Genomic DNA, 54915 nt, shown 5'->3' with positions numbered 1-54915 from the left:
AGGCTGCCGGCGAGCATGCCCGCCTCGTCGGCGATCCTGCGGACGGTGGTGGCGTTGTACCCCTGGGCGGCGAACACCTCGGCGGCGGTGTCGAGGAGTTCCCTGCGCCGCTCGGGCGAGGCGGTCACCTGCGTCTTCTTCTTCGTCGTTGGCACGCGTCCATTGTGGTCCCACGTTCCGCGCGCTAGGCGTGCTGGCTGCTGACGGAGACCGTCTCGCCGGTCATGTACGAGGAGTAGTCGCTGGCCAGGAAGACGATGACGTTGGCGACCTCCCAGGGCTCGGCGTACCGGCCGAAGGCCTCGCGCTCGGTGAGCTCGGCGAGGAGTTCGGCGGTGGTGACCTTGGCGAGGTGGGGGTGCAGGGCGAGGGAGGGGGCGACGGCGTTGACGCGGACGCCGTAGGCGGCGGCCTCGATCGCGGCGCAGCGGGTCAGGGCCATCACTCCGGCCTTGGCGGCGGCGTAGTGGGCCTGGCCGGCCTGGGCGCGCCAGCCGACGACGGAGGCGTTGTTGACGATGACGCCGGTGTCGCCGCTGTCGCGGAAGTGGCGCAGGGCGGCGCGGACGCAGCGGAAGGTGCCGTTCAGGGTGACGTCGAGGACCCGGTTCCACTGCTCGTCGGTCATGTCGGCGAGGGCGGCGGTGCCGCCGAGTCCGGCGTTGTGGACGAGGACGTCGAGGCGGCCGTGGAGGCGTACGGCGGTGTCGTGGAGGGCCTGGACCTGGGTCTCGTCGGTGACGTCGCAGGGTTGTGCGGCGACGTTCGCGGCGCCGAACTCGGCGGCGAGGGCGGTCTCGGTCTCCCCCAGGCGGCGGGCGTGGGCGTCGCTGATCAGGACGCGGGCGCCTTCCTCCAGGAGGCGGCGGGCGGTGGCGCCGCCGATGCCGGTCCCGGCGGCGGCGGTGACGACGGCGGTGCGGCCGGCGAGCAGGCCGTGGCCGGGCACGTACTCCGGTGCGGTGCTCATGCGCGCGGCTCCTTCGGCAGGCCGAGCACCCGCTCGGCGATGACGGTGCGCTGGATCTCGCTGGTGCCGGCGTAGATGGTGTCGGCGCGGGAGAAGAGGAACAGCCGCTGCCAGTCGTCGAGTGCGTACGGAGGGCCGGCGGCGAGGGTGGCGGCGGCGCCGCGCACGTCCATGGCGAGTTCGCCGAGCTCGCGGTGCCAGTGGGACCAGGAGAGCTTGGCGGTGGACGGGTCGGTGCCGCACAGGGCGTGGGCGCGCAGGGTGCGCAGCCCGGTCCAGGCGCGGGCGAGCCGGTCGCGGATCAGGGGGTCGGTGGCGGCGCCGTTCGCGCGGGCGAGGGCGAGGAGGGCGGCGAGTTCGCGGCGGAAGCCGACCTGCTGGCCGAGGGTGGAGACGCCCCGCTCGTAGCCGAGGGTGGTCATGGCGACGCGCCAGCCGTCGCCGGGGGCGCCGACGACGTGCGAGGCGGGGGTGCGGGCGCCGTCGAAGAAGACCTCGTTGAACTCGCTGGTGCCGGTGAGCTGGGTGATGGGCCGGATCTCGACGCCGGGCTGGTCGAGCGGGACGAGGAGGCAGGACAGTCCGGCGTGGCGCCTGGAGCGCGGCTCGGTGCGGGCCAGGACGAAGCACCACTGGGACGCGTGGGCGAGTGAGGTCCAGGTCTTCTGCCCGTGCAGGACCCAGTCGTCGCCCTCGCGGTGGGCGCGGGTGGTGACGGCGGCGAGGTCGGATCCGGCGCCGGGTTCGCTGTAGCCCTGGCACCACAGTTCGCGGACGGCACGGACGGCGGGCAGGAAGCGGGCCTTCTGTTCGTCGGTGCCGTGGTCGATCAGGGTGGGGCCGAGGAGCTGTTCGCCGATGTGGTTGACGCGGGCGGGGGCCTCGGCGAGCGCGTACTCCTCGTGGAAGGCGATCTGCTCCTCGATGCTCGCGCCGCGTCCGCCGTGCTCCTTGGGCCAGCCGACGCAGGTCCAGCCGTGGTCGGCCATGTGCCGTTCCCAGGCGAGGCGTTCGGCGAATGCCTCGTGTTCGCGGCCGGGGCCGCCCCGGCCGCGCAGGGCGGCGAACGCGCCGGTGAGCCGGGTCTCCAGCCAGTCGCGTACCGCGGCGCGGAACTCCTCGACGCTGCTCGTGGCGCTGCTCATGGCCGTACGTTAACCTACCAAACACTTGTTAGGGAAGGATGGAGGAGGCGGCGCCCCATGGACCTGACCCCCACCGCGGACGAGGAGCGACTGCGCGCCGAGGCACGCGCCTGGCTGCGCGCCCACGTGCCCGTCGAGCCGCTGCCGTCCCTGGAGACGGCGGAGGGCTTCGCCGCCCACCGGGCCTGGGAGGCCGAACTCGCCGCCGCCCGCTGGTCGGTGGTCTCCTGGCCCGAGCGCTACGGCGGCCGGGACGCGGACGTCTTCGGCCGGCTGGCCTTCGAGGAGGAGTACTACGCGGCGGGCGCGCCCGGCAGGGTCTCGCAGAACGGCATCCATCTGCTGGGCCCCACCCTCCTCGCCTACGGCACCGAGGAGCAGCGGGCCCGGGTGCTGCCGCCGATGGCGACCGGCGAGACGGTGTGGGCGCAGGCCTGGTCGGAGCCGGAGGCGGGCTCCGACCTCGCCTCGCTCACCTCCCGTGCGGTCCGCACGGAGGGCGGCTGGCTGCTGTCGGGGCAGAAGACCTGGTCCTCGCGGGCGGCCTTCGCCGACCGGGCCTTCGGCATCTTCCGCACCGACCCGGCCCCGGCGGCCGAGGGCCGGCCGCACCGTGGCCTGACGTATCTGATGTTCGACCTGCGGGCGCCCGGGGTGACCGTGCGGCCCGTCGGGCGGCTCGACGGGAAACCGGCCTTCGCGGAGCTGTTCCTCGACGAGGTGTTCGTACCCGACGAGGACGTCATCGGCGAGCCCGGCCAGGGCTGGCGGATCGCCATGTCCGCCACCGGCGACGAGCGCGGGCTCACGCTCCGCTCCCCCGGCCGCTTCCTGGCCGCCGCCGACCGGCTCGTCCGGCTGTGGCGCACGCACGGCGACCCGGCCGACTCGGCGCTGCGCGACCGGGTCGCGGACGCGGTGATCGGCGCCCGCGCCTACCGGCTGTTCACCGCGGCGGCGGCCTCGCGGGCGGCGGCGGGGGCGGAACTCGGCGCCGGGTCCAGCCTCACCAAGGTGTTCTGGTCGGAGCTGGACATCGCCCTGCACGAGACGGCGCTCGACCTGCTCGGGCCCGAGGGCGAGCCGGCGGACACCGCGTGGGCCGAGGGGCATGTCTTCGCGCTCGCCGGGCCGGTCTACGCGGGCACGAACGAGATCCAGCGCGACATCATCGCCGAGCGCCTGCTCGGCCTTCCGAAGGGCCGCCGCTGATGCGTTTCCTGCCGACCGACGAGCAGCGCGCCTTCGCGCGTTCCCTCGACGCGATGCTGACCGCCGCCGACACTCCCACGGCGGTACGGGCCTGGGCGGCGGGTGACCCGGGCCCCGGGCGCGCCCTGTGGCGCGGGCTCGGCGAGGCCGGCGTGTTCGCGCTCGCGGTCCCCGAGGCGTACGAGGGTCTGGGCCCCCGGCCCGTCGAACTCGCCCACGCCTTCGTGGAGTCGGGCCGCCACGCGGTCCCGGGTCCGCTCGTGGAGACGGTGGCGGCGGCCGCCCTCCTGGCCGAGCTGGCCGGACGCGGCGAGACCGGCCCGGCGAAACGGTTCCTGCCCGGCCTGGTCTCGGGCGGCACCACGGCGTCCCTGGTCCTGGCCCCGGACGCGCTCGCCCTGGACCCGGACGTCGCCGACGCGCTGTTCGTCGTCACCGGGGACGAGTTGCGGATCGCGCCCGGCCACACGGGGATACGGGTCTCCGCCGACCCCGTACGGCGCCTGGCCGCGCCCGCGCCCGGCGGGGAACTGCTCGCCGCCGGGCCCGCCGTGGCGGCCGCGGCCGTACGGGCCCGGCGCTGGGCCCTGCTGGCGACGGCCGCGCAGGCGCTCGGGGTGGGGCTCACGCTGCTCGACCGGACGGTGGCGTACGCGAAGCAGCGCACCCAGTTCGGGGCGCCGATCGGCTCGTTCCAGGCGGTGAAGCACCGGCTCGCGGACACCCTGCTCGGGCTCGAGTTCGCCCGCCCGCTGCTGTTCGGCGCGGCGCTCACCTTCCAGGAGGGCGACCTCGCGGCGGCCAAGGCGGCCTGCGGGGAGGCCGCCTACGCCGCGGCCCGCGGCGCCCTGCAGATCCACGGCGCCGTCGGCTACACCGAGGAGCTCGACCTCTCCCTCTGGCTGCGCAAGGCCCGGCCGCTGCGGGACGCCTGGGGCACGCCCTCCTGGTGCCGGGCGCGGGTGCTGGCGGAGCTGACGACGACGGCGGGATCCCGCGGTACGGGGTGACGCGCGAGACACGAGCGACACGGTGCCGTGTGATGTCACGTTTCGCCGCCCTGGCCGGTCATAGGGCTGTGAGACGACAGCTCCCGGCTGCGCCGCGGCAGCCGGCCGAGAGAGACGAGAACGTCATGCAGCCCTTCCTGGTGACCGGTGGAACCGGAAAGCTGGGACGAGCCGTGGTGCGGCGCCTTCACGACGGACACCGCGAGATCCGGGTACTCAGCCGCCGGGCCCAGCCTCCTGGGACACCGGCCTCGCACCGGCACGTGGTCGGTGACCTGAGGACAGGACAAGGACTGGACGCCGCCCTGCGCGGAGTCGGGACCGTCGTGCACTGTGCCACGACGTACGGCAAGGAGGACATCACGACGACACGGAATCTGATCGACGCGGCTCTGAGGAGTGGGAGCAACCCGCACCTGGTCTACGTCTCCATCGTCGGCGTCGACGTCATCCCGGTTCCCTACTACCGCCACAAGCTCGCGGCTGAGCGGATGATCGCGCGCTCCGGGCTGCCGTGGACGGTGCAACGGGCCACGCAGTTCCACGACCTGGTGGCGAGCTTCTTCGCGTGGCAACGGTGGTTTCCCCTGACGCTGACCCTTCAGCGGTTCCGGTTCCAGCCGATCGACGTCCGCGATGTCGCCGACCGGCTGGCCCGTCTCGCCGTGAGCGATCCGGCCGGGAGGGCACCCGACATCGGCGGGCCGCGGGTGTGCGCCATGCGTGACCTCGCCACCGCCCACAACGAGGCGCACGGGCTCCGCCGGCGTGTCGTCTCCCTGCGCGTACCGGGCAGGATCGCCCGCGGTTTCACCGAGGGCGCGAACCTCGTCCCGCACCACGCGATCGGCACCGTCACCTTCGACGACTTCCTCGTCGAGCAGCGCGAGGACAACGGCACATGAGCGACGCGAGAACCGCCTGCGTACGCACCGGACTGATCTTCTTCGCCCTGGTCTCCGCCGCGCTGGGCCTGTACGTCCTCATCTCACCGGAGGGATTCTTCAGCTGGTCCTGGGTCAACCTGGGCATGGACTACAACCCGCACCTGATGCTCGACTACGGCGCGATGAACCTGGCCGCCGCGATTCCTCTCGGCGCCGCCGCCGTGGTGATGAGCCCGGCCTTCACCCGTACCGCCCTGGCCTCGTACGCCACGTGGTCCACCGCGCACTTCCTCATCCACGTGCACTTCCGCTCGCACACCGTCGCGCACGCCTCCGCCGCCGAGGCCAACCTCCTCCTCGGCGTGCTGGGTATCGGCGTCGTGGTCCCGATCGCCCTGCTCCTGCTCACCTTCGGCCGTCCCGCTCTTCCCGGCCGGCGGCGGGAGAGCGGGCGTCGGGACCCGCGCGTCAGGTGAGGGGATCACGCTTGCTCAACCGGCCTTCACCTCCTCGCGGGGCGGGCTGTCGTCGGTGCCGCGCCGGATCGTCCGCACCCGCCCGCCCGGTGCCCAGCTGCGGACGACGAGGTCCTCGCCCTCCACACTGGTGCGGACGACCTCCGTGAGCTCGGCCCGGAAGAGGTGGAAGGGCTGCGGCGCGCCGGCCTCCCCGGCGTACCACGCAAGGGTCTCCGGGGCGGTGATCTCGATCGCCCGCCCGGAGAGCCGGACGTCCCCGCCGCCCATGCCGGTGCCCTCGCCGGGGTTGGCGAGCAGCGCGAACCGGGGGTCGCGGCGGATGTCCAGGGCCTTGCGCGAGTGCGGCATCATGCCCAGCCACAGCTGGCCGTCGCGGAAATCCGCCTCGATGCCGCTCAGGCGCGGCGAGCCGTCCTTGCGGAGGGTCGCGAGCGCGTGGTGGGTGTACCGGCCGAAGCGCTCGCGCACGGTGGCGGCGAGCTCGGGTTCGGCGGTCTCGAAGTCGCCCCAGGCGACGGCGGCCGGGGCGGTGCGCGGGTCGGCGTGCGGGTCGGCCTGCCGGGCGGTGAGCGGATCCGTCTGCTGGGCGGTGAGCGGTGTGGTTCCGGTGTCTCCCATGCCTTAAGGGAACACCGGAAACCCGACATCCTCTGTCCGGATTACTCCGGACCGCCGCTCGGGACCGCTCCGAACCTCCTGACGACTCCGGACCGCTCCGGACCGCTCCCGGCTACGCGTCCTCGCGCTCCGCCTTGCTGCGCTCGACGCAGAACTCGTTGCCCTCCGGGTCGGCGAGGACCACCCAGCCGGTGCCGTCGGGGCGGCGCTGGTCGTCGACGAGGGTGGCGCCGAGGGCGAGGATCCGCTCGACCTCCTCGTCACGGGTGCGGTCCTGCGGCTGGAGGTCGAGGTGGACCCGGTTCTTCACGGACTTCTTCTCGGGCACCTGGATGAACAGCAGCCCGGCCCCGGGCGAGTCGACCAGGGCCTCCGGGTCGCCGGGGTTGTCGTCGTCGGAGACCTTGGAGTCGAGCACCTGGGCCCAGAAGCCGGCCAGGGCGTAGGCGTCGGAACAGTCGATGGTCACGTGTCGCACGAGAGAGCTCATGAGGTCACTATCGCCCGCCCCCAACGCTCCTGACCAACCGTTTACTCCGGTCGTCACCCGGCCGGCGCGATCCCGCGTCCCTCGGTGGCGGCGACCAGCGCGGCCAGCGAGGACCGGGCGCCCTGGAGGTCGGAGATCTGCTCGTCGATGGCGTCGAGGCGGGCCACCAGGAGCGGGCTGAGGCAGGGCTCGATCTCCGCCTCGCTGCCGCAGACGCAGTCCAGCACCTCCGCGATGATCCGGGTCGGCAGCCCGGCGCCGAGCAGCGCCCGGATGCGCCGGACCACGGCGGGGGCGTCGGCCCCGTAGACCCGCTGGCCGCCGGGGGTGCGCTCCGAGGCGAGCAGGCCCTGCTCCTCGTAGTAGCGCAGGAGCCGGACGCTCACCCCGGTCGCGCGCGAGAGCTCACCGATCCGCATTCCGACCCCACCCGCCTGCCATGTGATCCCCCTCACACTCCCTTGAAGCTCACACGGGTGTGAGCTCCTAGTGTTCCCGCCATGACGAACGACACCGCACGCCACGGCGACTCCCTCGACACCAACGTATTCCACATCGGCGGCGACCTGCCGGTCCGCCGCATCGGCTTCGGCACGATGCGGCTCGCCGACGGGCCGGGCGACCCCCGCGGGCCCGAGGCCCGGATCTGGACCGGCCCCGCCGACCGGCCGGCGGCGCTGCGTCTGCTGCGCACCGCCGTCGAGTCCGGCGTGACCCTCTTCGACACGGCCGACGCCTACGCCCTCGGCGCGGGCGAGGAGCTGCTCGCCGAGGCGCTGCGGCCGTACGGGGACGAGGTCGCCGTCGCCACCAAGGTGGGCAACCTCAGGCCCTCGCCCACCGAGTGGGTGCCGCTCGGGCACCCGGCGTATCTGCGCCAGCAGACCGAGCTGAGCCTGCGGCGGCTGCGGACGGAGCGCATCGACCTGCTGTATCTGCACCGGCTGGACGAGAACTATCCGGTGGCCGAGCAGATCGGCGCCCTGAGGCGTCTTCAGGAGGAGGGGAAGGTGCGGCACATCGGGCTGTCCGAGGTGACCGTCGAGCAGCTGACGGAGGCCGAGCGGACGGCACCGGTCGCGGCCGTGCAGAACCTGTACAACCTGGCGGCCCGCGACCACGACCCGGTCGTCGACCACACCGCGGCGCGCGGCATCGCGTTCGTGCCCTTCTTCCCGATCGCCATGGGCGCCCACGCGGGCCCCGACGGACCGGTCGCCCGGGTGGCCCGCGAGGCCGGCGCGACGCCCTCGCAGACGGCGCTGGCCTGGCTGCTGCACCGGGGCCCGCACGTGGTGCCGATCCCCGGCACGACCTCGGAGCACCATCTGAAGGAGAACATGGGGGCGCTCGACGTGAAGCTGAGCGACGAGCAGTTCGCGCTGCTCGCGGAGGCCGGGTTCGAGGCCGGAACCGAGGCCGAGACCGAGACCAAGGCCCAGGCCGATGCCGAGACCGAGGTCCAGACCGATACCGAGACCGGGTCCTGAACGGGGCCGGCGTCGCTCAGTCGCGGACGATGCCCTGGGCCCGGGCGGCGGCGAGCCAGGCGGGGAAGCCGGCGACCAGCCGGTCGTAGAGCTCGGCGTCCGGGACCCGGCGCGGGTCGCGGCCCGCGTGGAAGAAGCCGGAGTTGTCCACGGGCCGCTTCGCCGGCACGGCCAGCTCGTCGAGGCGGCGCAGGAACTCGAACTGCCGGCTGCCCGGGTCGCCGAAGCCGACGAACTGCCAGAAGAGCGGGAGCCGGGCGGCCTTGCAGACGTACCGTTCGGCGGCGAGCTTGTTGATCGGGCCCCCGTCGGTCTGGAAGACGACGAGCGCGGGCGCGGTGGTGCCGCTGTCCAGGTAGTGGTCGATGACCGCGTCCATGGCGAGGTGGTAGCTGGTCTTGCCCATGTGGCCGAGGCCGGCGACGATCCGGTCGATCCGGCCCTTGTGGTCGGCGAGTTCGATGTCGGTCTCGCAGTCGATGTCGGTGGAGAAGAACACCACCGGCACCCGGCCGTCGTCGTCGAGGTGGGCCGACAGGCCGAGGACCCGGTCGGCCAGGGCCTGGACGGTGCCGTCCGCGTAGTAGGGCTTCATCGAGCCCGAGTAGTCGAGGACGAGGTAGACGGCGACCCGCCGGCCGTCGACGCCGTGGCGCCGCAGCGAGTCCCCGGCCGTCTTGTACAGGTCGACGAGGGCGGGCGCGGTCTCCTCGACCTTGCGCAGACTCAGGGCCACGGGTGGTTCCTCTCCGGTTCCTCGATGTCCGCGAGCATGGCGTACGCCAGGTCGCGTTCGGGGGCGTGGTACGGCTCGGCCCGGGTCAGGGTGAGCCGGGGGTACGCCCAGGCCGCGTCCGCCCCGGCGTCCGCCGCGTCCGCTCCGGCGCGCTGCCGCGTCCGCTCCGGCGCGCTGCCGCGTGGTCTCCGCGCACTCCCGGTGCGACGGCAAGGATCTCGCGGGTCCGTCCGCTCGGGTTCGAGGAGGTGGCCGAGCCAGAGCCGCCCGCCCTCCGCGTCCTCCGCGCCTTCCGCGTCCTCCGCGTCCGTCACGGACGGCAGTCTACGGCCCTTTCCTCCCCCGCCCATGCCCGCGCGACATCCACGACGGCGTCGAACAGGCCGTCCTCGCCGGAGAGATGGGCTTCGACCGGATCCGGTCGGGCCGCCGTGCGGCGGCCTCGGCCTGCTCCCGGAGGCGGTTAAAGCGCTGGACGGGCCGGCGGCCCGCCTGTCTACCCTTCCCGGGTGACAGCCCCCACCCCGTACCGGCCCCTGGACATCACCATCCCGTTCCCCGAGCTGGCCGCCTGGGCCCGCACGACGACCCGCCTGCACCCGCGCCCGGGGAACCCGACCGCCGCCGACAGCTCGGTGGGCGGGCCGCTGCTGTGGCCGGCGGACGAGCCGTGGCCGGTGTGCGAGGAGCACGGGCGGGTCGCCGGCATCACGCCCGAACGCGCCCGGCGCTACCGCCGCGTCCTGCGGGAGGTGTACGCCCGGCCGCGCACGGCCGACGGGAGTCTGGCGTACACCGAGGCCGAGCAGGCCGAGATGGACGAGCTCCAGGACACCTGCCACCGGCCCGACCGCCACGACGGCGGCCCGCTCCCGCTGCTGGCGCTCGCCCAGTTCCACACCCGGGACGTCCCGGACCTCGCCGCCTTCGCCCCGCCGGGCAAGGACCTGCTCCAGGTGCTGTGGTGCCCCTTCTACGAGCACGCGGACGACGACCCGTTCAGCGAGTACGGCCCGTCCACCCGGCTGGTCTGGCGGCGGGCGGCCGACGTGACGGACCCCCTCGCCGTCCTGCCCGAACCGGCCGTCGCCGACCGGCACTCCTACGTCCCGGAGCCCTGCGTGCTCCAGCCGGAGCAGGTGGTGGAGTACCCGTACGCGGACTACCTGCCGGACGAGCTGGTCGCGCGCATCGACGCCTGGGAGGACGACCTGCGGGCCAGGATCGGGAAGAAGGCCCCCTGGTACCAGTACGACCTCTCCATCGCCCCCGGCTGGAAGATCGGCGGCTGGGACTCCTGGCACAAGACGGACCTGATCCGCGTGTACTGCGACGCCTGCGGCACGGAGATGCGGGTGCTGCTGACCATCGCCTCGTACGAGTCGCACGCGGCCGAGGGCAGCTGGGGCCCGTTCCCGGCCCCTGACACACCCACCGGGATCAGGGTCGGCCGCGACGGCGAGTACCGCGCCTTCGTCTGCCCCGCCGACCCGGCCCATCCGCACCGGATGAGCATGCAGTAGTTCCGGGACGCACCGCGGCGCTCGCCCAGTCGTCCAGGTCGGGGACAGTGGGGCGAGCGCCGCGCTCAGTTCCGTACGTCGTTGTACGGGACGTTCAGGGGCCCGGTGGAAGGGGCCGGCCGGTCAGACCGTCAGGGCACGGTCGGTCGGGCGGATCGGGGCCGGCAGGGAGCTGGCGCCCGTCAGGTAGCGGTCCACGCCACGGGCGGCCGAGCGGCCCTCGGCGATGGCCCAGACGATCAGCGACTGACCACGGCCGGCGTCGCCGGCGACGAAGACGCCATCGACATTGGTGGCGAAGTCCGCGTCACGCGCGATGTTACCCCGCTCGTCGAGGTCCAGACCAAACTGCGCGACCAGGCCGTTCTCCACGTCCGTGCCGGTGAAGCCCATGGCGAGGGTGACCAGCTGGGCGGGGATCTTCCGCTCCGTGCCCGGCTTCTGGGTCAGCTTGCCGTCGACGAACTCGACCTCGACCAGGTGCAGGAACTGGACGTTGCCGTCCTCGTCGCCCTCGAAGTGGGTGGTGGAGACGGAGTAGACCCGCTCGCCGCCCTCCTCGTGGGCCGAGGTGACCTTGTACAGCATGGGGAAGGTCGGCCAGGGCTGGTTCGGGCTGCGCTCCTCGCCGGGCCTCGGCATGATCTCCAGCTGCGTGACCGAGGCCGCGCCCTGGCGGTGCGCGGTGCCCACGCAGTCGGCGCCGGTGTCGCCGCCGCCGATGACGACGACGTGCTTGCCCTCGGCCGAGATCGGCGAGGAGACGAAGTCGCCCTCGACGACCTTGTTGGCGAGCGGCAGGTACTCCATCGCCTGGTGGATGCCCTTGAGGTCCCGGCCCGGCACGGGCAGGTCGCGGGCGGTGGTGGCGCCGGCGGCGACCACGACCGCGTCGAACCGCTTCCGCAGGTCGGTGGCGGTGATGTCCCGGCCGACCTCGATGCCGGTGCGGAACTTGGTGCCCTCCGCGCGCATCTGCTCGATGCGGCGGTTGATGTGCCGCTTCTCCATCTTGAACTCGGGGATGCCGTAGCGCAGCAGACCGCCGATGCGGTCGGCCCGCTCGTACACGACCACGGTGTGGCCGGCCCGGGTCAGCTGCTGGGCGGCGGCGAGACCGGCCGGGCCGGAGCCGATGACGGCGACGGTCTTGCCGGAGAGGCGCTCCGGGGCCTGCGGGGCGACGGTGCCGCTGTCCCAGGCCTTGTCGATGATGGACACCTCGACGTTCTTGATGGTGACGGCCGGCTGGTTGATGCCGAGCACGCACGCCGCCTCGCACGGAGCCGGGCACAGGCGGCCGGTGAACTCCGGGAAGTTGTTGGTGGCGTGCAGCCGCTCCGACGCCGCCGACCAGTCCTCGCGGTAGGCGTAGTCGTTCCACTCGGGGATCAGGTTCCCGAGCGGGCAGCCGTTGTGGCAGAACGGGATGCCGCAGTCCATGCAGCGGCCGGCCTGCTTGCTGATGATCGGCAGCAGGGAGCCGGGGACGTAGACCTCGTTCCAGTCCTTGACGCGCTCGGCCACGGGACGGGTCTTGGCGACCTCGCGGCCGGTGGTGAGAAAGCCCTTCGGATCAGCCATGGGTCGCCGCCTCCATCATCTTCTCGGTGGTCTCGGCCTCGGAGAGACCGGCGAGCTCAGCGGCGTCCTTGGCGGCGAGCACTGCCTTGTACGTGGTGGGGATGATCTTGCTGAAGCGGCTCACCGCCGCGTCCCAGTCGGCGAGGAGCCTCTCGGCCACGGTGGAGCCGGTCTCCTCGTGGTGGCGGCGCACGACGTCGTGCAGCCACGCCCCGTCGGCCTCCGTCAGGGCCTCGATCGCCCCGAGGTTGCCGGAGTTGACGTTGTCCCGGTCGAGGTCGATGACGTAGGCGACGCCGCCGGACATGCCGGCCGCGAAGTTGCGGCCGGTCTCGCCGAGGACGACCGCCGTGCCGCCGGTCATGTACTCGCAGCCGTGGTCGCCCACGCCCTCGGAGACGACCAGCGCGCCGGAGTTGCGGACGCAGAAGCGCTCGCCGGTGCGGCCGCGCAGGAACAGCTCGCCGCCGGTGGCTCCGTACGCGATGGTGTTGCCCGCGATGGTGGAGTACTCGGCCAGGTGGTCGGCGCCCCGGTCCGGGCGGACGATCACGCGGCCGCCGGAGAGGCCCTTGCCGACGTAGTCGTTGGCGTCGCCCTCCAGGCGGAGGGTGACACCGGCCGGCAGGAAGGCGCCGAAGGACTGGCCGGCGGAGCCGGTGAAGGTGATGTCGATGGTGTCGGCCGGCAGACCGGCGCCGCCGAACCTCTTCGTCACCTGGTGGCCGAGCATGGTGCCGACGGTCCGGTTGATGTTGCGGATCGGGACCTGGGCGCGGACCGGCTGGGCGGTCTCGGCGGACTCGGCGTTCAGGGCCTCGGCGGCGAGCTCGATGAGCTCGTTGTCGAGGGCCTTCTCCAGGCCGTGGTCCTGCTCGACCTGGGCGTGGCGGACCGCGCCCTCGGGCAGCTCGGGCACGTGGAAGAGCGGCTCCAGGTCCAGGCCCTGCGCCTTCCAGTGGGAGACGGCGCGGCTGGTGTCGAGGAGCTCGGCGTGGCCGACGGCCTCCTCCAGGGTGCGGAAGCCCAGCTCGGCGAGGAGCTCGCGGACCTCTTCGGCGATGAACTCGAAGAAGTTGACGACGAACTCGGCCTTGCCGGAGAAGCGCTCCCGCAGCACCGGGTTCTGGGTGGCGATGCCGACCGGGCAGGTGTCCAGGTGGCAGACCCGCATCATGACGCAGCCGGAGACGACGAGCGGCGCGGTCGCGAAACCGAACTCCTCGGCGCCGAGCAGCGCGGCGATGACGACGTCGCGGCCGGTCTTGAGCTGGCCGTCGGTCTGGACGACGATCCGGTCGCGCAGGCCGTTGAGCAGCAGGGTCTGCTGGGTCTCGGCGAGGCCGAGCTCCCAGGGGCCGCCCGCGTGCTTCAGCGACGTGAGCGGCGAGGCGCCCGTACCGCCGTCGTGGCCGGAGATGAGCACGACGTCCGCGTGGGCCTTCGACACACCGGCCGCGACCGTGCCGACGCCGACCTCGGAGACCAGCTTCACGTGGATGCGGGCCTCGGGGTTGGCGTTCTTGAGGTCGTGGATCAGCTGCGCCAGGTCCTCGATGGAGTAGATGTCGTGGTGCGGCGGCGGGGAGATCAGGCCGACACCCGGGGTGGAGTGCCGGGTCTTGGCGACCCACGGGTAGACCTTGTGGCCGGGCAGCTGGCCGCCCTCGCCGGGCTTGGCGCCCTGGGCCATCTTGATCTGGATGTCGTCCGCGTTGACCAGGTACTCGCTGGTGACGCCGAAGCGGCCGGAGGCGACCTGCTTGATCGCGGAGCGGCGCGCCGGGTCGTACAGGCGCTCGGGGTCCTCGCCGCCCTCACCGGTGTTGGACTTGCCGCCCAGCTGGTTCATGGCGATGGCGAGGGTCTCGTGCGCCTCCTGGGAGATGGAGCCGTACGACATGGCGCCGGTGGAGAAGCGCTTGACGATCTCGCTGACCGGCTCGACCTCGTCGATCGGGATCGAGGGGCGGTCGGAGCTGAAGCCGAACAGGCCGCGCAGCGTCATCAGCCGCTCGGACTGCTCGTTGACCCGCTCGGTGTACTTCTTGAAGATGTCGTACCGCTTCGAGCGCGTGGCGTGCTGGAGGCGGAAGACGGTCTCCGGGTCAAAGAGGTGCGGCTCGCCCTCGCGGCGCCACTGGTACTCGCCGCCGATGTCGAGGGCGCGGTGCGCCGAGGCGACGCCGGAGACGGGGTACGCCTTGGCGTGGCGGGCGGCGACCTCCTTGGCGATGACGTCGAGCCCGGCGCCGCCGATCTTGGTGGCGGTGCCGTTGAAGTACTTCTCCACGAAGGCGGTGTCGAGGCCGACGGCCTCGAAGACCTGGGCGCCGCGGTAGGAGGCGACGGTGGAGATGCCCATCTTGGACATGACCTTGAGGACGCCCTTGCCGAGGGCGTAGATCAGGTTGCGGATGGCCTGCTCGGGCTCGATGTCCGTGATGAAGGTGCCGGCGCGGACCAGGTCCTCGACGGTCTCCATGGCCAGGTACGGGTTGACGGCGGCGGCGCCGTAGCCGATGAGGAGGGCCACGTGGTGGACCTCGCGGACGTCGCCGGCCTCGACCAGCAGGCCCACCTGGGTGCGCTGCTTGGTGCGGATGAGGTGGTGGTGGACGGCCGAGGTGAGCAGCAGCGACGGGATCGGCGCGTGCTCGGCGTCGGAGTGCCGGTCGGACAGGACGATCAGACGGGCGCCGCCCTCGATCGCCGCGTCGGCCTCGGCGCAGATCTCCTCGATGCGGGCGGCGAGCGCGTCGCCGCCGCCGGAGACCCGGTAGAGGCCGGAGAGCGTCACGGCCTTCATGCCGGGCATGTCGCCGTCGGCGTTGATGTGGATGAGCTTGGCCAGCTCGTCGTTGTCGATCACCGGGAAGGGCAGGGTGACGCTGCGACAGGACGCGGCGGTCGGGTCGAGCAGGTTGCCCTGGGGGCCGAGGGAGGAGCGCAGCGAGGTGACGAGCTCCTCGCGGATGGCGTCCAGCGGCGGGTTGGTGACCTGCGCGAAGAGCTGGGTGAAGTAGTCGAAGAGCAGCCGGGGGCGCTCGGACAGGGCCGCGATCGGCGAGTCCGTGCCCATGGAGCCGATCGGCTCGGCGCCGGTGCGGGCCATCGGGGCGAGGATGACGCGGAGCTCTTCCTCGGTGTAGCCGAAGGTCTGCTGGCGGCGGGTGACCGAGGCGTGGGTGTGCACGATGTGCTCGCGCTCGGGGAGGTCGGAGAGCTCGATCTCGCCGGTCTCCAGCCACTGCGCGTAGGGCTTCTCGGCGGCGAGGGCGGCCTTGATCTCGTCGTCCTCGATGATGCGGTGCTCGGCGGTGTCGACGAGGAACATCTTGCCGGGCTGCAGGCGGCCCTTGCGGACGACCTTGGCGGGGTCGATGTCGAGGACGCCGACCTCGGAGGAGAGGACGACGAGGCCCTCGTCGGTGACCCAGTAGCGGCCGGGGCGCAGACCGTTGCGGTCGAGGACCGCGCCGACCTGGGTACCGTCGGTGAAGGTGACGCAGGCCGGGCCGTCCCAGGGCTCCATCATCGTGGAGTGGTACTGGTAGAAGGCGCGCCGGGCCGGGTCCATGGAGTCGTGGTTCTCCCACGCCTCGGGGACCATCATCAGGACGGCGTGCGGCAGCGAGCGGCCGCCGAGGTGGAGCAGCTCCAGGACCTCGTCGAAGGAGGCGGAGTCGGAGGCGTCGGGGGTGCAGATCGGGAAGATCCGCTCCAGGGAGCCCTCGCCGAAGACGTCCGAGACGAGCTGGGCCTCGCGGGCGGTCATCCAGTTCCGGTTGCCCTTGACGGTGTTGATCTCACCGTTGTGGGCGACGAAGCGGTACGGGTGGGCCAGCGGCCAGCTCGGGAAGGTGTTGGTGGAGAACCGGGAGTGGACCAGGGCCACGGCGGAGGCGCAGCGGCGGTCCGACAGGTCCGGGAAGAAGGGCTCCAGCTGGCCGGTGGTCAGCATGCCCTTGTAGACGATGGTGCGGGCGGACAGCGACGGGAAGTAGGTCCCGGCCTGGCGCTCGGCGCGCTTGCGCAGGACGAAGGCCTTGCGGTCGAGCGCGATGCCGGCGGCCTGCCCGGCGCCGTCGGCGACGAAGAGCTGGCGGAAGACCGGCATGGTGGCGCGGGCGGAGGCGCCGAGCAGCTCGGGGGCGACGGGGACCTCGCGCCAGCCGAGGACGTCCAGGCCTTCTTCGCGGGCGATCGTCTCGATCTGCGAGACGGCCTGTGCGGAGCCGTCGGCAGGGAGGAAGGCGATGCCCACGGCGTAGGAGCCGGCGGCGGGGAGCGGGAAGTCGGTGACCTCGCGGAGGAAGGCGTCCGGGACCTGCAGCAGGATGCCGGCGCCGTCTCCGGAGTCGGGCTCGGAGCCGGTGGCGCCGCGGTGCTCGAGGTTGCGCAGTACGGTCAGCGCCTGCTCGACCAGGGTGTGGCTGGCAACACCGGTGAGGGTGGCCACGAACCCGACACCACAGGCGTCGTGTTCGTTACGGGGGTCGTACATCCCCTGCGGAGCGGGGCGACCGTCCATGGGCGACCAGGCGTCGGAACGCATCGGCTCTCCCGTCGTCGTCGTGGCATATACAGCAGCCGAGGGACGACGTTGGCCCTCCGCGAAATTTCGTGCAGGTTACATGATGGCTGGCTTCTCGGGAAGCGGATAGCTCATTCCAGCATGCGGACACCACCGATACGTTGTGGTGGTGTTGTTTCAGCTGTGGGGTACGGGGACGGTGGCGTTCCCGTAAGGGGGTGGATCGAGGATTCCGGGGTGATTCCGGGTTCTCCGGCGACCCGGCGCGGAGCGAGCCTCATTGCCCGCGAGCGCTTATGCCTCATCCCCGGTGGTCAGGGATTCGAAACCGCCGGGTAACCGGCTAGTTATGTGGCACTGCGCATAGTGTCTCACCGGAAGGCGGGATCCGCCCAGGGAGATACGTCACAGCGACGGCGGAGGCGCGGCGACATAGGGAAAGGCCCCCTGGGGTGCAGGGGGCCTTTCGGGTGACGCGGGGGCGGGGCCGGGGCGCCGGGCGGGGCCAGACGCCGGACGGGCGGGGGGCCGGGCGCGGGCCGCGCATCGGGCGCCGACGCCCGACAGGGCCAGGCAGGGCACAGGCGCCGGGCGCCGTCGCCTGACGGGGCCGGGCTAGAGGGCCGCGCCGAAGAGCATGCCGAGCCCGTACGTGACGGCCGCCGCGGCACCGCCGAGGACGAGCTGGCGCAGTCCGCTGAACCACCAGCTGCGGGCGGTCACCCGGGCCACCAGCGCACCGCAGGCGAAGAGCCCGAACAGCGCGAGCAGCACGGCCGGCCACAGGGCGGTCGCCCCGAGCAGATACGGCAGTACGGGAAGCAGGGCACCCAGCGCGAACGACCCGAAGGACGACACGGCGGCGACCATCGGCGACGGCAGGTCGTCGGGGTCGATGCCCAGCTCCTCGCGGGCGTGGATCTCCAGGGCCTGCTCCGGGTCGCGGGACAGCTGCATGGCGACCTCGCGGGCGAGCGCGGGCTCGACGCCCCGGGAGACGTAGAGCGCGGCGAGCTCCTCCATCTCGTCGATCGGATGCTTGCGCAACTGGCGGCGCTCGACGTCGAGTTCGGCCTGGACGAGTTCGCGCTGGGAGGCGACGGAGGTGTACTCGCCGGCCGCCATGGAGAAGGCACCGGCCGCGAGGCCGGCGAGGCCGGTGATCACGATGGTCTGCGAGGAGACGGCACCGCCGGCGACGCCGGTCATCAGCGCGAGGTTGGAGACGAGTCCGTCCATCGCGCCGAAGACGGCGGGACGCAGCCAGCCGCCGTTGACGTCGCGGTGGGTGTGGTTGTCGCGGTGGGCCTCGTGCAGTGGTGCGACGGCTTCGATGATGGACATGCTTCTCCCCTGTCTCGCCTGCGGGTTCGGCGTGCCCGCCCCCTTCCGACGTACTCGAAAATACGCGCGATGTAAGGGGCGCGCCAGCAAGGCAGGCCGTACTTAGTAAGGCCCGCCTTCGTATGGTTCGCCTCACCGAACTGCTCGCCGGCTGCTCCCTGACGTGGTGTCACGCGGGTGACAGAAACGTTTCGGTGAGCGGTCGGGCGCCCCGCGTGGCACAGATGGGGAGGAGCGCGAAAGGGGAGAGAGATGGTGGGTGGCACGACGGTCACGGGCGTGCGCGAACGCGCCCGGGGCGCCCTGCTCGGACTCGCGGTCGGCGACGCGCTCGGCGCACCCGCCGAGAACCTGCGGCCCTCGGAGATCCGCCGCCGGTGGGGCCGCATCGAGGGCTTCGTGACGGACCGTCCGGCGGGCACGGACGACACCGAGTACGCCATCTTCTCCGGCCTGCTCCTGGCCCGGCACGGCTCCGCCCTCACCGTGGCCCACGTCGAACGGGCCTGGCACCACTGGATCGCCGACCTCGACGAGGGCCCGTTCCGGGGCGCCGGCTTCTCCGAGCGCGGCACCCTGGAGAACCTCCGCCGTGGCCTGGCCGCGCCGATCTCCGCCCAGCACCGGCACGCCTGGAGCGACGGCCTGGCGATGCGGGCCGCGCCCTTCGGCGTCTTCGCCGCCGGCCGCCCCGCCGAGGCGGCCCGGCTGGTCGCCATCGACGGCACGGTCAGCCACGAGGGCGAGGGCATCTACGGCGGCCAGGCCGTCGCGGCGGGCGTGGCGGCGGCGATGACCGGCGCCTCGGTGACCTCGGTGATCGCGGCCGCCCTGTCCGTCGTGCCGATGGACTCCTGGACGGCCCGCTCCATGCGGCGCGCGGTGGTGGCGGCCCAGCGGATCCAGCCCGACCCGCTGACCCGCGAGCGCACGGTCCGCTCGGCCGTCGTCATCGGCGGCTACCCGTGGACCGACCTGGCCCCCGAGGCGGTCGCCCTCGCCTTCGGCGCCTTCGCCGCGGCCCGCGGCGACTTCCGCACCTCGGTCCTCACCGCCGTCAACATGGGGCGCGACGCCGACACGACCGCCGCCGTGGCGGGCGCCCTGGCGGGCGCACTGGGCGGCGCCGCCGCGATCCCGGAGGAATGGTCCGCGGCCATCCCCCCGGTCGCCGGCAGCTGCCTCCCCTCCATGCGCGGCTACCACGTCCTGGACATCGCGGACCTGCTGACCCCGGAGGAGGACCCGGCATGAGCGCCGACATGACGACGGTGGAGGACGCCCCGCGCCCCGCCGCCCCCGGCAGGGAGAGGCACGCCTCGACGGCCACCGACACGGCTGCCTCGGGCCGTCCCCCGGCGGGCCGGGACGAGTGGGCGAAGACCGCGACGACGACCTCCGACGGCACGGCCCCGGGCCCGGGTGCCCGACACAGGGCGGGCGCTCACGAGGGGCCCGTGCCCGGCGCCGCCCCACGTGCCGGGAGGCGGGACCGGATCGAAGGAGTCCTCCTGGGGCTGGCGGCGGGGGATGCCGCCGGGTGGCCCGCGGCACGGCACCGGGCCGCGCGGATGCCCGAGTGGACCCGGCGGCTCACCCGGGAGCTGGACACCTTCGCCGAGCAGAACGCGACGACGACCCTGCCCGTCCCCATCGCCCTCAACCAGCCGCCCGAGCCGCTGCGGCTCGGGCCCTCCGACGACGCCGAGTGGGCGGTGTTCACCGCCGAGGCGCTGCTCGCCGCGCAGGGTCCGCTGTTCCGTGGCCTCGCCCCGGAGCGCCGGCTGCGCGCGGCCGTCGACCTCGCGTGGAACTCGCTCGCCGGACAGGTCGCCGCCGCGGCCGAGCGCGCGCCCGAGGTGGAGTCGGCCGTGCTGCCGCTGCGGGCGCGGATCTCGGTGCGGGCCGGGCTCGGCAACCTCGCCACCGGGCTGCGCCCGCCGGCGACCGGGCACGACAACCCGCACTACTTCGACGACGCCGCCTGCGTGCGCTCCGCCGTACTGGCCCTCGCCCACCCGGGCGATCCCGTCGCGGCCGCCGAACTGGCCGACTTCGACGCCCGGTACACGCAGGACGGCGACGGCGTGCACGGCGCCCGTGCGATGGCGGCGGCGGTCGCCGCCGCCCTCGGCGGTGCCTCGCCGGAGGAGGCGGTGGAGGCGGCGCTCGACCAGTTGCCCTCCGCCACCGAGATCGGCCGCAACGGCCGGTACGCGGTGAAGCTGGCCCACACCGCCGGCTCGGCCTTCGAACTCGTACCGCTCCTGGAGCACCAGATCGTGGACCACGTCTACAGCTACGGCATCGCCGCCGCCGAGACGGTCCCGGTCGCCCTCGCGCTGGCACTCGCCGCGCGCGGGCAGGTGGCCGCGGCGGTACCGGCCGCGGCCTGCCTGTCCCGGGTCGCCGACTCGGCGCCCGCGCTCGCGGGCGCGCTCACCGGCGCGCTGACGGGCGGCAGCGCGATCCCGGCGACCTGGCGGGAGGCGTGCCGCACGCTCGCGGGCTGTGCGCTGCCCCGGCTCGCGGGCTCGGACCTCGTGGAACTCGCCGGTCTGCTCGCAGCCACGGAACCGACCACTCCGGGTGGACAATTCCGGCATGACCCACCAAAGCATCCCCTCTCTGGATGACCGGATCACCGGCAGTCTCCTCGGGGCCGCCGTGGGCGACGCCCTCGGCGGCCCCGTCGAGGGCTACACCCCGGAGCAGATCGTCGAACGCCACGGCGGCCGCGTCACCGGCATCGTCGGCCCCTGGAACGGCACGGACTGGCGCACCGCCCGCCCCATCGCCCCGTACCACAAGGGCGACGGGCACGTCACCGACGACACCCTGATGACCCACGCCCTCATCAGGGTGTACGAGAAGGTCCGCGACCACCTCGACGCCTACGCGGTCGCCGAGCACCTCGTCCCCGAACTCATGGACCGCACCGTCTGGATCCCCGAACTGGAGGCCGAGGCCCTTCCCCTCCAGCGGATCTTCCTCGCCGAGAAGTGGATCGTGACCCGGCTCCACTACGGCCACGCCGACCCGCGCGAGGCCGGCACCGGGAACATCGTGAACTGCGGCGCGGCCATGTACATGGCCCCGGTCGGCCTGGTCAACGCGGCCAACCCGCCCGCCGCCTACGCCGAGGCCCTCGACATCGCGGGCGCCCACCAGTCCTCCTACGGGCGCGAGGCCGCGGGCGTCTTCGCGGCGGCGGTGGCGGCGGCCTGCGTGCCGGGCGCGACGCCCGGATCGGTCGTCGAGGCGGCCCTGTCGCTGGCGAAGGACGGCACCCGGGCGGCGATCGAGGCGGTCGCCGAAACGGCCGCCGCGCACCGCGACTTCGAGACGGCGCTCGCCCCGCTGCGCCGGGCCGTCGCCCCCTTCGACTCGGTCGGCCCCGACTACCGCAGGCCCTCCCTCGACGCCCGCCGCCCCTCCCGCCTCCACGCGATCGAGGAACTGCCGATCGCCCTCGGCATGCTCCTGGTCGGCGAGGGCGACTACCGCCGTACGGTCCTGGGCGCGGTCAACTACGGCCGCGACTGCGACTCCATCGCCACCATGGCGGGCGCGATCAGCGGCGCCCTCCACGGCGAGTCCGCCGTGCCCGCGGAGTGGGCGAAACAGGTCGCCGAGGCCAGCCGCCTCGACCTGCACGCCCCGGCGGCCGCCCTCGCCCGGGTGACCCACGAGGTCTTCCTGCGCGACGTCCGCCGCCGCGAGGCCCACGCGTCCGCCTACGCGGCCCTGACCGGCGGCACCTCCCGATGACCCCCGCCGCCCCCGCACCGAGCACCCCGACGCCCGCGCCGCACGCCGCCCCCCATGCCGGCGGCCGAACCGACCCCGCCGTCGCCCGGCCCCTCCGCCTCACCTGGGTCCAGCCCGAGGACCTGGTGGGGCACGAACTGCGGCAGGCCGACGAGGACGGCCGGGACGCCCGGGCCCTCGCCGCCCGCTGGTACGCGGCCGGCGGCCACCCCGCGCCCCCGGCCGCCGGAGCCTCCCCGGTCGCGCGCCCCGAACTGCGGCCGCTCGCCGAGGAGATCCTGGACGCCCTCGCCGAACTGCCCTCTCCCCTGGCCGCCCGGGAGCCCACCGACCTCGCCGCCATCATCGCGGCCTGCCCCGACTGGCCGGACGAACCGCCCGCCCCGACGAGAGCGACGGCGGACGACGAGGCCCTGCGGGACCGGCTGCACGCCGCCTGGCTGGGCCGCGCCGCAGGCTGCCTCCTCGGCAAGCCCGTGGAGAAACTTCCCCTGCCCGCCATCCGCGCGCTCGCCCGCGCCACCGGCAACTGGCCCCTCGCCGACTGGTTCACGGCCCGCGGCGTGCCCGGCGACCTCCTCGCCACCCACCCCTGGAACCGCCGTTCCGCCGCCACCTCCCTCGCCGAGAACATCGACGGCATGCCCGAGGACGACGACCTCAACCACCCCCTCCTCGGCCTCCTGCTCCTCCAGCGCCACGGCCGCGACTTCACCACCGCCGACCTCGCCCGGCTCTGGCTCGACGAACTGCCCGCCGGCCGCACCTTCACCGCCGAACGGATCGCCTACCGCAACCTCCTCGACGGCGTCGAACCACCCCACACCGCCACCCGCCGCAACCCCTTCCGCGAGTGGATCGGCGCCCAGATCCGCGCCGACGTCCACGGCTGGACCCATCCCGGCAATCCGGCCGCCGCCGCCCGGCAGGCCCACCGGGACGCGGTGCTCACCCACACCGGCAACGGCGTGTACGGCGCCATGTTCGCCGCCGCCACCCTCGCCACCGCCGCCGGCGGCACCGCCGACGTCCACCGGGCCCTGGCGGCCGGACTGTCCGTCGTCCCGCCGGAGTCACGGCTCGCCCGCGCCGTACGGGAAGGCATCACGGCCGCCCGCACCGGCTCGGACTTCGACACCGTGGTGGACCGGCTCCACGCCCGGTTCGGCGGGTATCACTGGGTCCATGCCGTGCCCAACGCCGCCCTCCTCGCCGCCGCCCTCACCCACGCCGACGGCGACTTCACCCGCTCCGTCTGCGCGGCCGTCTCCGGCGGCTGGGACACCGACTCCAACGGCGCCACAGCCGGTTCGGTCGCGGGCCTGCTCGCCGGCCGGCCCGACCGGCTGCCCGCGCGCTGGACCTCCCCCCTCAAGAACCGCCTCTCGACCTCGGTGCCGTCCTTCGACGGCATCGGCTTCGACACCCTGGCCGCACTGACGCACTCGGAGGCAGTACGCCCATGACCAGCATCGTCGTGCTCGGCAGCACGAACATGGATCTCGTGGCCTACGTGGCCAAGGCCCCCAGCCGCGGAGAGACCGTCACCGGCCGCGAGTTCCGCACCGTGCCCGGCGGCAAGGGCGCCAACCAGGCCGTCGCCGCCGCCCGCGCGGGCGCGGAGGTCTCGATGATCGGCGCGGTCGGCGCCGACGACTTCGGCCTGCGGCTCCGCGCGGCACTCGAACACAGCGGCGTCGACACCGATCTGCTGCGCACCGTCGAAGGCCCCTCCGGAACCGCCCACATCGTCGTCGACGACGAGGGCGGCAACGCGATCGTCGTCATCCCCGGCGCCAACGGCACCGTCACCTCCCTCACCCACGGCGACGAGGCGCTGATCGCCACCGCCGACGCCCTGCTCCTCCAGCTCGAACTCCCCCTCTCCGTGGTCGCCGAAGGCGCCCGCGCCGCCCGCGAACGGGGCGTCCGCACCGTCCTCACTCCCGCCCCGGCCCGCGCCCTGCCGACCGAACTCCTCTCCGTCACCGACCTGTTGGTGCCCAACGAGCACGAGGCCGCCGCCCTCACCGGCCACACCGACCCGCTCGCCGCCGCCCGCTCCCTGCTCGCCGACGTGCCCGAGGTGGTCGTGACCCTCGGGGCCGCCGGCTGCCTCTACGCCGCCCGCGGCACCGATCCGGTGACCGTGCCCGCACCCCCCGTCCGGGCCGTCGACACCACCGCGGCGGGCGACACCTTCGTGGGAGCGCTGGCCGTGGCCCTCACCGAGGGCCGGCCCGCCCCGGAGGCCCTCGCCTGGGCGTCGGCCGCCGCCGCCCTCTCGGTCCAGCGCGAGGGCGCGTCCACCTCCATGCCGTACCGCGCCGAGATCGACGCCGCCGCCGCGGACCTGGAGGGCCACCGCGTATGAGCACCCCCGCGCCCGCCACCGCGCCCCTGCACGGACTGCGCGTCCTCGATCTCGCCACCCTCTTCGCCGGCCCGCTCGCCGCGATGATGCTCGGTGACTTCGGCGCTGACGTCGTCAAGATCGAGCACCCCCACAAGCCCGACCCCTCGCGCGGCCACGGCCCCGCCAAGGACGGCGTCGGCCTGTGGTGGAAGGTCCTCGGCCGCAACAAGCGGACCATGACCCTCGACCTGTCCACCCCCGGCGGCCGCGACACCCTGCTGCGGCTCGCCGCCGACGCCGACGTCATCGTGGAGAACTTCCGCCCCGGCACCCTGGAACGCTGGGGCCTCGGCTGGGAGGAGCTCTCCACCGTCAACCCGCGCCTGGTCCTGGCCCGGGTCACCGGCTTCGGCCAGTTCGGCCCGTACTCCCACCGCCCCGGCTTCGGCACCCTCGCCGAGGCCATGAGCGGCTTCGCCGCGATCACCGGCGAGCCGGACGGCCCGCCGACCCTGCCCCCCTTCGGCCTCGCCGACTCCGTCGCCGCCCTCGCCACCGCGTACGCCGTGATGACCGCGCTCACCGCGAGGCACACCACCGGCCAGGGCCAGGTCGTCGACATGGCCATCATCGAACCGATGCTCTCCGTCATCGGCCCCCACCCCCTCTGGTACGACCAGCTCGGCTACGTCCAGCCGCGCACCGGCAACCGCTCCCGCAACAACGCCCCCCGCAACACCTACCGCACCGCCGACGGCTCCTGGGTCGCCGTCTCCACCTCCGCCCAGTCGATCGCCGAACGCGTGCTGCGGCTGGTCGGCCGCCCGGAGCTGATCGACGAACCCTGGTTCGCCGACGGCACCGGCCGGGCCGCGCACGCGGACGTCCTCGACGAGGCGGTCGGCTCCTGGATCGCCCGCCGCACCCGCGACGAGGTCATGGCCGCCTTCGAGAAGGCGGAGGCCGCCGTCGCCCCCGTCTACGACGTCCGGGACGTCCTCGCCGACCCCCAGTTCCAGGCCCTCGGCACCGTCACCGAGGTCCCCGACCCCGAGCTCGGCCCGATCCGGATGCAGAACGTGCTCTTCCGGCTCTCCGGCACCCCCGGCGGCATCCGCTGGGCCGGCCGCCCGCACGGCGCCGACACCACCGAACTCCTCACCGAGCTCGGCCTGAGCGCCGCCGAGATCGACACCCTCCGCGCCGAAGGAGCCGTATGAACCCGGCCGCCGCCCCTCCCCTGACCTGGCTCTACGCCCCCGGCGACCGCCCCGAGGTCGTGCGGAAGGCGCTCGTCTCCGGGGCCGACGTCGTCATCGTCGACCTGGAGGACGCGGTGGCCCCGGACCGCAGGGCCTACGCCCTGGCCGCCACCGCCGAACTGCTCGCCGACCCCCAGCCCGTACCGGTCCACGTCCGCATCCACGCACCCCGCGACATCCCCTACCTGGCATCCCTCCCCGGACTCGTCGCTCTCCGTGTTCCCAAGGTGACACACGCCACTGACATCGGCCGGATCGCCGAGCTCTCCCGGGGCCTGCCGCTCTATCCGCTCCTTGAGAACGCCCTGGCCGTGGAGCACGCCTACGCCATCGCCACCGCCCACCCCTCCGTCCACGGCCTCGCCCTCGGCGAGGCCGACCTCGGCGCCGACCTGGGCGTCCGCGAGGACCGCGGCCTCGACTGGCCGCGCAGCCGGGTCGTGGTCGCCGCCCGGGCCGCCGGCCTGCCGCCCCCGGTCCAGTCCGTGCACCCGGACGTCCGCGACCTCGACGCCCTCGCCGAGGGATGCGCCCGGGGCCGTGCCATGGGCTTCCTGGGCCGGGCCGCCATCCATCCCCGCCAGCTCCCGGTCATCGAGCGGGCCTACCTCCCCACCGCCGACGAGATCGCCGCCGCCGAGGAGGTCGTCAAGGCGGCGGAGACCCAGGAGGGCGCCCTCACCCTTCCCGACGGCCGTTTCGTCGACCCGGCGGTCGTCACCGGCGCCCGCCGCGTCCTGGCCCTCGCCGCCCGCCGGGCCTGAGCGGAGGAAACGGCGGAGGGCCGCCGGGACCCGTGGTCCCGGCGGCCCTCCGCCGTGCGTGTCGTACGGGATCAGCGCCCGCCGGCACCGTTGCCGGCACCGTCCTTGTCCTTCTCCTCGACCGTGGCCTTGGCCTCGACCGTGCCCTCGTCCTTGGTGAGCGTGACCGGGACCTCGTCGGCCGGAGTCGCGTCCTCGGCGGTCGCACCGGCCGCACCGGCCTCGTCGGTGTCGCCCGGCTCGCCGTCGGTCCCGCCCTCGGGGGACTTCTCGCCCGAGCCGGCCGTCTTCTTCGGCTCCACGATCTCCTCGCGGCCCGGACGCGTCTTCGCCGAGATCACGATGTACGTGACGGCGAGCAGGAAGACGACGATCGCGGTCCACACGTTCAGCCGCAGGCCGAGGATGTGGTGGGCCTCGTCGACCCGCATGTACTCGATCCAGCCGCGGCCCGCGCAGTACGCGGCGACGTAGAGGGCGAAGGCCCGGCCGTGGCCCAGCGTGAAGCGGCGGTCGGCCCAGATGACGAGGAGCGCGACGCCGATGCACCACAGCGACTCGTAGAGGAAGGTCGGGTGGTAGACGCCCGCCACCCGGTTGGCCCCGGCGCTGATCTCCAGGCCCCACGGCAGGTCGGTCGGCTTGCCGTACAGCTCCTGGTTGAACCAGTTGCCCCAGCGGCCGATGGCCTGGGCGAGGGCGATGCCGGGCGCGATGGCGTCCGCGTACGCCGGGAGCGGGATGCCGCGGCGGCGGCAGCCGATCCAGGCGCCGACGGCGCCGAGCGCGATGGCGCCCCAGATGCCGAGGCCGCCCTCCCAGATCTTGAAGGCGTCGACCCAGTTCTCACCCTCGCTGAAGTACAGCTGGTAGTCGGTGATCACGTGGTAGAGCCGGCCGCCGACGAGGCCGAACGGCACCGCCCAGACGGCGATGTCGGCGACGGTGCCGGCGGTGCCGCCCCGGGCGATCCAGCGCTTGTTGCCGAGCCAGACGGCGACGAAGACACCGAGGATGATGCAGAAGGCATAGCCGCGCAGCGGGATCGGTCCGAGGTGGATCACGCCGGTCGACGGGCTGGGAATGTAGGCAAGGTCCATGGCAGGACCGACGCTACCCTGCCGGGCGGGCCGTACGGCAGCCAGCCCGGCAACTTCTCCGTAACTCCCGGGACGGAAGCCACCGGGACGGAGCCACCGCGGAGGACAGGACCCGGGACGGAGCCACCGCGGAGCACCGGCGCCGAGGCGGAGCTACCGCGACGGACCGGCGCCGGCGGCCGGGGAGGCGGTGCCCGGCTTCTTGCCCTTGTTGGCCTCGGCGACCCACTTCTTCAGGTTCTCCGGGGAGATCTGCTCGTCGCCCTTCGTCGGGAAGATCGATTCGCCGTTGAGCAGCACGGACGGCGTGCCGCGGAAGTCGCTCTTGCGGAAGGCCTCGTTCGACTTGTCCACCCAGCTGTCGTGGGTGCCGTCCTCAACACAGCTGCGGAAGCCGGGCGTGTCGAGGCCGGGGACCTTCTTGGCCAGCTCGATGAGCTTGTCGTTCTCGGCGAAGGCGTCGTCCGTCTCCTGCGGCTGGTTGATGTAGAGCACGTCGTGGTACGCGGTGAACTTCCCGGCGTCCTGGGCGCAGGCGGCGGCGTTGGCGGCGCGCAGGGAGCCGCTCCCGCCCATGTTCCGGTCGATGAGGGTCGCGAGGTGGTACTCGGTCTTGACCGCGCCGGCCGCCTCCAGCTCGTGGATGGTGTCCCGGAAGGCGTTCTCGAAGGAGGCGCAGGCCGGGCAGCGGAAGTCCTCCCAGATGGCGAGGGTGGACGGGGCGTCCGCCTTGCCGGTCAGGATGGCGGGCTTGTCGCCGCCGATCGCGCCGGCCGGTGGGACGACCGGGCCCGCCTTGTCGGAGCTGCCCTTGCCCCCGGTGTTGGCGGCGATCACACCGACGACCGCGGCCAGGCCGAGGACGCCGACGACCGCCGCCGACACGATGAGGACGCGTCGCTGCTTCTCGCGGGCCTTCTCGCGCTCGCGCTGCTGTTGGAGGCGCTCCCGCGCGCTCCGGCTACTACCGTCTCGGTTCTTCTCGCTCACGCCCACAGCAACGAACCGGGGAGGCACGTACGCGCCTCCCCGGTCCGGAATCCACCCGTATGGGTTACGGGGTGCGGCGGACGCCCTCGGCCAGTTCGGTCGCCAGTTCCCTTACGGCGCCGAGCGCGGCGCTCTCGTCGCCGTCGGCGTCGAGGATCCGCTTGACGAAGGCGGAGCCGACGATGACGCCGTCGGCGAAGCCGGCCACCTCCTTGGCCTGCTCGGCGTTGGAGACGCCGAGGCCGACGCAGACGGGCAGGCCGCCGGCGGCCCGGGTGCGGCGGACGAGGTCCGCGGCCTGCTCGCCGACCGACTCGCGGGTGCCGGTGACGCCCATGAGCGAGGCGGCGTAGACGAAGCCGGAGCCGGCCGCGGTGATGGTGGCGAGGCGCTCGTCCTTGCTGCTGGGGGCGACGACGAAGACGGTGGCGAGACCGCGCTTGTCGGCGTGCTCCCGCCAGAGGGCGGACTCCTGGACCGGCAGGTCGGGCAGGATGCAGCCGGCGCCGCCGGCCGCGGCGAGCTCCTCGGTGAAGCGCTCGACGCCGTAGCGGTCGATGGGGTTCCAGTAGGTCATCACGAGGACCGGCTTGCCGGTGGCCTCGTGGGCCTCCTTCACCGTGCGCATCACGTCGGCGATCTTGACGCCGCCGCGCAGGGCGATGTCGTCGGCGGTCTGGATGACCGGCCCGTCGAGGACCGGGTCGCTGTGCGGCAGGCCGACCTCGACGATGTCGGCGCCGCCGTCGAAGACCGCCTTGACGGCGGCGATGCCGCCGTCCACGGTCGGGAAGCCGGCCGGGAGATAGGCGATGAGCGCCGCCCGGTTCTCGGCCTTCGCCTTGGCCAGGGTGTCGCTGAGCAGCTGGATGTTGCCGGTCACTTGGCGTCCCCCGCGATCTCCGCGGTGCCGGCCTGGTCGGCGGTCACCTCGGCGTCGGTGTCGTACAGCCCGAAGTAGCGGGCGGCGGTGTCCATGTCCTTGTCGCCGCGTCCGGAGAGGTTGACGACGATCAGCCCGTCCGGGCCGAGCTCCTTGCCGACCTCCAGGGCGCCCGCGAGGGCGTGGGCGGACTCGATGGCCGGGATGATGCCCTCGGTACGGGAGAGCAGGCGCAGGGCCTGCATGGCGGCGTCGTCGGTGACGGCCCGGTACTCGCCGCGGCCGCTGTCCTTGAGGTAGGCGTGCTCGGGGCCGATGCCGGGGTAGTCGAGTCCGGCCGAGATCGAGTACGGCTCGGTGATCTGGCCCTCGTCGTCCTGCAGGACGTAGCTGCGGGAGCCGTGGAGGATGCCGGGCTCGCCTGCGGTGAGGGTGGCGGCGTGCTCACCGGTCTCGACGCCGTGGCCGGCCGGTTCGCAGCCGATCAGCCGGACGGACGCGTCCGGGATGAAGGCGTGGAAGAGGCCGATGGCGTTGGATCCGCCGCCGACGCAGGCGACGGCCGCGTCGGGGAGGCGGCCGGCGCGCTCCAGGATCTGCCGGCGGGCCTCGACGCCGATGACCCGGTGGAAGTCGCGGACCATGGCGGGGAAGGGGTGCGGGCCCGCGACGGTGCCGAAGAGGTAGTGCGTGCGGTCGACGTTGGCGACCCAGTCGCGGAAGGCCTCGTTGATGGCGTCCTTGAGGGTGCGGCTGCCGGACTTCACGGCGACGACCTCGGCGCCGAGCATGCGCATGCGGGCCACGTTGAGGGCCTGGCGCTGGGTGTCGATCTCGCCCATGTAGATGGTGCAGTCGAGCCCGAAGAGCGCGCAGGCGGTCGCGGTGGCGACGCCGTGCTGACCGGCACCGGTCTCGGCGATGACGCGGGTCTTGCCCATGCGCTTGGTGAGCAGGGCCTGACCGAGCACGTTGTTGATCTTGTGCGAGCCGGTGTGGTTGAGGTCCTCCCGCTTGAGGAAGACCCGGGCGCCGCCGGCGTGCTCGGCGAACCGGGGCACCTCGGTGAGGGCGCTGGGCCGGCCGGTGTAGTGGACCATCAGGTCGTTCAGCTCGCGAGCGAACTCGGGGTCGCTCTTGGCCTTGTCGTACTCCACGGCGACCTCGTCGACGGCGGCGACGAGCGCCTCCGGGATGAACTTGCCGCCGTACGCGCCGAAGTAGCCCTCGGACGACGGGACCTGACCCTCCGGGTCGGGAATGAAGAACTCGCTGGACATGCGGTTGCTCCTCGCGGGGCGGGGTGCCCCGGTGTACGCGTGCGGTTGAAGGTGACGGTATGCGCGCGACTCTTCGGCCCCTGTGCGGACTCGCCCCGTGCGGGGCGGTGCCCCGTGCGGGCCGTGCCCGCCTGCCCCCTCGTTGTGGGCACGTTCCGCACCTGTTCCTGCCCGCACCGCGAGAGCGCGGCGCTCTCGCGGTGCGGGTCCAGGCACGAGAGCCCAGGCCCGGCAAGGGGCACCCTCCGTTGTGCCCACCCGTTCCGCCTGGGGGTGCCCCCGGACGCAGTCCGGGGGAGGAACGAATGCCCACCACGAGGGTGGGAGGGGCACCGCCCCAGCGGGGCGACGGCCCGCAACAGGGCTGGGCGCGGGCCCGCGCGGGGGCGGGTCAGGTAGTCGTCAGGAGACGCGCGCTCGGCGGGGGCGCCATCGCATGCCGTTGACCTGGCCCGGCTCGTCGCCGATCACGTACCGCACGCGGCGCCCGTGCACCCGGCGCGCCGGCGCGCGGCAGCCGCGGGGGCGGCAGCCACGGGCGAGGCGGGCGGCGATGGGCATGGTGCGGTCAGCTCCGACCGTGACGGAGGGCCGGGTGGGCACCGGCGGCGACGAGGTCGGCGACGGCGGCCTTGGGGTCGCGGCCGGTGACCAGCGACTCGCCGACCAGGACCGCGTCGGCCCCGGCGTTGGCGTAGGCGATCAGGTCGTGCGGGCCGCGGATGCCGGACTCGGCGATCTTGACGATGCCGGCCGGGATCTCGGGGGCGACGCGCTCGAAGGTGGAGCGGTCCACCTGGAGGGTCTTCAGGTTGCGGGCGTTGACGCCGATGACCCGCGCGCCCGCCTCGACGGCCCGCTCGACCTCTTCCTCGTCGTGGACCTCGACCAGCGGCGTCAGGCCGATGGACTGGGCCCGCTCGATGAGGGAGACGAGGGCCTCCTGCTCCAGGGCGGCGACGATGAGCAGCGCGAGGTCCGCGCCGTACGCCCGTGCCTCCCAGAGCTGGTACGCGGTGACGATGAAGTCCTTGCGCAGGACCGGGATGTCGACCCGGGCGCGGACGGCCTCCAGGTCGGCGAGCGAGCCGCCGAAGCGGCGCTGCTCGGTGAGGACGGAGATGACGGCGGCACCGCCCGCCTCGTAGTCGGCGGCGAGGCCGGCCGGGTCGGCGATGGCGGCGAGCGCGCCCTTGGACGGGCTGGAGCGCTTGACCTCGCAGATCACCTTGACTCCGTCGCCGCGGAGTGCGGCGACGCCGTCCTTGGCCTGCGGGGCCTTGGCGGCGCGCTCCTTGAGCTCGTCGAGGGAGACCCGCGCCTGCCGCTCTGCGAGGTCGGCGCGCACGCCTTCGATGATCTCGTCGAGCACACTCACGCGAGAGGCCCCCTTCCGGGACTGGTGACGGTGTTGTTCAGCCATGTCGATGGTATCCGCAGGTGGGCCCCGGACCCGCATCGGTTGGGGCCGCGTCCCATCTGCTGGGACTTACGGGCAGGTCAGGGGGCGAGCGCGGCGCCGAACGGAAGGTTGCGTACGAGGGTGAAAAGGGCCAGCACGGCGCCGATCCCCCACCACCAGGCCGGGGTGATCGCGAACCGCATGGGGAGACCGCGGACGGCGCGAACCAGCCAGAGGACCATGACGGCCGCGAAGACCCCGTAGCCGACGACGGCGAGCGCGTTCGCCCCGAGGGCGGCCGCGAGGTCGCCGTGCACGAAGGCGTGGGCGCTGCGCAGCCCGCCGCAGCCGGGGCAGTAGACACCGGTGAAGCGCAGCAGGGGGCAGACGGGGTAGTGGCCGGGCTCGTTGGGGTCGACGGTCCCGACGTACGCGAAGGCGGCGGCGACCCCGGCGAGGGCGCCCAGCGGGGCGAGCAGCCGCCGGGCGAGCGGTCGGGGCGGCGGGGGCGGGTACGGGCCGGCGGGGGCGGCCCAGGGCGCGGCGGGGGCGGGGGTCCCGGCAGCCCCGCCGGTCCCCGGGGTCTCGGAGGTCTCCCAGGTCCCGGAGGCCACCGGAGCGGCAGGGCTCGCACCTGCCCCGGGAGTCGCGGAGCCCGCAGACCCCGCAGCAGCCCCGGCCGCCCCAAAGCCCGCAGTCGCCGCAGCGGTCGCATGGGCCCCAGAGCCCGCCTCTGTCCCAGTGCCCGCAGCAGCCCCGGCCGTCTCACGGACCGCAGCAGCCCCGGCCGCTTCACGGGCCACAGCCGCCCCAGAGCCGGCAGAGGCCGCATCGGCCCCAGCCACCCCCGAGGCCCGCGCGCTCGTCACCGGACCTGTCGTCTGTCGCGCCCTCGGCTGTGCATCCACCCGGTGATTCTCGCCCCTGACGCGCGAAGGCGCAGCCCCGCCTCGCGGGGCTGCGCCTTCGGAGTGACGCGGGGGTGTCAGGCGCCGGTCCTCTCGAGGGCCCTGGCCGTGGCGGCCTCGCGGGCGGCGGCGACGTCGGCCGATTCCTTCGGCATGCCGAGGCCCGCGATCTTCATCGCACCGCCGACGACACCGCCGAGGAGGATGACGCCGATGCCGGCCCAGAAACCGGGCACGTTGGCCGCCACCATGAAGACGCCGGCGATGCAGAAGCCGATGAAGGAGATGATGACACCGGTCCAGGCGGCCGGGGTGTGTCCGTGGGCGCTGCCCGCCATGAGTTGCTCCTCGTTGATGTTGCGCGGTGGTGACATCTCATTCTTCCGCACATGGGGGCGCGGCGATGAGTCGGGGTGCCCGAACGGTCACGCGTCGCGACCGGGCACGGGGGCCGGCTACCCGTGGGTCGGGTCCTCGCCGCGGTCGAGGGCCTTCCACAGGTCCTCGGGGCGGTCGGGGTCGACGGCCGCGGGGCGGCGGGCGGCGCGGGGGGCGCCGGCGCGTTCGTAGCGTCCGCCCATGGCCGGCCAGGTCTTGCCGAAGCGGAGGGCGAAGAGGCCGGCGGCGAGGATGAGGACCGCGCCGGCGGCGGTGACGTACGGCCAGACGGTGTGGCTGAGGCCGCCGACCACGGCGGCGGTGTTGCCGCTGATCCGGGCGGCCTCGGCGTTCAGGGCGGCACGGTCGGAGGCGCCGAGGACCGCGGCGAGGGCCGCTCCGGCGCCGCTCAGGGCGAGGAGGGCGGCGACCAGGGTGCGGCCGGCGCGGCGGACGGCGAAGACGGCGACGAGCGCGGCGAGGCCGACGATCGCGAGGGCGGTCGGCACGCCGGTGACGGCGCCGCCGTCGGCCTCCACCGGGACGGTGCCGCCGCCGACGGACGCGGTGCCCTCGGCCCAGATCTGGCCGGCGGAGAGCAGTACGACGGCGGCTCCGAGGGCGCCGAGCAGCAGGGCCGCGGCCAGGCTGCGGCGGGCGCCGGAGGGGGCGGCGCCGCCCGGTCGGGCGGCTCGGGGCTGGGGTACGGGTACGGCACTCACGTACCCCACTATCCCCTACGGCCTGACGAACCGGTCATCCCGGTCGCGGCGTCCCACCGGCCCCACGGCCCCGACCCGGGTCGGGGCCGACCCACGCGCCCACGGCCGGGCCCGTCAGCCCGCGCTCACCCGCCCGGGTCCCGACCCGTCAGCCGACGCTCACCCGTCTCGGTCCCGACCCGTCAGCCGGCGGTCACCGCCCAATTCCGGGCCCGTCAGCCGGCGGTCATCCGGTTGGCCGTGTGGACGGCCCGGAGGACGGCCGCGGCCTTGTTGCGGCACTCGTTGTCCTCGGCGATCGGGTCGGAGTCGGCGACGACACCGGCTCCCGCCTGCACGTACGCCGTGCCGTCCCGCAGCAGCGCCGTACGGATGGCGATGGCGGTGTCGGAGTCGCCGGCGAAGTCGAGGTAGCCGACGCACCCGCCGTACAGGCCACGCCGGGAGGGTTCCAGCTCCTCGATGATCTGCATCGCGCGCGGCTTGGGCGCCCCGGAGAGGGTGCCGGCCGGGAAGCAGGCGGTGAGGACGTCGAACGCGGTCTTCCCCTCGGCGACCTTGCCGGTCACGGTGGACACGATGTGCATCACGTGGGAGTAGCGCTCGATCGACATGAAGTCGACGACCTCGACGGAGCCCGGTTCGCAGACCCGGCCCAGGTCGTTGCGGCCGAGGTCGACGAGCATGAGGTGCTCGGCGCGCTCCTTGGGGTCGGCGAGCAGTTCCTCGGCGAGGTCGTGGTCCTCCTGCGGGGTCGCGCCGCGGTGCCGGGTGCCGGCGATGGGGTGGAGCATCGCGTGCCCGTCCTCGACCTTGACCAGGGCCTCGGGCGAGGAGCCGACGACGTCGAAGCCGTTCTCGAAGCGGAACAGGTACATGTACGGGGAGGGGTTGGTGGCCCGCAGCACCCGGTAGACGTCGAGGGCGGAGGCGGTGCAGGGGGTCTCGAAGCGCTGCGAGGGCACGACCTGGAAGGCCTCGCCGGCCCGGATCCGCTCCTTGATGTCCTCGACGGCGTCCTGGTAGGCGGGTCCGCCCCACAGCGCCGAGAACTCCGGCAGCTCGGAGGCGGGCAGCGCGGCGGGGACGGTCGCGACCGGGCGGGCCAGGTCGGCCTCCATCGCGTCGAGGCGGGCCACGGCGTCCGCGTACGCCTCGTCGACGCCGGTGTCCAGGTCGTTGTGGTTGATCGCGTTGGCGATCAGCAGGACCGTGCCGTCCCAGTGGTCGAGGACGGCGAGGTCGCTGGTGAGCAGCATGGTGAGCTCGGGGAGCCTCAGGTCGTCGCGGCCGTGCTCGCCGATGCGCTCCAGGCGGCGCACGATGTCGTAACCGAGGTAGCCGACCATGCCGCCGGTGAACGGGGGCATGCCGGAGGCCAGGTCGCGCGGGGTGTGCAGGGTCTCGACGGTGGCGCGCAGCGCGGCGAGCGGGTCGCCGTCGACGGGGACGCCGACCGGCGGGGTGCCCAGCCAGTGCGCCTCGCCGTCCTTCACCGTGAGGGTGGCGTCGCTGCGGACGCCGATGAAGGAGTAGCGGGACCAGCTGCGGCCGTTCTCCGCGGATTCGAGGAGGAAGGTGCCGGGGCGTTCGGCGGCGAGCTTGCGGTAGAGCCCGACCGGGGTGTCGCCGTCCGCGAGGAGCCTGCGGCTGACGGGGATGACGCGGCGGTCGGCCGCCAGCTTGCGGAAGGTCTCGAGATCCATGGCGCCAGACCCTACTCGGCCGCGAGGAGGACGTCGGTGTCGAAGCAGGTGCGGGTGCCGGTGTGGCAGGCGGCGCCGACCTGGTCGACCTTGACGAGCACGGTGTCGGCGTCGCAGTCGAGGGCGACGGACCTGACGTGCTGGACGTGGCCGGAGGTGTCGCCCTTGACCCAGTACTCCTGGCGGCTGCGGGACCAGTAGGTGCAGCGGCCGGTGGTGAGGGTGCGGTGGAGCGCCTCGTCGTCCATCCAGCCGAGCATGAGCACCTCGCCGGTGTCGTACTGCTGGGCGATGGCGGGGACCAGACCGTCGGGGCTGCGCCTGAGGCGGGCGGCGATGGCCGGGTCGAGGTCGCTGGGTGTCCGGGGCGGCGTGCTGCTCATGGGGCCATTGTGCCGTGGTCGCCGGGGGCGTACGGCGGTGCGTCCACTGGGCGGACCGGCGGAGATCGCCGTACGCTGGCGACCATGTCGACCCATGCCAAGCGTGAACGGCTTCTGCTCGCCGATCTGTTGGAGGCGGCCGGTCCGGACGCCCCGACGCTCTGCGAGGGGTGGCGGACCCGGGACCTGGCGGCCCATGTGGTGGTGCGGGAGCGCCGCCCGGACGCGGCGGCCGGCACCCTCGTGCCGGTGCCCGCCCTGAAGGCGCGCCTCGACCGGGTGCAGGAGGAGTTCGCCGGGAAGCCGTACGAGGAGCTGATCCAGCTCATCCGTACGGGTCCGCCGCGGCTGTCCCCGTTCACGATCAAGCAGGTGGACGAGGGGGCGAACGTCGTCGAGTTCTACGTCCACGCGGAGGACGTGCGCCGGGCCCAGCCGGACTGGTCGCCGCGCGAGCTCGACCCGGTCTTCGCCGACACCCTGTGGTCCCGTCTGGAGAAGTCGGCCCGGCTGCTCGGCCGCAAGGCGCCGGTGGGGCTCGTGCTGCGCCGCCCGAACGGCCAGACGGTGGTGGCGCACCGCGGCACCCCGGTGGTGACGGTGTCCGGGGAGCCGGGCGAGCTGACGATGTTCCTCTTCGGGCGCCAGGACGCGGCCAAGGTGGAGCTGGACGGCGAGCCGGAGGCCGTGGAGCGGCTGCACACGGCGAAGCAGCTGGGGATCTGAAGCGGGCGGAGCGACGAGTCCGGCGGATCGGTGGTCCTGCGGATCCAACCATCCAAGGGGCTAGGAGCTGTCTCATTGGTCGGCACGGAGGCGATACGAACCACAGGCGAGATGGGGTGAATCGGTGGCGATGGCAAGCCTTTCGGTGCGCCCCACCAGGCCGTGCAGTGCTTGAGGCAGAGATCCAACGGTCGGCAGTGTCCACGGAGACAACGGGCGTGTAGCGTCGTGATCATGAAACCGTTAAGCGGCAGCATCACTGACCAGGCGCCGGCTGATCCGGCCGCCACAGACGACATGTTGGCCAGCCAACCCATCGGCTATTGGGCCGGCCTCGTCCACGAGACTGTGACGCGGCGTCTGCGTGACGCCATGGCCAGGATCGATGTCACCCAGCCGCAGTACTGGGTACTCAACCGAGTGACTGGCGGCCCCACGGCACCCAGCCGTGAAGAGGTGATCACCCAGCTGACCCCCCTTGCGGGCGGACAGCACGAGATCCCTCGGGTCATCGACCAGTTGCTCCACCGCGGCTGGCTAAGTATCGACGCCGGACAGAACCTGCACCTCACCGATGCAGGCGAGGCTGCCAGAATCCGGCTGCGCGGACTGGCTACAGAGCTGCGCGCGGAGGTCCACAAGGGCATCAGCGACGAGGAGTACGTGGCCGCGCTCAAGGTGCTGCGCACGATGATCGCCAACACCGAGGAGGATGGCACCTCCTAGCTACTTCGTTGCAGCTTCGTCAACTGCGGGTCCAGATCAGAATGGCGGCGAGGTGGAGGGCAGCCTGGTAAGCAATGGCAGGCTTGTCCGTCCGCATGGCGAGGCCGCGCCACTGCTTGAGCCGGGCGATGCACCGCTCGACGGCGTTGCGCTCCTTATATGTCTCGGCGTCGAAGGCGGGCGGGCGGCCTCCGGCGCGACCTCGCCGCAGTCGATGGCCGATCTGGTCGGCGGGCTGCGGGATGACCGCACGGATGCCGCGTCGCCGGAGGTGCCCCCACGAATCGCGCGGGAAGAGTAAGCGCGATCCGCAAGGACGACCGCAGGGCGGGTTCTTGGCCTGCCGAGTCCGCTCCGCGGGATCCGGACTCCGGCCATGACCGCCTCGAAGGCCGGTGCGTCACCGGCCTGCCCCGCGGTGACGTGGATGGACAGAGGCCGTGCCCGGCTGTCACTGGCCAAGTGGACCTTCGTGCTCAATCAACCGCGGGAACGTCCGAGCGCGTGGTCCTCGGGCTCGGACCGGCCGGGCGCCCCTTTTTCCTTGCCCCCGCCGGATGTGGGGGAGCCCGGCAGACGGTGGAGTCCACCGAGACGGTCCAGCCGACGTCGTCATCGGCATCCGCCGCTGCAAGGACCGCCGCGAGGACCCGTGCCCAGGTGCCGTCCATGGCCCATCTGATCAGGCGTTTGTGCGCGGTCTGAAAGGGTCCGAGCTCTTGTGGCAGGTCGCGCCAGGGTGAGCAGGTGCGGTACTTCCAGGCGATGGCCTCCAGGGTTCGGCGGTGATCTGCCCACCGCCGACCGCGGACCGGATCGGCCGGCATCAGCGGCTCGATCCGGTCCCCCATCGCATCAGTGATCACTAATCGGACAGGCACATCCGATCAACTGATCAACCCATCAAGGAGACACGCTCTAGCGGGGCAGCTCGGCCCGCCGTACGGCGGTGACCGCGAGGCTGTAGATCCCGGACAGGGCGCAGACCGCCGCGCTGACCACGTACACCGGGCCCACGCCCCACAGCTCGATCGCCGCGCCCGTGAGCGGGAAGCTGAGCGGGGCGAGGCCGAGCGAGCAAAGGCCGGAGACGGCGGTGACGCGGCCGAGGTAGGCGGGGTCGCACTCGGTCTGGAGGAGTGCGTTGCACAGCGCGCCGGAGAGTCCGGCGAGCAGGCCGATGGACACGGCGACGGCGACGGCCGCGGGCAGCAGCGGTGTGAAGGCGAGGGCGCCGATGGAGACGGCTCCCACGGTCATGGTCCAGCCGCTGACGGCTCCCGCGCGCGGGACGCGTCCCGCCACGGTGAGGAGCAGCGAGGCCGCGCCCGCGCCCGTACCGAAGCCGGCGAGGACCCAGCCGATGCCGGAGGCGCCCCAGCCGCGCTGCTCGGCCAGGACGGCGAGGCCGACGTTGAGCGGGCCGACGAAGCCGAGGTCGCTGAGCAGTACGACGACCATGAGTGGGCCGAGGACGCGGTGGCCGCGCAGATAGCGCAGTCCGTCGGCGAGGTCGCGCAGGGCGGTTCCGGGGCGGCCCCGGTCCTCGGTCGGCAGCGGGCGGAGGCGGAGCCCGTACAGCAGCGGTACGGAGAGCGCGAAGAGCAGACCGGCGGCACCGAAGGCCGTGGCGGGGCCGCCGACGGCGACGGCGAGGCCGCCGAGCGGGGCGCCGAGGACGGCGCCGCAGCGGTACGCGATGCCGCGCATGCCCTGCACGCGCGCGAGCTGGTCGCGTTCGGCGATACGGGGCGGCAGGGCGCCCACTGCGGGCAGGAAGAGGGCGTCGACGACGCCGAAGACGAGGGCGACGGCGGCGAGTACCCACAGGCCGGGCGCGGCTACGTAGAGGGTCGTGGCGAGGCCGAGGACGACCAGGCAGCGGACGGTGTCGGAGACGATGACGACCCGGCGGGGCTCGAAGCGGTCGGCGACCACTCCCCCGCCGAGCATGAGCAGGGCGCGCGGCACGGCGCTGACGGCGAGGACGAGTCCGGCCTGGGCGGCGCTGCCGTTGCTGACCGCGGCCCAGGAGAGGGCGAGGTGGTAGACGCTGTCGCCGAGCGTGGAGGCGGTGAAGGCGCCGGCCCAGCGCAGCACCTGGGGGTCGCGGTGGGCGGGGCGGGCGGCGCCGGCGGGCCGGGCGGCCGGCAGGGTGTCGGTCATACGCGGTAGGGGAAGCCGTGGAGGTGGACGGCGACGTTCTCGCGGCCCTCGGTGTCGCCGGCGGCCTCGGCGGTGCGGGCGGCCTGGTCGTACTTCCTGACGACGGCGTCGAGCTCCGCGCCGAGGGCGGCGAGTTCGGCGGCGGTGAGCCGGGGCAACCATTCCGAGCTGATGGACGCGGTGCGCCACTCGTCGGACCAGGTGTGCGCTTCGTCGAGGTAGCGGCGGTGCATCTCGATCCGCTGCTCGTTGACGGTACGGCCGAAGGCGCTGCCGGCGGCGACGAGTTCGGGAGCGTCGCGGATGTCCTCGTCGTGGATGGCGAAGCCGTAGGAGCTGGGGCGCCACCAGCGCTCGCGGCCGTCGGCGGACTGGGGCTCGGCCTCCTCGATCAGGCCGTGGTCGGCGAGCTTGCGCAGGTGGTAGCTGACGAGCGAGACCGCCTCGTCGACCTGCTCGGCGAGCTGGGACGCGGTGGCGGTGCGGGCCACGAAGAGGGTGCGGTAGAGGCGCATGCGCAGCGGGTGCGAGATGGCCTTGAGGGTGCCGAGATCGGTGATGCGGCGGGATTCGGCCGAGGTCATGGTCTCGACCGTAGATACGAAAGAAAAGTTGCGCAACACAAATTGCGCAATTGATCCTGCGCGTCGGTCGGGAGGGCGGGCACGAAGAAGGGCCCCCGAAGGGGCCCCTCACGAAGCGGAAGACGCCTCAGCGGACCTCGTGGCCCGCTTCCCGCAGCGTCTGCTTGACCTCGCCGATGCGCAGATCGCCGAAGTGGAACACGGAGGCGGCGAGCACCGCGTCCGCGCCCGCCTCGATCGCCGGCGGGAAGTCGGCGAGCCTGCCCGCACCGCCGGACGCGATCACCGGCACGGTCACGTGCTTGCGCACGGCCGCGATCATCTCGGTGTCGTAGCCGTCCTTGGTGCCGTCCGCGTCCATCGAGTTGAGCAGGATCTCCCCGGCGCCCAGCTCGGCGGCCCGGTGGGCCCACTCGACGGCGTCGATGCCGGTGCCCTTGCGGCCGCCGTGCGTCGTCACCTCGAAGGAGCGGGACGGGGTGCGGCGGGCGTCCACGGACAGGACGAGGACCTGGCGGCCGAAGCGCTCGGCGATCTCCTGGATCAGCTCGGGGCGGGCGATGGCGGCCGTGTTCACGCCCACCTTGTCGGCCCCGGCCCGCAGCAGCCGGTCGACGTCGTCGGCCGACCGCACACCGCCGCCGACGGTGAGCGGGATGAAGACCTGTTCGGCGGTGCGGCGCACCACGTCGTAGGTGGTCTCCCGGTTGCCGGAGGAGGCGGTGATGTCGAGGAAGGTCAGCTCGTCGGCGCCCTCGGCGTCGTACAGCTTGGCCATCTCGACCGGGTCGCCGGCGTCCCTGAGGTTCTGGAAGTTGACGCCCTTGACCACCCGGCCGTTGTCCACGTCCAGGCAGGGGATCACCCGTACGGCGAGGCTCATCGGGCCTCCTCCCCTCGGTACGCCTCCACCTCGACCTCGACGACCAGGCGCGGGTCGACGAAGCCGGAGACGATGATCATCGACGCGGCCGGACGGACGGCGTCGAACAGCTCCTTGTGGGCACGGCCGACCTCTTCGACGTCACGCGCGTGCGTGATGTACATGCGCGTGCGCACGACGTGCTCGGCGCCCAGGCCCAGCTGCTTGAGGGCGTCGAAGGCCACGTTGAAGGAGTTCACGGCCTGCTCGTACGGCCCGCCGTCGGCGATCTGGCCGCCGATCACGGAGGTGCAGCCGGAGACCAGGACGGTCCCGTTCGGCAGCTCGACCGCGCGGGAGTAGCCGAACTGCTCCTCCCAGGGGGCGCCCGTCACGACCTTGCGTACAAAGTCGCTCATGCGGCGGCCACCGCCTTCAGGGCGTCCTCCAGGGTGAACGCCTTCGCGTACAGCGCCTTGCCGACGATGGCGCCCTCGACGCCCAGCGGCACGAGCCCGGCGAGGGCGCGCAGGTCGTCCAGGGAGGACACGCCGCCGGAGGCGACGACGGGCTTGTCGGTGGCCGCGCAGACGTTCTTCAGGAGCTCCAGGTTGGGGCCCTGGAGGGTGCCGTCCTTGGCGATGTCCGTGACGACGTAGCGGGCGCAGCCCTCGGAGTCGAGGCGGGCGAGCGTCTCGTAGAGGTCGCCGCCGTCGCGGGTCCAGCCGCGACCCTTCAGGGTGGTGCCGCGCACGTCGAGGCCGACGGCGATCTTGTCGCCGTGCTCGGCGATGACCTTGGCGACCCACTCGGGGGTCTCCAGGGCGGCGGTGCCCAGGTTGACCCGGGTGCAGCCGGTGGCGAGGGCGGCGGCGAGCGAGGCGTCGTCGCGGATGCCGCCGGACAGCTCGACCTTGATGTCCATGGCGCGGGTGACCTCGCGGACCAGCTCCCGGTTGTCGCCAGTGCCGAAGGCGGCGTCCAGGTCGACCAGGTGCAGCCACTCGGCGCCGGAGCGCTGCCAGGCGAGGGCGGCCTCCAGCGGGGAGCCGTAGGAGGTCTCGGTGCCGGACTCGCCGTGCACGAGGCGGACGGCCTGGCCGTCGCGGACGTCGACGGCCGGGAGCAGTTCAAGCGTGCGGGACATCAAAGCGTTCCGATCCAGTTGGTGAGGAGCTGGGCGCCGGCGTCACCGGACTTCTCCGGGTGGAACTGGGTCGCCCACAGGGCGCCGTTCTCGACCGCGGCGACGAACGGCTCGCCGTGGGTGGCCCAGGTGACCTTGGGGGCGCGGAGGTTGGGGTTGCCGATCTCCAGGGTCCAGTCGCGCACCGCGTAGGAGTGCACGAAGTAGAACCGGGCGTCGGCGTCCAGGCCGGCGAACAGCTCGCTGTCGGCGGGCGCGTCGACCGTGTTCCAGCCCATGTGGGGCACGACGGGGGCGTTCAGCGGCTCGACCGTGCCGGGCCACTCGTCGAGGCCCTCGGTCTCCACGCCGTGCTCGATGCCCCGGGCGAAGAGGATCTGCATGCCGACGCAGATGCCCATGACGGGGCGGCCGCCGGAAAGGCGGCGGCCGACGATCCAGTCGCCGCGGGCCTCCTTGAGTCCCTGCATGCAGGCGGAGAAGGCACCGACGCCGGGGACGAGGAGTCCGTCGGCGTTCATCGCCTTCTCGTAGTCGCGGGTGATCTCGACGTCGGCGCCGACCCGGGCGAGGGCGCGCTCGGCGGAGCGGACGTTGCCGAAGCCGTAGTCGAAGACGACGACCTTCTTCGGTGCGGCCGCGCTCATGACCACACCTCCAGACGCAGGACGCCGGCCGACAGGCACATGGCGGCGCCGATGGCGAGCAGCACGATCAGGCCCTTGGGCATCTGCTGTTTGACGAAGGAGTAGATGCCGCCGAGCAGGAAGAGCCCGACGACGATGAGGACGGTGGAGAGTCCGTTCACGGTTACAGCGCGCCCTTCGTCGAGGGGAGGATGCCGGCGGCGCGCGGGTCTCGCTCGGAGGCGTAGCGCAGGGCGCGGGCGAGGGCCTTGAACTGGCACTCGACGATGTGGTGCGCGTTGCGCCCGTAGGGCACGTGCACGTGCAGGGCGATCTGCGCCTGGGCGACGAAGGACTCCAGGATGTGCCGGGTCATCGTCGTGTCGTAGGAGCCGATCATCGGCGCCATGTTCTCGGGCTCGGTGTGCACCAGGTAGGGGCGGCCGGAGAGGTCGACGGTGACCTGGGCGAGCGACTCGTCGAGGGGGACGGTGCAGTTGCCGAAGCGGTAGATGCCGACCTTGTCGCCGAGGGCCTGCTTGAAGGCGGCGCCCAGCGCGAGGGCGGTGTCCTCGATCGTGTGGTGCGAGTCGATGTGGAGGTCGCCGTCGGTCTTCACGGTGAGGTCGAACAGACCGTGCCGGCCGAGCTGGTCGAGCATGTGGTCGTAGAAGCCGACCCCGGTCGACACGTCGACCTTTCCGGTGCCGTCGAGGTCGATCTCGACGACGACGGAGGTCTCCTTGGTGGTGCGCTCAACGCGGCCTACGCGGCTCATGCGTTCTGCTCCTTCTTCAGCTCACGAACCGCGTCGAGGAACGCGTCGTTCTCTTCGGGGGTGCCGGCGGTGACCCGCAGCCAGCCCGGTACGCCGTTGTCCCGGACCAGGACGCCCCGGTCGAGGATCTTCCGCCATGCCTCGTGGGAGCCGCGGGCTCCGTCGAAGCGGCCGAACTGGACGAAGTTGGCGTCGGACTCGGTGACCTCGTAGCCGATGGCGCGCAGCTCGGCGACCAGGCGGTCGCGTTCGGCCTTGAGCTGCTCGACGTACCCGAGGAGGGTGTCGGTGTGCTCCAGGGCGGCGAGCGCGGTGGCCTGGGTGACGGCGGAGAGGTGGTACGGGAGGCGGACCAGCTGCACGGCGTCGACGACGGCCCGGTGGGCGGCCAGGTAGCCCAGGCGCAGTCCGGCGGCGCCGAAGGCCTTGGACATGGTCCGGGAGATCACCAGGTTCGGGCGGCCCTCGATGAGGGGCAGCAGCGAATCCCGGTGGCTGAACTCGACGTACGCCTCGTCGACGACGACCAGCGAGGGCCTGGCGGCCTGGGCGGCCTCGTACAGCGCGAGGACGGTGTCGGCCTCGACGGCGGTGCCGGTGGGGTTGTTGGGGGAGGTGACGAAGACGACGTGGGGCGCGTGCTCGGCGATGGCCCGCTCGGCCGCCGCGACGTCCAGACCGAAGTCCTCCTTGCGCGGACCGGAGATCCAGCCGGTGCCGGTGCCGCGGGCGATGAGGGCGTGCATCGAGTACGAGGGCTCGAAGCCGATCGCGGTGCGGCCGGGGCCGCCGAAGGTCTGCAGCAGCTGCTGGAGGACCTCGTTGGAGCCGTTGGCGGCCCACACGTTCTCGGCGGAGACCGGGTGCTTTCCGGTACGGGTGAGGTAGCGGGCGAGCTCGGTGCGCAGCTCGACCGCGTCCCGGTCGGGGTAGCGGTTGAGGCCGCGGGCGGCCTCGGCGACCCGCTCCGCGATCCGGGCCACGAGGGGCTCGGGCAGCGGGTAGGGGCTCTCGTTGGTGTTCAGCTGGACGGGGACGTCGAGCTGCGGCGCGCCGTAGGGGGACTTGCCCTTCAGCTCGTCGCGGATCGGGAGGTCGTCGATCCGGAGGGAGTCGTTCGAGGTCACTTGCTTTCCGGCACCTTCCATCCGAACCGCGCCTTGATCGCGGCGCCGTGCGCGGGCAGGTCCTCCGCCTCGGCGAGGGTGACCACGTGGTGGGCGACCTCGGCGAGCGCGTCGCGCGTGTAGTCCACGATGTGGACGCCGCGCAGGAAGGACTGGACGGACAGGCCCGAGGAGTGGCAGGCGCAGCCGCCGGTGGGCAGCACGTGGTTGGAGCCGGCGCAGTAGTCGCCGAGGGAGACCGGCGACCAGGGGCCGACGAAGATCGCGCCCGCGTTGCGGACCCGGTCGGCGACGGCTGCGGCGTCGGCGGTCTGGATCTCCAGGTGCTCGGCGCCGTAGGCGTCGACCACGCGCAGGCCCTCGTCGAGGCCGTCGACCAGGACGATCGCGGACTGCTTGCCGGAGAGCGCGGGGGCGATCCGGTCGTCGACGTGCTTGGCGGCGGCGACCTGGGTGGTGAGCTCGGCCTCGACGGCCTCGGCGAGCTCCTCGGAGTCGGTGACGAGGACGGCGGCGGCGAGCGGGTCGTGCTCGGCCTGGCTGATCAGGTCGGACGCGACGTGCACGGGGTCGGCGGTGGAGTCGGCGAGGACCGCGATCTCGGTCGGGCCGGCCTCGGTGTCGATGCCGATGCGGCCGGTGAAGTAGCGCTTGGCGGCGGCGACCCAGATGTTGCCGGGGCCGGTCACCATGTTCGCCGGGGCGCAGGTCTCGGTGCCGTACGCGAACATCGCGACGGCCTGGGCGCCGCCCACGGCGTACACCTCGTCAACGCCGAGGAGGGCGCAGGCGGCGAGGATCGTCGGGTGCGGCAGGCCGCCGTGCTCCTTCTGCGGCGGGGAGGCGAGGGCGACGGAGGTGACGCCCGCCTCCTGCGCCGGGACCGCGTTCATGATCACGGAGGAGGGGTAGACGGAGCGGCCGCCGGGCGCGTAGAGGCCCACGCGCTCGACCGGGATCCACTTCTCCGTCACGGTGCCGCCGGGGACGACCTGGGTGGTGTGGGTGCCGCGGCGCTGGGCGGCGTGCACGAGCCGGGCCCGGCGGATGGACTCCTCCAGGCCGGCCCGGACGGCCGGGTCGAGCTCGGCGAGGGCCCGCTCCAGGGCCGCGGCCGGCACCCGGACCTGGTCGAGGCGCACTCCGTCGAATTTCTCCGCGTAGTCGATCAGCGCCGCGTCGCCCCGATGATGCACGTCCTCGCAGATCGGCCGCACCTTCTCCAGGGCGGCTTCCACGTCGAACTCGGCACGGGGCAGCAGGTCACGCAGGGCGGAACCCTCGGGGAGGGCGTCGCCGCGCAGATCGATTCGAGAGATCACGGGTCAATTCTCTCAGACGGCCGAGAACGCCCGTCGCCCGTATCACTGGCTGATACGGGCCACTCTGGCGTCTTGTCGCCACTCCTGACCGTTAGCGTTCAGTCCGTCACTCAGCGGGAAGAACGGCTGTACGAATCCGGGATACGGAATCGTGGGAAGCGAGGGGGCGGCAGTGACCGAGCCGCGCGAGGACGACGGGATGCCCGAGGGCCTGACCGGGCCGGAGCGGGAGATGTGGCGGGCGTTCCGGGTCGGGGACAGCTGCGATCTGCGGGAGGGGGTGGCGGAGCGGGACGATCCGTTCGCGGTGGGGACGGCCTGGGGCGCGGAGCGCAGCGTGCGGGCCGAGATCGTGGCCCTGCTGCTGCTGGACGGGCCGCCGGCGCGGTCCGGGCGCGTCGCCGCGCTCAAGCTGCGCGGGGCGCGGATCACGGGGGTGCTCAATCTGGCGGGCGGCACGATAGGGCCTTATGTGGAGATGAACGGCTGCCGCTTCGACGGCGAGGTGGTGCTGCCGGAGGCCCACTTCGGCACGCTGCGGATGGTCGAGTGTCTGATACCCCGTCTGGAGGCGGCGCGACTGCACACGGAGGGCGACCTCCATCTGCCGCGCTGCCGGGTCGAGCGGGGCATCCGGCTCACCGACGCCCAGATCGGCACCGATCTGCTGATCAACCAGATCCGGGTGTGGCCGGACCGGCGCGGCCGGGCGATCACGGCGGACGGGCTCTCCGTCGCCCAGGACCTCCAGGCCGAGCTGATCGAGACGTACGGGGAGCTGAGCCTGCGCGGGGCGAAGGTGGGCGTCTCGCTCAGCCTGCGCGGCAGCGTGCTGCGCGGCGCCCAGCAGCGCCGCGCGCTGAACGCGCCGCAGCTGACCGTGGAGCGCACCCTCTATCTGAACGCGGCGTGGGTGTACGAGCCGTCGGGGCAGGCGACGGCCACCCCGCCGTACGGGGTGACGCCGGCCCAGGGCGCCCGGCGCAAGCCGGTCGAGTGCCACGGCGGGGTGCGCCTGGACGACGGCCGCTTCGGCGACTCGGTGGACCTGCAGTACGCCCGGTTCCTGCTCGACGGCTCGCGCCGGGAGGAGGTGTCGCTGCGCCGGATCGTGACCCCGGAGCTGCGGTTCAACAGCGAGCGCCCCGAGGAGGGCCGGGTGGTGCTCAACGGGGCGAAGGTGGTGACGCTGATCGACCTGTCCACCAGCTGGCCGGGTCCGGGCGGCCTCGCGATGAACGGCTTCATCTACGAAACCCTGGTGCCGTACGGGCACTTCCCGCTGGCCCGGCGTCTGGAGTGGGTGGCGGCGGCCACCCCGGAGTACGCGCCGGAGCCGTACGAGCGGCTGGCGGCGGTGCTGCGCAGCAGCGGGGAGGACGCGGACGCCCGCGAGGTGCTGCTCGCCAAGCAGCGGCGGCGGCGCGAGACGCTGCCCCTGGCCGGCAAGCTGTGGGGCTACCTCCAGGACCTGGCGGTCGCCTACGGCTACCGGCCGGGCCGGGCGCTGCTGTGGATGGCGGTCCTGTGGGCGGCGGGCGCGGTGGCGTTCTCGCGCTACGACCCGGAGCCGCTGAAGCCCGGCGAGTCCCCGAACTGGAACGCGACGCTGTACGCCCTCGACCTGCTGCTGCCGGTGATCGATCTCGGCCAGGTCGGCTACTGGCGGCTGAAGGGGTTCTGGCAGTGGGCGTCGACCGCGCTGATCCTGCTCGGCTGGGTGCTCGCCACGACGGTCGCGGCGGGCGCCTCGCGGCTGCTGAGACGCGGATGACCTCGACAGGACGGTCGGACCGGGGTCGCGTCAGGCACCGGTCCACCCCTTTCTTTACGCTGTCTTGACTCCTGTCAGCACAACCTTCCGGCCCCCACCAAAGCTTCACAGCGCCCCACTGGCGCCGCCCTCACCTGCGGTTTTGAATGTTTCGCACGATGTCACTGCTCCGCGCCCTGATCGGCACCGCCCGCTTGGTCCGGCACGGCCCGCGCCTTGCCGCCGGGCTGGCCCCGGACGACGACGTGCTGCTCGACGCGCCCGACGAGCGGCTCGCGCCGGCGCTCGTCGCCGCCGCGCTCGCCGACCCGGAGCCGGCCGCCAAGCTACTCGCCACCACCCGGGACGCCGCCCAGTGGGAGGACCGGGACCGCTATGTGAACCGGCTGAGCGCCTTCGCGTACCGCAGGGACGACTGGCTCGGCCACTGGCTCGCGGCGGCGCCGCACGACCCCGACGCCCTGCTCGTCAAGGCCCAGCTGGCGGTCCGCAGGGCGTGGGAGTCGCCGGCCAGGGCCGAGCGGCTGCGCGAGCTCGGGCCGCTGATCGACGCGGCGACCGAGGCGGCCCCGCGCGATCCGGTGCCGTGGCGCCTCGCCCTGGACCACGCGCGCGGCACCCACGCCGGGCACACCGCCTTCGAGGCGCTGTGGGAGCAGGCGGTGCGGCGTGCCCCGAACCACTACGGCAGCCATGTGGCCGCCCTGAAGTACCTGTCGGCGCAGTGGTACGGCTCGCACCGCGAGTGCTTCGACTTCGCCGAGCAGGCCGCCGAGGACGCGCTGCCCGACTCGCTGGTGCAGGCGCTGCCGGTGCGGGCGGCCTTCTCGCAGCTGCTCTCCGGCCCCGCGCCGGGGCAGGGGGTGGGCGGCGAGCGGATCGACGCGGCGGCGGACCGCGCGCTGGCGCTGTCGGCCGCGTACCCGGCGGGCGACCTGGGCTCGGCGGAGGTGCGCAACCTCCTGGTCCACGTCCTGGTGGAGCGGGGCCGCTGGCACGACGCCCTCGCCGAGTTCGGGCGGATCGGGCCGCAGGCGACCACGTTCCCGTGGACGCTGGTGGCCGAGGACCCGCTGCGCGGTTTCCTGGACGCGCGCGCCGGCGCCGTACGCCAGGTGGCCCGCCGCACGCCGCTGCGCGCCGGACCCGGAAGGGACGCGGGGACGGGCGACGGAGGCCGGTCCGGCGGCCATTAGGCTTGACCGCTGTGACCACCGCCCGTCTGCCTCTGTTCCCGCTCAACACGGTGCTGTTCCCGGGCCTCGTGCTGCCCTTGAACGTCTTCGAGGAGCGTTATCGCGCCATGATGCGCGCGCTGCTCCAGACGGACGAGTCCGAGCCGCGGCGCTTCGCCGTCGTGGCGATCCGCGACGGACGGGAGGTCGCGCCGACGGCCCCGGGCCTGCCCGACCAGACGGCGCTGCCGGAGAAGGGCCCCGCGGCCGGTTTCGGCCCGGACCCCATCCAGGCCTTCCACCGGGTCGGCTGCGTCGCGGACGCCGCGTCGATCCGGGAGCGCGCGAACGGCGGGTTCGAGGTGATGGCCACCGGCACGACCCGGGTGAAGCTGCTGTCCGTCGACGCGAGCGGCCCGTTCCTGACGGCCGAGGTCGAGGAGATCCCGGAGGAGCAGGGCGACGAGGCGGGCACCCTCGCCGAGGGCGTGCTGCGCGCCTTCCGCGCCTACCAGAAGCGCCTCGCGGGCGCCCGCGAGCGCTCCCTCACCACCAGCGAGCTGCCGGACGACCCCTCGGTCGTGTCGTACCTGGTCGCCGCCGCCGCGGTCCTCGACATCCCGGCCAAGCAGCGGCTGCTGCAGGCTCCGGACACGGCGACGCGGCTGCGGGAGGAACTGACGCTGCTGCGCTCGGAGACGGCGGTCCTGCGGCATCTGCCGTCCCTGCCGGCGGTGGAGCTGACCCGCGCCCCGACCAGCCCGAACTGACCGTCCGAGGAGAGCCCCCGTGGCGAAGAAGCAGAAGAAGCCCAGCGGCGGCACCCCGGCGACGGTGGCCCTGACCACCGCCGGCACGCCCTTCACGCTCCACGCGTACGACCACGACCCGTCGACGCCCTCCTACGGCGAGGAGGCGGCCGAGGCCCTCGGCGTCTCCCCCGACCGGGTCTTCAAGACCCTCGTCGCGGACGTGGACGGCGAGCTCACCGTGGCCGTGGTCCCGGTCGCCGGGCAGCTCGATCTGAAGGCCCTGGCCTCGGCCGTCGGCGGCAAGAAGGCGGCCATGGCCGACCCGGCGGCGGCGGAGCGGACCACCGGCTATGTCCGCGGCGGCATCTCGCCGCTGGGTCAGCGCAGGCGTCTGCGCACGGTCCTGGACTCCTCGGCCTCGGCCCACGAGACCATCTGCGTCTCGGCGGGCCGCCGGGGCCTGGAGGTCGAACTGGCGCCGCGGGACCTGGCGGCCCTCACGGACGCGGTCCTGGCCCCGATCGGCCGCGGCTGAGACGACGGACGGCCGGCGACGGCGGACGCGGGGGCCGAACGGCGGACCGGCCCCCGGCTCCCTTGCGGGTCAGACCTGGGTGCTCGGCATCGGCGGCCACGGCCCGTCCTCGGGCTCCGGGTCGCGCGGCCCGAAGACGGCCGTCAGGGCGAGGTGGACGATCATCGCGGCGACCGGCCAGGCCAGCACCGCCGCGGCCGCCATGTGCAGCTCCAGCGGCGCCTCGAAGAAGACGTTGGGCCCGACCGCCTTGGCGTGGGCGACGACGTCGCGCTCCGGGCCGAGCCAGCTGCCCGTCCCCCACCCGAGCAGCGAGCCGAGCACGCCGCCGACGGCGAGGCCCAGGACGAGGGCGATGCCGCCGTGGCGGTGGATCAGGAAGACCAGGGCCGCGGCCAGGGCGCCGAAGCCGAGACCGAGCAGGACAAACGTTCCGTCCATCCCGATCGCCGCCTCGCCCTCGCCGTCGCGCAGGAAGACCGCCTTGCCGTCGGAGACCAGCACGACCCGGGGCGCGAGCCACAGCCACAGCAGTCCGAGCAGGGCTCCGGCCACCGCCGAGACGACGGTCACGACGGCGGCCTGCCGCAGCTCGGTGGCCGTGCCGGGCCCGCCGTCCGGGCCCGGGAGCGCCGGGTCGGGCGCGGGCCAGGCGGAGTCGTGCGGTGGCGGCTGGTGCGGCGGAGTCAGAGGTGCGGTCACGACGCCATCGTGCCAGGTGCGGCCGTGTGCCGCCTCAGCGGACCGGCAGGATCACGGCGGACCGGCGACGGACCCGCGGCCGGCCGTCAGCGGACCGCCGCCCTCCGGTACGCCCACGTCGCCACCGCCAGCGAGACGACGCCCACCGCCCCGCACACCGCGAGGTCCAGGCAGACCGCCGTCCAGTCGGGCCGGGTGTCGAAGGTACGGGCCAGGGCCTCGACCCCGTACGTGGAGGGCAGCAGGTCCCGGGCCCAGCCGATGGGGCCGGGCAGCCGGTCGGCGGGGAGCACGCCGAGCAGCAGCGCCGCCGACATGCCGAGCTGGCCGAGGAGCGTGGCGAGCTCCTGCCGGGGCGCGAGCAGGCCGAGTGCCGCGCCGAGCCCGGCGAGGGCCGCCCCGGACAACGGCACGACGGCCGCGAGGATCCACAGGTGCCCGAGCGGCAGCCCGAACAGCACCGAGCCGATCACCGCGGTCACGACGGTGCCGGGCACGGTGAACGAGGCGTACGCCCCGGCGGCGCCCAGCACCACCGCGGCGGGCGGCACGGGCAGGGTGGCGTAGTGGTCGAGTCCGCCGCCGGCCCGCAGCTGCCCGAAGTACTGGGCGAGCAGGTTGAGCGCGACGAAGGCGACGACGAGGACGGACGAGCCGGCGACGACGGCCCGCGCCTCCGCGCCGCCGTCGACGACGCCCCGCATCAGGACCATGATCCCGACGGACTGGAAGGTCGCCACGAACAGCAGCGGGATGCGGGAGACCCGGGCCCGGGACAGCTGGGCGCGGTAGACCGCGGCGAGTGCCGGGAACAGCCGGGCGCGCGGGGCGAGGGGCGCGGCGCCCGCCAGGGCGTCGTCGCGGACCGGGTCGCCGACGTCGGCGACCCTCAGGGCCTCGGCGGGCGGGGTGCTCAACTCGTCCAGCTCCTGGTGTTCGACCGGCTCCTGACGTCCGGCACGTCGTCCGACTCGTCCATCTCGTCCCACGTGTCCCACTCGGCGTCCCGCGCGTGGATCATGCCTTCACCAGCCCCCGGGTCTGTCCGCCCAGCGCCAGGTACACGTCCTCCAGGCTCGGGGTCGCCAGCGTGAAGTCGTCGAGGGCCGCGAAGGCGGCGCCTCCCGTGACCGCCGCGACGGCGGCCCGGGCCTCGTCGGGGGCGAGCCGGAGCACCCAGCGGCGGCCGGACTCCTCGGCGGAGGCGCGCAGCGCGGCGACCTCGGGGACGTCGAGGGGGGCCCGCTCGCGCCAGACGAGCTCGACCCGTACCTCTCCGGCGACCCGCTCCTTGAGTCCGGCGGGGGTGTCGCAGGCGATGACACGGCCGCGGTCGAGGACGGCGACCCGGTCGAGGACGGTCTCGGCCTCGATGACGTTGTGGGTGACGAGCAGCACGGTGGTGCCGTGCTCGGCGCGCCGCCGGTCGACGGCGGCCCACACGGCCCGGCGGGCGACGGGGTCCATGCCGGTGGTGGGTTCGTCGAGGACGAGGACGGGCCGTTCGCCGACGAGGGCGGTGGCGACGCAGGCGAGCCGGCGCTGACCGCCGGAGAGCTTCTTCAGGGGCCGGGCGGCGAGCTCGGTCAGGCCGAGTTCGTCGAGGACGGCGTGGCACGCGGCGCGGGCCTCCCGGGCGCCGAGGCCGCGCAGCCGGCCGGTGGTCTCGGCGGCGAGGGACACGGTCAGCTCGTCGAGGGCGGTGGACTCCTGCCCGAGGTAGGCGAGGAGCCGGGCGGCGCGTTCGGGGTGGCGCACGAGGTCGTGGCCGAGGAGGTGGACGGTGCCGGAGTCGGGGCGCATGAGCCCGGTGAGCTGGCGGACCAGGGTGGACTTGCCGGCGCCGTTGGGTCCGAGCAGGCCGAAGATCTCGCCGCCGCGCACATCGAGGCTGATCCCGTCGGTGGCCCGCACCTCGGGGGTGGCGGGGGCGCCGCGTCTGCCGCGTGTGGCGGGGTACGTCTTGACCAGGTCCCGCACCACGCACACCGTACTCACGAGGGATGAGCCTACGGGGTCCCCCGGCTCTCCTCGGGCGCGGGGGCGTGTTGGGCGGCGGCGTGGACGTCGATCTCGCGCCAGAATCCGGCCCGGATCGCGTAGCGGTCGTGCTCGTCGATCTGGTCGTCCTTGTGCGCGAGCAGGCCGAAGCGGGCGGCGTAGCGGAGCAGCTCGCCGTCGATGCGGTGCGGGATGCGCGGGTACATGCCGGCGAGTTTGGGGATGTGTCCCGGTTCGGGGAGCCGGTCGAGCCAGCGGCGGGCGAAGACCTGGCCGACCTCGTAGGGGTCACCGCCGACGGTGGTGATGTCCTCCTCGCGGTCGGCCCAGCGCTGTTCGGCGCTGGTGAGCTGGGCGAGGGTGGGCAGGGAGGCGGTCTCGGGGGGTTCGCCGAGGGCGGCCGGGGGCCGGTCGATCCAGCCCTTGTCGGAGGACCAGCGCAGGGTGGCGTTCGCGGGGTGCGGGTGGGTGGCGGGGGCGGCGGGGCCGCGCAGGGCGGCGAGGTCCTTGGGGGTGGGGACGTTCCTGGCGTGCGCGGGCGCGGAGGCGCTTGTGCCGTCGGCCGGTTCGTCCGTGCGGGGGGCGGACGCCGGGGCGGCGGTGGCGGTGGTGTCCCGGTGGGAGTTCTCGCGAGGGTCGTGGGGGGCGCCGTTGTGGGCGCTGTTGTGGCCGGCGGCGGCCGCGGCGGCCCGTTCCGCGGAGGCGGCGAGGGCCGACTCGGGCAGGGGCGCCGAGAGGATCGCGGCGATCTCGGGGCGGGGCGCGGGCGGCGGGGCGCACAGGCCCGTGAGGTCCTTGGCGCGGACGGCCCGGGTGATCCAGGTCCGGTCGAGGACGCGGCGCTCGTCGGCCTCGGCGACGAGGTCCTCGGACTGGTTGTAGTCGCCGTCGGCGGCCTGGACGGCCCACAGGTGGACGGCGACGCCGTGTTCCTTGGCGGACATGAGGCCGGGCAGCAGATCGCCGTCGCCGGTGACGAGGACGATGTCGGAGCAGGCGCGGTTTCTGGCCAGTTCGGTCAGCTCGGTGTGCATGGCGGCGTCGACGCCCTTCTGGGCCCAGCGCCCTTCGCTCCGGGTGAGGGCGCCGAGCCGGACGGTGACCCGGGGCATGACGCGGAGTCTGCGGTGTTCGGGCTGGGGCACGCGGTCGGGGGCGCCGTCGAACCAGTAGATCCGCAGCAGCGGCTGCTGGGTGTCGGCCTCGGCGCGTTCGCGCAGCTGCTGGATGAGCGCGGCGTGGTCGACGGTGATCCGGGAGCGGGCCGGCTCCCCGGCGAGGAGGCTGGCGGCGGCGCCCAGCAGATAGCCGGCGTCCACCAGGACGACGCATCGGTCCACGTGTTCCACCCTCTTTCGGGAACCTCGTCGGCTCTTTCGGAACCTCTTCGGGAACCTCGGGATCGGAAGTGCTCGGGTTTCCCCGAGTCTGCCCGACCCGGCGGTGCTTGCGGTCCGGAACTGGATCATCGGCGTGGCGGATCTCACGCCGGGACGGCCCTCACCGTCCGTAATGATCCAAAATGCGACGCTTCCTGCCGTGTGTGAGTCTGACAGCGGCCCTGGCCCCCAGACCCCCACGAGGAGGCATCATCACCATGGCCAAGAACCGTAAGCAGGACCGCAGTCAGCGCGCCTCGCAGGCCGAGCGCGGCCAGCAGCAGGCCCAGCAGTCGTCGCTGGAGTCCCAGGCCGAGCACCGCGCCGCCCAGGTGACCCCGGGCGACATGGCACGCAAGGGTCGTCAGAAGCGCTTCGGCCACAACTGACGCGACCCATGGCAAAGGGGCGCGCCCGTGACGACGGGCGCGCCCCTTGCGCGTGCGCGCCGGGCCAAAGGGCCCGGGTGGACTCGGCGGTCCGGCGGCCGGGTCAGCCGGCCAGGCAGGAGGGTCCGAGGAGGACCTTGAGGTCGCCGAAGAGGGCGGGGTCGGGCTGGACGCGGTGCCGGTCGAGCCGCAGCACGGTGGTCGAGCGCGGTCC

57 protein-coding genes and 1 pseudogene (2 of these 58 running past the window's edge) are annotated in these 54915 nt (G+C 73.5%); 20 read left to right on the top strand and 38 right to left on the bottom strand.

Annotated features, from left to right (window positions below):
- The 3 genes in view from ABTZ91_RS17965 to ABTZ91_RS17955 are tightly spaced (at most 29 nt apart) and all read right to left on the bottom strand, a layout consistent with a single transcriptional unit that may run on beyond the window.
- Positions 1–155, bottom strand: partial view of a TetR/AcrR family transcriptional regulator gene (locus tag ABTZ91_RS17965; protein WP_352078124.1) — the 5' end (the start) only. Its footprint begins 463 nt before the window's first position; the window shows 155 of its 618 coding nt (coding positions 1–155); the start codon lies at positions 153–155; the stop codon falls past the left edge of the window.
- A gap of 29 nt (positions 156–184) precedes the next feature.
- Complete coding sequence (locus ABTZ91_RS17960) at positions 185–970, bottom strand: SDR family oxidoreductase (protein ID WP_352078123.1); 786 nt, start codon at positions 968–970, stop codon at positions 185–187.
- Complete coding sequence (locus ABTZ91_RS17955; RefSeq protein ID WP_352078122.1) at positions 967–2115, bottom strand: acyl-CoA dehydrogenase family protein; 1149 nt, start codon at positions 2113–2115, stop codon at positions 967–969. Before ABTZ91_RS17955 ends, ABTZ91_RS17960 begins: the two co-directional genes overlap by 4 nt.
- Before the next feature lie 57 nt (positions 2116–2172).
- Between ABTZ91_RS17955 and ABTZ91_RS17950 the strand changes: the two genes are divergently transcribed.
- Genes ABTZ91_RS17950 through ABTZ91_RS17935 form a run of 4 tightly spaced genes read left to right on the top strand, consistent with a single transcriptional unit; the run spans position 2173 to position 5700 of the window.
- Positions 2173–3327, top strand: a complete 1155-nt coding sequence (locus ABTZ91_RS17950; RefSeq protein ID WP_352078121.1) for an acyl-CoA dehydrogenase family protein — start codon at positions 2173–2175, stop codon at positions 3325–3327.
- Entirely contained in the window at positions 3327–4337 is a 1011-nt protein-coding gene (locus ABTZ91_RS17945) for an acyl-CoA dehydrogenase family protein (RefSeq protein WP_352078120.1), read from the top strand. The genes ABTZ91_RS17950 and ABTZ91_RS17945 overlap by 1 nt, the downstream gene beginning before the upstream one ends.
- Positions 4338–4369: 32 nt before the next feature.
- Positions 4370–5242, top strand: coding sequence for an NAD(P)H-binding protein (locus ABTZ91_RS17940; RefSeq protein WP_352078119.1), 873 nt, complete (start codon positions 4370–4372; stop codon positions 5240–5242).
- Entirely contained in the window at positions 5239–5700 is a 462-nt protein-coding gene (locus ABTZ91_RS17935; RefSeq protein WP_352078118.1) for a hypothetical protein, read from the top strand. The genes ABTZ91_RS17940 and ABTZ91_RS17935 overlap by 4 nt, the downstream gene beginning before the upstream one ends.
- A 15-nt stretch (positions 5701–5715) precedes the next feature.
- On the opposite strand, the gene ABTZ91_RS17930 is transcribed toward ABTZ91_RS17935, so the two are convergent.
- The 3 genes from ABTZ91_RS17930 to ABTZ91_RS17920 all read right to left on the bottom strand — a co-directional run bounded on the left by ABTZ91_RS17930 (position 5716) and on the right by ABTZ91_RS17920 (position 7230).
- On the bottom strand, positions 5716–6321 hold the full coding sequence (locus ABTZ91_RS17930) for a pyridoxamine 5'-phosphate oxidase family protein (RefSeq protein WP_352078117.1): 606 nt from the start codon (positions 6319–6321) through the stop codon (positions 5716–5718).
- 112 nt (positions 6322–6433) lie between these two features.
- Positions 6434–6811, bottom strand: coding sequence for a VOC family protein (locus tag ABTZ91_RS17925; RefSeq protein ID WP_352078116.1), 378 nt, complete (start codon positions 6809–6811; stop codon positions 6434–6436).
- 53 nt (positions 6812–6864) lie between these two features.
- Complete coding sequence (locus tag ABTZ91_RS17920; protein ID WP_352078115.1) at positions 6865–7230, bottom strand: MerR family transcriptional regulator; 366 nt, start codon at positions 7228–7230, stop codon at positions 6865–6867.
- 81 nt (positions 7231–7311) lie between these two features.
- Here ABTZ91_RS17920 and ABTZ91_RS17915 point away from each other — a divergent pair, with 81 nt between their 5' ends.
- On the top strand, positions 7312–8301 hold the full coding sequence (locus ABTZ91_RS17915) for an aldo/keto reductase (RefSeq protein ID WP_352078114.1): 990 nt from the start codon (positions 7312–7314) through the stop codon (positions 8299–8301).
- 16 nt (positions 8302–8317) lie between these two features.
- Here ABTZ91_RS17915 and ABTZ91_RS17910 read toward each other — a convergent pair whose 3' ends face one another.
- Both ABTZ91_RS17910 and ABTZ91_RS17905 read right to left on the bottom strand, forming a co-directional pair.
- A complete protein-coding gene (locus tag ABTZ91_RS17910; protein WP_352078113.1) occupies positions 8318–9037 on the bottom strand; it encodes a VWA domain-containing protein in 720 nt (239 codons plus the stop codon).
- The gene (locus ABTZ91_RS17905) at positions 9028–9351 is read right to left on the bottom strand and encodes a hypothetical protein (protein WP_352078112.1); all 324 of its coding nucleotides are present in this window, start codon (positions 9349–9351) and stop codon (positions 9028–9030) included. Before ABTZ91_RS17905 ends, ABTZ91_RS17910 begins: the two co-directional genes overlap by 10 nt.
- A 195-nt stretch (positions 9352–9546) precedes the next feature.
- Here ABTZ91_RS17905 and ABTZ91_RS17900 point away from each other — a divergent pair, with 195 nt between their 5' ends.
- Positions 9547–10560 carry a hypothetical protein gene (locus ABTZ91_RS17900; protein ID WP_352078111.1) on the top strand — a complete coding sequence of 338 codons (1014 nt, stop codon included), beginning with the start codon at positions 9547–9549 and terminating at the stop codon, positions 10558–10560.
- 123 nt (positions 10561–10683) lie between these two features.
- Here the strand turns inward: ABTZ91_RS17900 and ABTZ91_RS17895 are convergent, their stop codons facing one another.
- The 3 genes from ABTZ91_RS17895 to ABTZ91_RS17885 form a co-directional block, all read right to left on the bottom strand.
- Entirely contained in the window at positions 10684–12144 is a 1461-nt protein-coding gene (locus ABTZ91_RS17895) for a glutamate synthase subunit beta (RefSeq protein ID WP_352078110.1), read from the bottom strand.
- A complete protein-coding gene (gltB, locus tag ABTZ91_RS17890) occupies positions 12137–16702 on the bottom strand; it encodes a glutamate synthase large subunit (RefSeq protein ID WP_352078109.1) in 4566 nt (1521 codons plus the stop codon). The genes ABTZ91_RS17895 and gltB overlap by 8 nt, the downstream gene beginning before the upstream one ends.
- A gap of 594 nt (positions 16703–17296) precedes the next feature.
- Positions 17297–18025 carry a VIT1/CCC1 transporter family protein gene (locus ABTZ91_RS17885; protein WP_352078108.1) on the bottom strand — a complete coding sequence of 243 codons (729 nt, stop codon included), beginning with the start codon at positions 18023–18025 and terminating at the stop codon, positions 17297–17299.
- A 252-nt stretch (positions 18026–18277) separates the two neighbouring features.
- On the opposite strand from ABTZ91_RS17885, the gene ABTZ91_RS17880 reads away from it, so the two are divergent.
- Genes ABTZ91_RS17880 through ABTZ91_RS17850 form a run of 7 tightly spaced genes read left to right on the top strand, consistent with a single transcriptional unit; the run spans position 18278 to position 26178 of the window.
- Entirely contained in the window at positions 18278–19279 is a 1002-nt protein-coding gene (locus ABTZ91_RS17880) for an ADP-ribosylglycohydrolase family protein (RefSeq protein ID WP_352078106.1), read from the top strand.
- A complete protein-coding gene (locus tag ABTZ91_RS17875) occupies positions 19276–20661 on the top strand; it encodes an ADP-ribosylglycohydrolase family protein (protein ID WP_352078105.1) in 1386 nt (461 codons plus the stop codon). The genes ABTZ91_RS17880 and ABTZ91_RS17875 overlap by 4 nt, the downstream gene beginning before the upstream one ends.
- The gene (locus tag ABTZ91_RS17870; RefSeq protein ID WP_352078104.1) at positions 20630–21796 is read left to right on the top strand and encodes an ADP-ribosylglycohydrolase family protein; all 1167 of its coding nucleotides are present in this window, start codon (positions 20630–20632) and stop codon (positions 21794–21796) included. The genes ABTZ91_RS17875 and ABTZ91_RS17870 overlap by 32 nt, the downstream gene beginning before the upstream one ends.
- Positions 21793–23262, top strand: a complete 1470-nt coding sequence (locus ABTZ91_RS17865; RefSeq protein WP_352078103.1) for an ADP-ribosylglycohydrolase family protein — start codon at positions 21793–21795, stop codon at positions 23260–23262. Before ABTZ91_RS17870 ends, ABTZ91_RS17865 begins: the two co-directional genes overlap by 4 nt.
- Positions 23259–24170: a ribokinase gene (gene rbsK, locus ABTZ91_RS17860; protein ID WP_352078102.1), complete on the top strand. Its 912-nt coding sequence runs from the start codon at positions 23259–23261 to the stop codon at positions 24168–24170. Before ABTZ91_RS17865 ends, rbsK begins: the two co-directional genes overlap by 4 nt.
- The gene (locus ABTZ91_RS17855; RefSeq protein ID WP_352078101.1) at positions 24167–25372 is read left to right on the top strand and encodes a CoA transferase; all 1206 of its coding nucleotides are present in this window, start codon (positions 24167–24169) and stop codon (positions 25370–25372) included. Before rbsK ends, ABTZ91_RS17855 begins: the two co-directional genes overlap by 4 nt.
- Complete coding sequence (locus tag ABTZ91_RS17850) at positions 25369–26178, top strand: aldolase/citrate lyase family protein (protein WP_352078100.1); 810 nt, start codon at positions 25369–25371, stop codon at positions 26176–26178. The genes ABTZ91_RS17855 and ABTZ91_RS17850 overlap by 4 nt, the downstream gene beginning before the upstream one ends.
- 71 nt (positions 26179–26249) lie before the next feature.
- Here the strand turns inward: ABTZ91_RS17850 and lgt are convergent, their stop codons facing one another.
- From lgt to hisI, 11 genes are all read right to left on the bottom strand, one after another.
- Positions 26250–27278: a prolipoprotein diacylglyceryl transferase gene (gene lgt / locus ABTZ91_RS17845; RefSeq protein ID WP_352078099.1), complete on the bottom strand. Its 1029-nt coding sequence runs from the start codon at positions 27276–27278 to the stop codon at positions 26250–26252.
- 153 nt (positions 27279–27431) lie between these two features.
- The gene (locus tag ABTZ91_RS17840) at positions 27432–28268 is read right to left on the bottom strand and encodes a thioredoxin domain-containing protein (RefSeq protein WP_352078098.1); all 837 of its coding nucleotides are present in this window, start codon (positions 28266–28268) and stop codon (positions 27432–27434) included.
- Between the two features lie 64 nt (positions 28269–28332).
- The gene (gene trpA, locus ABTZ91_RS17835) at positions 28333–29151 is read right to left on the bottom strand and encodes a tryptophan synthase subunit alpha (RefSeq protein WP_352078097.1); all 819 of its coding nucleotides are present in this window, start codon (positions 29149–29151) and stop codon (positions 28333–28335) included.
- Positions 29148–30431: a tryptophan synthase subunit beta gene (gene trpB, locus ABTZ91_RS17830; protein ID WP_352078096.1), complete on the bottom strand. Its 1284-nt coding sequence runs from the start codon at positions 30429–30431 to the stop codon at positions 29148–29150. Before trpB ends, trpA begins: the two co-directional genes overlap by 4 nt.
- A gap of 402 nt (positions 30432–30833) precedes the next feature.
- Positions 30834–30992, bottom strand: coding sequence for a tryptophan biosynthesis modulator TrpM (trpM, locus tag ABTZ91_RS17825; protein ID WP_352078095.1), 159 nt, complete (start codon positions 30990–30992; stop codon positions 30834–30836).
- 7 nt (positions 30993–30999) lie between these two features.
- Positions 31000–31809, bottom strand: a complete 810-nt coding sequence (gene trpC, locus ABTZ91_RS17820) for an indole-3-glycerol phosphate synthase TrpC (protein WP_352078094.1) — start codon at positions 31807–31809, stop codon at positions 31000–31002.
- A 122-nt stretch (positions 31810–31931) separates the two neighbouring features.
- The gene (locus ABTZ91_RS17815) at positions 31932–32447 is read right to left on the bottom strand and encodes a DUF2752 domain-containing protein (RefSeq protein WP_352078093.1); all 516 of its coding nucleotides are present in this window, start codon (positions 32445–32447) and stop codon (positions 31932–31934) included.
- Positions 32448–32818: 371 nt separating this feature from the next.
- Positions 32819–33079 carry an HGxxPAAW family protein gene (locus ABTZ91_RS17810; RefSeq protein WP_352078152.1) on the bottom strand — a complete coding sequence of 87 codons (261 nt, stop codon included), beginning with the start codon at positions 33077–33079 and terminating at the stop codon, positions 32819–32821.
- Between the two features lie 117 nt (positions 33080–33196).
- Positions 33197–33850, bottom strand: a complete 654-nt coding sequence (locus ABTZ91_RS17805; protein ID WP_352078092.1) for a TIGR02234 family membrane protein — start codon at positions 33848–33850, stop codon at positions 33197–33199.
- Between the two features lie 206 nt (positions 33851–34056).
- On the bottom strand, positions 34057–35547 hold the full coding sequence (locus tag ABTZ91_RS17800) for an anthranilate synthase component I (protein ID WP_352078091.1): 1491 nt from the start codon (positions 35545–35547) through the stop codon (positions 34057–34059).
- A gap of 11 nt (positions 35548–35558) precedes the next feature.
- A complete protein-coding gene (hisI, locus tag ABTZ91_RS17795) occupies positions 35559–35930 on the bottom strand; it encodes a phosphoribosyl-AMP cyclohydrolase (protein WP_352078090.1) in 372 nt (123 codons plus the stop codon).
- 84 nt (positions 35931–36014) lie between these two features.
- Between hisI and ABTZ91_RS17790 the strand changes: the two genes are divergently transcribed.
- Positions 36015–36656, top strand: coding sequence for a TIGR03085 family metal-binding protein (locus ABTZ91_RS17790; RefSeq protein ID WP_352078089.1), 642 nt, complete (start codon positions 36015–36017; stop codon positions 36654–36656).
- A 234-nt stretch (positions 36657–36890) separates the two neighbouring features.
- Positions 36891–37382: a MarR family winged helix-turn-helix transcriptional regulator gene (locus ABTZ91_RS17785; RefSeq protein ID WP_352078088.1), complete on the top strand. Its 492-nt coding sequence runs from the start codon at positions 36891–36893 to the stop codon at positions 37380–37382.
- 19 nt (positions 37383–37401) lie between these two features.
- On the opposite strand, the pseudogene ABTZ91_RS17780 reads toward ABTZ91_RS17785, so the two are convergent.
- The 11 genes and pseudogenes from ABTZ91_RS17780 to hisD form a co-directional block, all read right to left on the bottom strand.
- Positions 37402–38263, bottom strand: a pseudogene (locus ABTZ91_RS17780) (IS5 family transposase).
- 37 nt (positions 38264–38300) lie between these two features.
- Positions 38301–39548, bottom strand: a complete 1248-nt coding sequence (locus ABTZ91_RS17775; protein WP_352078087.1) for an MFS transporter — start codon at positions 39546–39548, stop codon at positions 38301–38303.
- A complete protein-coding gene (locus ABTZ91_RS17770; RefSeq protein ID WP_352078086.1) occupies positions 39545–40132 on the bottom strand; it encodes a helix-turn-helix domain-containing protein in 588 nt (195 codons plus the stop codon). The genes ABTZ91_RS17775 and ABTZ91_RS17770 overlap by 4 nt, the downstream gene beginning before the upstream one ends.
- Before the next feature lie 127 nt (positions 40133–40259).
- Positions 40260–41015, bottom strand: a complete 756-nt coding sequence (gene hisF, locus ABTZ91_RS17765; RefSeq protein WP_352078085.1) for an imidazole glycerol phosphate synthase subunit HisF — start codon at positions 41013–41015, stop codon at positions 40260–40262.
- Positions 41012–41413, bottom strand: coding sequence for a RidA family protein (locus ABTZ91_RS17760; protein ID WP_352078084.1), 402 nt, complete (start codon positions 41411–41413; stop codon positions 41012–41014). Before ABTZ91_RS17760 ends, hisF begins: the two co-directional genes overlap by 4 nt.
- Positions 41410–42141, bottom strand: coding sequence for a bifunctional 1-(5-phosphoribosyl)-5-((5-phosphoribosylamino)methylideneamino)imidazole-4-carboxamide isomerase/phosphoribosylanthranilate isomerase PriA (gene priA / locus ABTZ91_RS17755; RefSeq protein ID WP_352078083.1), 732 nt, complete (start codon positions 42139–42141; stop codon positions 41410–41412). The genes ABTZ91_RS17760 and priA overlap by 4 nt, the downstream gene beginning before the upstream one ends.
- Positions 42141–42788: an imidazole glycerol phosphate synthase subunit HisH gene (hisH, locus tag ABTZ91_RS17750; RefSeq protein ID WP_352078082.1), complete on the bottom strand. Its 648-nt coding sequence runs from the start codon at positions 42786–42788 to the stop codon at positions 42141–42143. The genes priA and hisH overlap by 1 nt, the downstream gene beginning before the upstream one ends.
- Entirely contained in the window at positions 42785–42949 is a 165-nt protein-coding gene (locus ABTZ91_RS17745; RefSeq protein ID WP_352078081.1) for a hypothetical protein, read from the bottom strand. Before ABTZ91_RS17745 ends, hisH begins: the two co-directional genes overlap by 4 nt.
- A 2-nt stretch (positions 42950–42951) precedes the next feature.
- Positions 42952–43545 carry an imidazoleglycerol-phosphate dehydratase HisB gene (hisB, locus tag ABTZ91_RS17740; RefSeq protein ID WP_030492957.1) on the bottom strand — a complete coding sequence of 198 codons (594 nt, stop codon included), beginning with the start codon at positions 43543–43545 and terminating at the stop codon, positions 42952–42954.
- Positions 43542–44672, bottom strand: coding sequence for a histidinol-phosphate transaminase (locus ABTZ91_RS17735; protein ID WP_352078080.1), 1131 nt, complete (start codon positions 44670–44672; stop codon positions 43542–43544). The genes hisB and ABTZ91_RS17735 overlap by 4 nt, the downstream gene beginning before the upstream one ends.
- On the bottom strand, positions 44669–45994 hold the full coding sequence (gene hisD, locus ABTZ91_RS17730; RefSeq protein WP_352078079.1) for a histidinol dehydrogenase: 1326 nt from the start codon (positions 45992–45994) through the stop codon (positions 44669–44671). The genes ABTZ91_RS17735 and hisD overlap by 4 nt, the downstream gene beginning before the upstream one ends.
- A 172-nt stretch (positions 45995–46166) precedes the next feature.
- On the opposite strand from hisD, the gene ABTZ91_RS17725 reads away from it, so the two are divergent.
- The 4 genes from ABTZ91_RS17725 to ybaK all read left to right on the top strand — a co-directional run bounded on the left by ABTZ91_RS17725 (position 46167) and on the right by ybaK (position 50230).
- Positions 46167–47768: an oxidoreductase gene (locus tag ABTZ91_RS17725; protein WP_352078078.1), complete on the top strand. Its 1602-nt coding sequence runs from the start codon at positions 46167–46169 to the stop codon at positions 47766–47768.
- Between the two features lie 146 nt (positions 47769–47914).
- A complete protein-coding gene (locus ABTZ91_RS17720) occupies positions 47915–48964 on the top strand; it encodes a hypothetical protein (RefSeq protein ID WP_352078077.1) in 1050 nt (349 codons plus the stop codon).
- Between the two features lie 11 nt (positions 48965–48975).
- Positions 48976–49713, top strand: coding sequence for an LON peptidase substrate-binding domain-containing protein (locus tag ABTZ91_RS17715; RefSeq protein WP_345489277.1), 738 nt, complete (start codon positions 48976–48978; stop codon positions 49711–49713).
- A 19-nt stretch (positions 49714–49732) separates the two neighbouring features.
- A complete protein-coding gene (gene ybaK, locus ABTZ91_RS17710) occupies positions 49733–50230 on the top strand; it encodes a Cys-tRNA(Pro) deacylase (RefSeq protein WP_352078076.1) in 498 nt (165 codons plus the stop codon).
- A 69-nt stretch (positions 50231–50299) separates the two neighbouring features.
- Here the strand turns inward: ybaK and ABTZ91_RS17705 are convergent, their stop codons facing one another.
- From ABTZ91_RS17705 to ABTZ91_RS17690, 4 genes are all read right to left on the bottom strand, one after another.
- Positions 50300–50932 (bottom strand): DUF2567 domain-containing protein, encoded by a 633-nt coding sequence (locus ABTZ91_RS17705; protein WP_352078075.1) that lies wholly within the window; start codon positions 50930–50932, stop codon positions 50300–50302.
- Between the two features lie 86 nt (positions 50933–51018).
- Positions 51019–51825, bottom strand: a complete 807-nt coding sequence (locus ABTZ91_RS17700) for an ABC transporter permease (protein WP_407077972.1) — start codon at positions 51823–51825, stop codon at positions 51019–51021.
- Between the two features lie 124 nt (positions 51826–51949).
- Positions 51950–52921 carry an ABC transporter ATP-binding protein gene (locus ABTZ91_RS17695; RefSeq protein ID WP_352078150.1) on the bottom strand — a complete coding sequence of 324 codons (972 nt, stop codon included), beginning with the start codon at positions 52919–52921 and terminating at the stop codon, positions 51950–51952.
- 20 nt (positions 52922–52941) lie between these two features.
- A complete protein-coding gene (locus ABTZ91_RS17690) occupies positions 52942–54282 on the bottom strand; it encodes an NYN domain-containing protein (protein WP_352078074.1) in 1341 nt (446 codons plus the stop codon).
- A gap of 248 nt (positions 54283–54530) precedes the next feature.
- Here ABTZ91_RS17690 and ABTZ91_RS17685 point away from each other — a divergent pair, with 248 nt between their 5' ends.
- The gene (locus ABTZ91_RS17685; protein ID WP_352078073.1) at positions 54531–54701 is read left to right on the top strand and encodes a hypothetical protein; all 171 of its coding nucleotides are present in this window, start codon (positions 54531–54533) and stop codon (positions 54699–54701) included.
- 103 nt (positions 54702–54804) lie between these two features.
- Here the strand turns inward: ABTZ91_RS17685 and dnaE are convergent, their stop codons facing one another.
- A protein-coding gene (gene dnaE, locus ABTZ91_RS17680) for a DNA polymerase III subunit alpha (protein WP_352078072.1) crosses the window boundary here: on the bottom strand, positions 54805–54915 show its 3' end. The gene runs 3429 nt beyond the window's last position; 111 of the gene's 3540 nt are visible here — the last part of the coding sequence; its start codon lies off the right edge, out of view — the gene reads right to left on this strand; it ends in the stop codon at positions 54805–54807.

This window comes from Streptomyces sp. NPDC126499 (assembly GCF_040302485.1).
Taxonomy (GTDB): Bacteria; Actinomycetota; Actinomycetes; order Streptomycetales; family Streptomycetaceae; genus Streptomyces.
This window is presented reverse-complemented; position numbering and strand designations above follow the sequence as displayed.

Bases quoted from the DNA above. Each gene is read 5' to 3' on its own strand.
- ABTZ91_RS17875 (WP_352078105.1), top strand. From the start codon at position 19,276: ATGAGCGCCGACATGACGACGGTGGAGGACGCCCCGCGCCCCGCCGCC.
- ABTZ91_RS17935 (WP_352078118.1), top strand. From the start codon at position 5,239: ATGAGCGACGCGAGAACCGCCTGCGTACGCACCGGACTGATCTTCTTC.
- hisB (WP_030492957.1), bottom strand. From the start codon at position 43,545: ATGAGCCGCGTAGGCCGCGTTGAGCGCACCACCAAGGAGACCTCCGTC.
- ABTZ91_RS17880 (WP_352078106.1), top strand. From the start codon at position 18,278: ATGGTGGGTGGCACGACGGTCACGGGCGTGCGCGAACGCGCCCGGGGC.
- rbsK (WP_352078102.1), top strand. From the start codon at position 23,259: ATGACCAGCATCGTCGTGCTCGGCAGCACGAACATGGATCTCGTGGCC.
- hisH (WP_352078082.1), bottom strand. From the start codon at position 42,788: ATGAGCGCGGCCGCACCGAAGAAGGTCGTCGTCTTCGACTACGGCTTC.
- ABTZ91_RS17885 (WP_352078108.1), bottom strand. From the start codon at position 18,025: ATGTCCATCATCGAAGCCGTCGCACCACTGCACGAGGCCCACCGCGAC.
- trpM (WP_352078095.1), bottom strand. From the start codon at position 30,992: ATGCCCATCGCCGCCCGCCTCGCCCGTGGCTGCCGCCCCCGCGGCTGC.
- gltB (WP_352078109.1), bottom strand. From the start codon at position 16,702: ATGCGTTCCGACGCCTGGTCGCCCATGGACGGTCGCCCCGCTCCGCAG.
- ABTZ91_RS17955 (WP_352078122.1), bottom strand. From the start codon at position 2,115: ATGAGCAGCGCCACGAGCAGCGTCGAGGAGTTCCGCGCCGCGGTACGC.
- ABTZ91_RS17925 (WP_352078116.1), bottom strand. From the start codon at position 6,811: ATGAGCTCTCTCGTGCGACACGTGACCATCGACTGTTCCGACGCCTAC.
- lgt (WP_352078099.1), bottom strand. From the start codon at position 27,278: ATGGACCTTGCCTACATTCCCAGCCCGTCGACCGGCGTGATCCACCTC.
- ABTZ91_RS17810 (WP_352078152.1), bottom strand. From the start codon at position 33,079: ATGGCGGGCAGCGCCCACGGACACACCCCGGCCGCCTGGACCGGTGTC.
- ABTZ91_RS17775 (WP_352078087.1), bottom strand. From the start codon at position 39,548: ATGACCGACACCCTGCCGGCCGCCCGGCCCGCCGGCGCCGCCCGCCCC.
- ABTZ91_RS17895 (WP_352078110.1), bottom strand. From the start codon at position 12,144: ATGGCTGATCCGAAGGGCTTTCTCACCACCGGCCGCGAGGTCGCCAAG.
- ABTZ91_RS17950 (WP_352078121.1), top strand. From the start codon at position 2,173: ATGGACCTGACCCCCACCGCGGACGAGGAGCGACTGCGCGCCGAGGCA.
- ABTZ91_RS17685 (WP_352078073.1), top strand. From the start codon at position 54,531: ATGGCCAAGAACCGTAAGCAGGACCGCAGTCAGCGCGCCTCGCAGGCC.
- hisF (WP_352078085.1), bottom strand. From the start codon at position 41,015: ATGAGCCTCGCCGTACGGGTGATCCCCTGCCTGGACGTGGACAACGGC.
- ABTZ91_RS17930 (WP_352078117.1), bottom strand. From the start codon at position 6,321: ATGGGAGACACCGGAACCACACCGCTCACCGCCCAGCAGACGGATCCG.
- ABTZ91_RS17865 (WP_352078103.1), top strand. From the start codon at position 21,793: ATGACCCCCGCCGCCCCCGCACCGAGCACCCCGACGCCCGCGCCGCAC.
- ABTZ91_RS17915 (WP_352078114.1), top strand. From the start codon at position 7,312: ATGACGAACGACACCGCACGCCACGGCGACTCCCTCGACACCAACGTA.
- hisI (WP_352078090.1), bottom strand. From the start codon at position 35,930: ATGAGCAGCACGCCGCCCCGGACACCCAGCGACCTCGACCCGGCCATC.
- ABTZ91_RS17800 (WP_352078091.1), bottom strand. From the start codon at position 35,547: ATGGATCTCGAGACCTTCCGCAAGCTGGCGGCCGACCGCCGCGTCATC.
- ABTZ91_RS17855 (WP_352078101.1), top strand. From the start codon at position 24,167: ATGAGCACCCCCGCGCCCGCCACCGCGCCCCTGCACGGACTGCGCGTC.
- ABTZ91_RS17870 (WP_352078104.1), top strand. From the start codon at position 20,630: ATGACCCACCAAAGCATCCCCTCTCTGGATGACCGGATCACCGGCAGT.
- ABTZ91_RS17945 (WP_352078120.1), top strand. From the start codon at position 3,327: ATGCGTTTCCTGCCGACCGACGAGCAGCGCGCCTTCGCGCGTTCCCTC.
- ABTZ91_RS17770 (WP_352078086.1), bottom strand. From the start codon at position 40,132: ATGACCTCGGCCGAATCCCGCCGCATCACCGATCTCGGCACCCTCAAG.
- ABTZ91_RS17940 (WP_352078119.1), top strand. From the start codon at position 4,370: ATGTCACGTTTCGCCGCCCTGGCCGGTCATAGGGCTGTGAGACGACAG.
- ABTZ91_RS17960 (WP_352078123.1), bottom strand. From the start codon at position 970: ATGAGCACCGCACCGGAGTACGTGCCCGGCCACGGCCTGCTCGCCGGC.
- ABTZ91_RS17920 (WP_352078115.1), bottom strand. From the start codon at position 7,230: ATGCGGATCGGTGAGCTCTCGCGCGCGACCGGGGTGAGCGTCCGGCTC.
- priA (WP_352078083.1), bottom strand. From the start codon at position 42,141: ATGTCCCGCACGCTTGAACTGCTCCCGGCCGTCGACGTCCGCGACGGC.
- trpB (WP_352078096.1), bottom strand. From the start codon at position 30,431: ATGTCCAGCGAGTTCTTCATTCCCGACCCGGAGGGTCAGGTCCCGTCG.
- ABTZ91_RS17790 (WP_352078089.1), top strand. From the start codon at position 36,015: ATGTCGACCCATGCCAAGCGTGAACGGCTTCTGCTCGCCGATCTGTTG.
- ABTZ91_RS17785 (WP_352078088.1), top strand. From the start codon at position 36,891: ATGAAACCGTTAAGCGGCAGCATCACTGACCAGGCGCCGGCTGATCCG.
- ABTZ91_RS17760 (WP_352078084.1), bottom strand. From the start codon at position 41,413: ATGAGCGACTTTGTACGCAAGGTCGTGACGGGCGCCCCCTGGGAGGAG.
- ABTZ91_RS17850 (WP_352078100.1), top strand. From the start codon at position 25,369: ATGAACCCGGCCGCCGCCCCTCCCCTGACCTGGCTCTACGCCCCCGGC.
- ABTZ91_RS17720 (WP_352078077.1), top strand. From the start codon at position 47,915: ATGTTTCGCACGATGTCACTGCTCCGCGCCCTGATCGGCACCGCCCGC.